This window comes from Aeromonas molluscorum 848 (genome assembly GCF_000388115.1).
GTDB lineage: Bacteria > Pseudomonadota > Gammaproteobacteria > Enterobacterales > Aeromonadaceae > Aeromonas > Aeromonas molluscorum.
Genome location: NZ_AQGQ01000009.1, coordinates 1 through 46,339, shown reverse-complemented (window position 1 = coordinate 46,339; position 46,339 = coordinate 1). Strand labels below are relative to the sequence as shown.

General features: G+C 58.2%; 42 protein-coding genes and 1 pseudogene. 21 read left to right on the top strand and 22 right to left on the bottom strand.

Annotation, left to right across the window (positions count from 1 at the left end; translation table 11 throughout):
- A partial coding sequence (locus G113_RS03160; RefSeq protein ID WP_005893377.1) for a DUF6538 domain-containing protein occupies positions 1-454 on the bottom strand: 454 nt, incomplete at its 3' end.
- A gap of 100 nt (positions 455-554) precedes the next feature.
- Here G113_RS03160 and G113_RS22130 point away from each other — a divergent pair.
- Positions 555-644, top strand: a complete 90-nt coding sequence (locus G113_RS22130; RefSeq protein WP_005893375.1) for a DUF2310 family Zn-ribbon-containing protein — start codon at positions 555-557, stop codon at positions 642-644.
- 96 nt (positions 645-740) lie between these two features.
- Here G113_RS22130 and syd read toward each other — a convergent pair whose 3' ends face one another.
- Positions 741-1,289 carry a SecY-interacting protein gene (gene syd, locus G113_RS03155; protein WP_005893373.1) on the bottom strand — a complete coding sequence of 183 codons (549 nt, stop codon included), beginning with the start codon at positions 1,287-1,289 and terminating at the stop codon, positions 741-743.
- 50 nt (positions 1,290-1,339) lie between these two features.
- Here syd and queF point away from each other — a divergent pair, with 50 nt between their 5' ends.
- From queF to G113_RS03115, 7 genes and pseudogenes are all read left to right on the top strand, one after another.
- Entirely contained in the window at positions 1,340-2,182 is an 843-nt protein-coding gene (queF, locus tag G113_RS03150) for an NADPH-dependent 7-cyano-7-deazaguanine reductase QueF (protein ID WP_005893372.1), read from the top strand.
- Positions 2,183-2,245: 63 nt separating this feature from the next.
- Positions 2,246-4,513 (top strand): tetratricopeptide repeat protein, encoded by a 2,268-nt coding sequence (locus G113_RS03145; protein ID WP_040318853.1) that lies wholly within the window; start codon positions 2,246-2,248, stop codon positions 4,511-4,513.
- 92 nt (positions 4,514-4,605) lie between these two features.
- A pseudogene (locus G113_RS22125) lies at positions 4,606-6,230 on the top strand (GGDEF domain-containing protein).
- 239 nt (positions 6,231-6,469) lie between these two features.
- Positions 6,470-7,825: a nucleotide 5'-monophosphate nucleosidase PpnN gene (gene ppnN / locus G113_RS03130; protein ID WP_005893365.1), complete on the top strand. Its 1,356-nt coding sequence runs from the start codon at positions 6,470-6,472 to the stop codon at positions 7,823-7,825.
- Positions 7,826-7,968: 143 nt separating this feature from the next.
- The gene (xni, locus tag G113_RS03125) at positions 7,969-8,769 is read left to right on the top strand and encodes a flap endonuclease Xni (RefSeq protein WP_005893362.1); all 801 of its coding nucleotides are present in this window, start codon (positions 7,969-7,971) and stop codon (positions 8,767-8,769) included.
- A gap of 148 nt (positions 8,770-8,917) precedes the next feature.
- Complete coding sequence (locus tag G113_RS03120) at positions 8,918-9,925, top strand: isocitrate dehydrogenase (RefSeq protein ID WP_005893359.1); 1,008 nt, start codon at positions 8,918-8,920, stop codon at positions 9,923-9,925.
- A gap of 120 nt (positions 9,926-10,045) precedes the next feature.
- Positions 10,046-10,483, top strand: a complete 438-nt coding sequence (locus tag G113_RS03115; protein ID WP_005893357.1) for a hypothetical protein — start codon at positions 10,046-10,048, stop codon at positions 10,481-10,483.
- Positions 10,484-10,591: 108 nt separating this feature from the next.
- Here the strand turns inward: G113_RS03115 and rlmM are convergent, their stop codons facing one another.
- The 6 genes from rlmM to dinB form a co-directional block, all read right to left on the bottom strand.
- The gene (rlmM, locus tag G113_RS03110; protein ID WP_005893355.1) at positions 10,592-11,686 is read right to left on the bottom strand and encodes a 23S rRNA (cytidine(2498)-2'-O)-methyltransferase RlmM; all 1,095 of its coding nucleotides are present in this window, start codon (positions 11,684-11,686) and stop codon (positions 10,592-10,594) included.
- Positions 11,679-12,065 (bottom strand): DUF423 domain-containing protein, encoded by a 387-nt coding sequence (locus tag G113_RS03105; protein WP_005893353.1) that lies wholly within the window; start codon positions 12,063-12,065, stop codon positions 11,679-11,681. The genes rlmM and G113_RS03105 overlap by 8 nt, the downstream gene beginning before the upstream one ends.
- Positions 12,055-12,735, bottom strand: a complete 681-nt coding sequence (locus tag G113_RS03100) for an alpha/beta family hydrolase (protein ID WP_005893351.1) — start codon at positions 12,733-12,735, stop codon at positions 12,055-12,057. The genes G113_RS03105 and G113_RS03100 overlap by 11 nt, the downstream gene beginning before the upstream one ends.
- A complete protein-coding gene (locus G113_RS03095) occupies positions 12,728-13,648 on the bottom strand; it encodes a transcriptional regulator GcvA (RefSeq protein ID WP_005893350.1) in 921 nt (306 codons plus the stop codon). Before G113_RS03095 ends, G113_RS03100 begins: the two co-directional genes overlap by 8 nt.
- A gap of 317 nt (positions 13,649-13,965) precedes the next feature.
- Positions 13,966-16,107 (bottom strand): methyl-accepting chemotaxis protein, encoded by a 2,142-nt coding sequence (locus G113_RS03090; RefSeq protein ID WP_005893348.1) that lies wholly within the window; start codon positions 16,105-16,107, stop codon positions 13,966-13,968.
- Between the two features lie 62 nt (positions 16,108-16,169).
- On the bottom strand, positions 16,170-17,228 hold the full coding sequence (dinB, locus tag G113_RS03085; RefSeq protein ID WP_005893345.1) for a DNA polymerase IV: 1,059 nt from the start codon (positions 17,226-17,228) through the stop codon (positions 16,170-16,172).
- 139 nt (positions 17,229-17,367) lie between these two features.
- On the opposite strand from dinB, the gene G113_RS03080 reads away from it, so the two are divergent.
- A complete protein-coding gene (locus G113_RS03080; protein WP_040318855.1) occupies positions 17,368-17,592 on the top strand; it encodes a hypothetical protein in 225 nt (74 codons plus the stop codon).
- Between the two features lie 74 nt (positions 17,593-17,666).
- On the opposite strand, the gene nqrM is transcribed toward G113_RS03080, so the two are convergent.
- The 9 genes from nqrM to G113_RS03035 all read right to left on the bottom strand — a co-directional run bounded on the left by nqrM (position 17,667) and on the right by G113_RS03035 (position 25,505).
- A complete protein-coding gene (nqrM, locus tag G113_RS03075) occupies positions 17,667-17,891 on the bottom strand; it encodes a (Na+)-NQR maturation NqrM (RefSeq protein ID WP_005893340.1) in 225 nt (74 codons plus the stop codon).
- Positions 17,892-17,900: 9 nt separating this feature from the next.
- Entirely contained in the window at positions 17,901-18,944 is a 1,044-nt protein-coding gene (locus G113_RS03070) for an FAD:protein FMN transferase (protein ID WP_005893338.1), read from the bottom strand.
- A 3-nt stretch (positions 18,945-18,947) separates the two neighbouring features.
- Complete coding sequence (nqrF, locus tag G113_RS03065) at positions 18,948-20,171, bottom strand: NADH:ubiquinone reductase (Na(+)-transporting) subunit F (RefSeq protein WP_005893336.1); 1,224 nt, start codon at positions 20,169-20,171, stop codon at positions 18,948-18,950.
- An 18-nt stretch (positions 20,172-20,189) separates the two neighbouring features.
- Positions 20,190-20,786 carry an NADH:ubiquinone reductase (Na(+)-transporting) subunit E gene (gene nqrE / locus G113_RS03060; protein WP_005893334.1) on the bottom strand — a complete coding sequence of 199 codons (597 nt, stop codon included), beginning with the start codon at positions 20,784-20,786 and terminating at the stop codon, positions 20,190-20,192.
- A gap of 3 nt (positions 20,787-20,789) precedes the next feature.
- On the bottom strand, positions 20,790-21,422 hold the full coding sequence (locus G113_RS03055; RefSeq protein ID WP_005893332.1) for an NADH:ubiquinone reductase (Na(+)-transporting) subunit D: 633 nt from the start codon (positions 21,420-21,422) through the stop codon (positions 20,790-20,792).
- A complete protein-coding gene (locus G113_RS03050) occupies positions 21,415-22,203 on the bottom strand; it encodes a Na(+)-translocating NADH-quinone reductase subunit C (protein WP_005893329.1) in 789 nt (262 codons plus the stop codon). Before G113_RS03050 ends, G113_RS03055 begins: the two co-directional genes overlap by 8 nt.
- A complete protein-coding gene (locus G113_RS03045; protein WP_005893327.1) occupies positions 22,193-23,422 on the bottom strand; it encodes an NADH:ubiquinone reductase (Na(+)-transporting) subunit B in 1,230 nt (409 codons plus the stop codon). Before G113_RS03045 ends, G113_RS03050 begins: the two co-directional genes overlap by 11 nt.
- A 3-nt stretch (positions 23,423-23,425) precedes the next feature.
- On the bottom strand, positions 23,426-24,769 hold the full coding sequence (locus G113_RS03040) for a Na(+)-translocating NADH-quinone reductase subunit A (protein ID WP_005893323.1): 1,344 nt from the start codon (positions 24,767-24,769) through the stop codon (positions 23,426-23,428).
- Positions 24,770-25,190: 421 nt separating this feature from the next.
- Positions 25,191-25,505: a BolA family protein gene (locus G113_RS03035; protein ID WP_005893320.1), complete on the bottom strand. Its 315-nt coding sequence runs from the start codon at positions 25,503-25,505 to the stop codon at positions 25,191-25,193.
- 225 nt (positions 25,506-25,730) lie between these two features.
- Between G113_RS03035 and G113_RS03030 the strand changes: the two genes are divergently transcribed.
- From G113_RS03030 to G113_RS03005, 6 genes are all read left to right on the top strand, one after another.
- Complete coding sequence (locus G113_RS03030; protein ID WP_005893318.1) at positions 25,731-26,876, top strand: methyltransferase; 1,146 nt, start codon at positions 25,731-25,733, stop codon at positions 26,874-26,876.
- 11 nt (positions 26,877-26,887) lie between these two features.
- Positions 26,888-27,463: a YajG family lipoprotein gene (locus G113_RS03025; protein ID WP_005893316.1), complete on the top strand. Its 576-nt coding sequence runs from the start codon at positions 26,888-26,890 to the stop codon at positions 27,461-27,463.
- A gap of 26 nt (positions 27,464-27,489) precedes the next feature.
- Positions 27,490-28,038 (top strand): peptidylprolyl isomerase, encoded by a 549-nt coding sequence (locus G113_RS03020; protein WP_005893314.1) that lies wholly within the window; start codon positions 27,490-27,492, stop codon positions 28,036-28,038.
- Positions 28,039-28,155: 117 nt separating this feature from the next.
- The gene (locus G113_RS03015) at positions 28,156-28,485 is read left to right on the top strand and encodes a hypothetical protein (protein WP_005893312.1); all 330 of its coding nucleotides are present in this window, start codon (positions 28,156-28,158) and stop codon (positions 28,483-28,485) included.
- A 237-nt stretch (positions 28,486-28,722) separates the two neighbouring features.
- A complete protein-coding gene (locus G113_RS03010; RefSeq protein WP_005893311.1) occupies positions 28,723-30,102 on the top strand; it encodes an AmpG family muropeptide MFS transporter in 1,380 nt (459 codons plus the stop codon).
- A gap of 156 nt (positions 30,103-30,258) precedes the next feature.
- Positions 30,259-31,065, top strand: a complete 807-nt coding sequence (locus tag G113_RS03005) for a nucleoside-specific channel-forming Tsx family protein (RefSeq protein ID WP_005893309.1) — start codon at positions 30,259-30,261, stop codon at positions 31,063-31,065.
- Between the two features lie 103 nt (positions 31,066-31,168).
- Here G113_RS03005 and G113_RS03000 read toward each other — a convergent pair whose 3' ends face one another.
- A complete protein-coding gene (locus G113_RS03000; RefSeq protein WP_005893307.1) occupies positions 31,169-31,651 on the bottom strand; it encodes a YajQ family cyclic di-GMP-binding protein in 483 nt (160 codons plus the stop codon).
- A 196-nt stretch (positions 31,652-31,847) separates the two neighbouring features.
- Between G113_RS03000 and G113_RS02995 the strand changes: the two genes are divergently transcribed.
- Together G113_RS02995 and G113_RS02990 are read left to right on the top strand one after the other, a co-directional pair.
- Positions 31,848-32,783, top strand: a complete 936-nt coding sequence (locus G113_RS02995; RefSeq protein WP_005893305.1) for a ketopantoate reductase family protein — start codon at positions 31,848-31,850, stop codon at positions 32,781-32,783.
- A 28-nt stretch (positions 32,784-32,811) separates the two neighbouring features.
- The gene (locus G113_RS02990; RefSeq protein ID WP_005893303.1) at positions 32,812-33,369 is read left to right on the top strand and encodes a DJ-1 family glyoxalase III; all 558 of its coding nucleotides are present in this window, start codon (positions 32,812-32,814) and stop codon (positions 33,367-33,369) included.
- 207 nt (positions 33,370-33,576) lie between these two features.
- Here the strand turns inward: G113_RS02990 and tyrS are convergent, their stop codons facing one another.
- Positions 33,577-34,776 carry a tyrosine--tRNA ligase gene (gene tyrS, locus G113_RS02985; RefSeq protein WP_005893301.1) on the bottom strand — a complete coding sequence of 400 codons (1,200 nt, stop codon included), beginning with the start codon at positions 34,774-34,776 and terminating at the stop codon, positions 33,577-33,579.
- Between the two features lie 112 nt (positions 34,777-34,888).
- On the opposite strand from tyrS, the gene G113_RS02980 reads away from it, so the two are divergent.
- The 3 genes from G113_RS02980 (at position 34,889) to G113_RS02970 (ending at position 39,602) form a co-directional block, all read left to right on the top strand.
- Positions 34,889-36,190 (top strand): peptidoglycan DD-metalloendopeptidase family protein, encoded by a 1,302-nt coding sequence (locus tag G113_RS02980; RefSeq protein WP_040318851.1) that lies wholly within the window; start codon positions 34,889-34,891, stop codon positions 36,188-36,190.
- A gap of 118 nt (positions 36,191-36,308) precedes the next feature.
- Entirely contained in the window at positions 36,309-37,418 is a 1,110-nt protein-coding gene (locus G113_RS02975) for an anhydro-N-acetylmuramic acid kinase (protein WP_005893296.1), read from the top strand.
- A gap of 918 nt (positions 37,419-38,336) precedes the next feature.
- The gene (locus G113_RS02970; RefSeq protein ID WP_005893294.1) at positions 38,337-39,602 is read left to right on the top strand and encodes a RidA family protein; all 1,266 of its coding nucleotides are present in this window, start codon (positions 38,337-38,339) and stop codon (positions 39,600-39,602) included.
- Between the two features lie 315 nt (positions 39,603-39,917).
- On the opposite strand, the gene G113_RS02965 is transcribed toward G113_RS02970, so the two are convergent.
- Both G113_RS02965 and tkt read right to left on the bottom strand, forming a co-directional pair.
- Positions 39,918-40,502 carry a hypothetical protein gene (locus G113_RS02965; RefSeq protein WP_040318850.1) on the bottom strand — a complete coding sequence of 195 codons (585 nt, stop codon included), beginning with the start codon at positions 40,500-40,502 and terminating at the stop codon, positions 39,918-39,920.
- Positions 40,503-40,696: 194 nt separating this feature from the next.
- Entirely contained in the window at positions 40,697-42,688 is a 1,992-nt protein-coding gene (gene tkt, locus G113_RS02960; protein WP_005893289.1) for a transketolase, read from the bottom strand.
- A 375-nt stretch (positions 42,689-43,063) separates the two neighbouring features.
- Between tkt and metK the strand changes: the two genes are divergently transcribed.
- Positions 43,064-44,215 (top strand): methionine adenosyltransferase, encoded by a 1,152-nt coding sequence (gene metK / locus G113_RS02955; protein WP_005893287.1) that lies wholly within the window; start codon positions 43,064-43,066, stop codon positions 44,213-44,215.
- A gap of 404 nt (positions 44,216-44,619) precedes the next feature.
- On the opposite strand, the gene G113_RS02945 is transcribed toward metK, so the two are convergent.
- On the bottom strand, positions 44,620-46,339 hold a 1,720-nt coding region (locus G113_RS02945; protein WP_005893282.1), incomplete at its 5' end, for a hypothetical protein.

The window sequence follows — 46,339 nt, the reverse complement described above, 5'->3', positions numbered from 1 at the left end:
GGGTTATAGCGTACTTGTCAGCGACTTCAGGCTGGTCGTGAATGGCAGCAAGGAAAGCGTCTGCTTTCACGTAGTCTCCCCGTGCAATCTCTGCGTCAACATTGAAGGCTGACTCCAGCGCATCCACGGCGTTAGTCAGCTCCCTGTCGTCGAGATAGACGCTGCGACTGTCTAGCGCCTGTCGGGCTTGCCTAGCCTCATTGTAAGCAGCCAGGAATGCACGACGGCTTGCGTGTGTGGATGACGCTGCGGCCATCTCACGGAACTGGCCCACAAGCAGATCCCGCATCTTCCGTGCTTCGTGTACGTCCCGAGTCTTCAGCGACTTGCTGTAGATGGCCTTGCCCCTGAAGAGGGGATCATTGCGTAGTCCTTTGGGTACGTTCCAGTGAATGTGCCAGATGTTCCCACGTAGCAGGAGGCTGTTGTTGAGGGGTGATTTCTTGGTGGTCATAGTGTGTTTTCCTAGCAGTTTGTGTTAACCTGTAGGTCAGGATTAACGTCAGTCCGCATAACAAAACTCACTGCTAACTACATGTTTCGTAAGGAAATTAATGCCTTACGACCTCTTCACTTTGATCTTCGACTTCCAGTGCAAGCCTTGCCGGCTGATCTCCAATATCTCCTGGGACTTCAAGGACTAATGCGTGGCGGCCCCGGGCATGACAACCCTTATCCTCTCTGAAATGACAAGGGCGCCCTTATCGGGCGCCCTTGTCATTTCAGTCGGTTTGAAGACGCTAATCCGGCAAGGTTGCCAACCTGGCCAGAAAGTGCGGTAAAGAGGGGGCCAGCACCAGACGACGACCGCTGTCCAACCACTCCAGCCACACTTGCCCCGTCTCGTTATCCAGGGAGATAAGCGTCATCTCATTGCGGGTCGTGGCGATAAAGAGCGATGGTGAGCGCTTGAGTTTGCGCAGCATCAGCAGGTGACCTATCAGATTCTCGCGCAGCAGATCGAGATCCTGTTCATTCCAGGGCAGGATCAGCTCAAGCCTTAACCCTTTGAACAGACAAGGCAGTGGACGGCTGAACCAATGGCCAAACCACAGCTTGGCGCTCGGGTGCAGCTCCAGCTCCAAGGCGCCTTCCAGAGCGGTGAAATCGGCAGCCTCAGGGCGAGCGTGGGGGCGCCAGGCAACCAAGCCGCCATTGGGTTCACTCAGCTCGCAAGGAGAGCGCCAATCCGCCTCCCACCGACACAAGGGCAGACCCCGTCTCGCCTCACCCTCACGTTGCCAGCGCGAAAAAAAATGCGCCAGGGCAGACAAGACTTGATCCGACATCGAAATTCCTCACAATTAGCGACAACATTCGCTATTGCACCATCAATCCCATGAGCAAACAAGACAGATACGCCAACGCCCTGCAGGGGCTGAGCCTGGGCCAGCAGTCCGCCTACATCAGCCAATACAGTCCCTCCTTGCTGCAACCCGTGCCCCGCAGTCTGAACCGGGACGATCTGGCCCTGCCGGATCCCCTGCCATTCCAAGGCGCCGACATCTGGACCCTGTACGAACTCTCCTGGCTCAACGACAAGGGAAAACCTGTGGTGGCACTGGGTGAGATCAGCGTGCCCGCCACCAGTTTGAATCTGATCGAGTCCAAGTCGTTCAAACTCTATCTCAACTCCTTTAACCAGACCCGCTGCACCAGCCTGGCGGCGGTACGTGAGCTGCTGGCCAAAGACCTGAGCGCCTGTGCTGGTGCCGAGGTAGCCGTGACCCTCTATCCCCTGGGGCAGGCACCGCACCAGATAGTTGACTTGCCAGGAGAGTGCATCGATGAGCTAGATATCGAGGTCGACAACTATGAGTTCGATGCCGATCTGCTCGCCGGGGCCGCCGGCCAAGATGAGGTAGAGGAGACCCTGCACAGTCACCTGCTCAAGTCCAACTGCCTGGTCACCAGCCAACCGGACTGGGGCTCGGTGCTCATCCACTACCGGGGCCCACGCCTGGACCGGGAGAAGTTGCTGCGCTACCTCATCTCGTTTCGCCAGCACAACGAGTTCCACGAGCAGTGTATCGAGCGAATTTTCACCGACCTCAAACACCATTGTGCCCCGGAGAAACTCACCGTCTATGCCCGTTATACCCGCCGTGGCGGCCTGGATATCAACCCGTTCCGCAGTGACTGGGAAGAACCAAGTGAGAACCTTCGCCTGATCCGTCAGTAAACTCTGGACTCACGGGGGGGGGCTTGGATAACATGCCCTCACTCCCGTGCGGCCCTTAATCTAATGAATCAACTGTTTTTTCTGGCAATGATGATGTCCTCCCTGTCGGCTCCCAATGTGGATCTGACCAAGGATCAATTGTCTATCGATCTGCAACAGGCTCAGACCCTGGTGTTGAGCGATCCGGCCAGATGCGTAGAGATCACCTCAGCCTTCCTGGTCCGCACCGCCAATAACCCCAAGCAAATCATCAATAATCGCCAAGATTACGGCTACCGCGAACCCATTCTCAGCTTCGGTACCATCGCCCAGGCGACCGGCGCCCACCTGCTCAAGGGCGAGTGCCTGATCCAGCTCGCTCAACACAAGATGGCGGATCAGGAGCTTCAACAGGCCCTCGCCCTGGCGAACAAGGAGAAGCAGCCCGAGCTGCAAGCCCAAAGCCTCTATCTGATGCTGCGCAACAAGGAGCTGCTCGACAGTGGCCACGATTATGCCCCCCTGCGCGCCCAACTCGATCAGCTGCTCGGCGAAACCGCTCTCAAGAACAGTCCTCTCCAGGTCTATAGCCGGCTGCTGCTCATCACCGACCTTATCGAAGCACACCGGTTCGACGAGGCCAAGCAATGGCTCAATGAAGCGCGGCAATGGGCCCGCACCATCGACGATAGCAAGGCTCAGGCCTGGGTCGATGCGGTCAGCGGCGATCTCTATCATGCCCTCAGACAACCCCAGCTCGCGCTTGGCGACTATATTTCGGCCCAGCAGCAGGCTCGCCCCCTGGCCGACCCTCTGTTTCTCGGTCTGCTCGCCAACCAGATAGTGGATCTCTATCAGGAAGAGCAGGAGCCCCAGAAGGCATTGCAGTACGCCAACGAGGCGGCCAACTACTTCCACGCCCTTGGCAATCCCGTGCTGCTCAGCCAGGCTCTCACCGTACTGGCGCGCCTGAACCGTACCCAGAGCGACATGAACATGGCCCTGGTCTATTTCTTCAATGCCCTGGACCTGCTCGACGAAGGCAACCAGCGCATTCAGGTCGCCCAGCTCAAGTACGAAATAGGCAAAACCTATCTGCAAAGTGGCAACCTGCCCCTGGCGCGCAGCTATCTGAGCGCGGCGCGCCAGGCACACCGGGCAGAGGATGACAAGAAGCCCCTCATCGACACCCTGCTGCTGCTCGGTGAACTGCATCTCAAGCAGAAAGAGGCGGCCATCGCCATCTTGCAATTGGAGAATGCCCTGGACCTTGCCAGCCAGATCCGTGACACCGGTCGCCAGTTCGAGATCTACCGCCTGCTCTCTCTCGCTTATGAGCAGAAGGGGTATCTGCAGCAGGCTCTGGAGAGTTACAAGCGCTTCCACCTGCTGAGCGAGCAGATCAATCAGCAGCAGGTCGCGTTGGAGCAGGAGGCCATTCGCGACAACTACACCCAGGTCGAGCGTGAGCAGCAGATCAAGTCGCTGGAGCTGAGCCTGGAACACAGTCGTCATCAGCAGGAGCGCTACCTCTGGTCGAGCGTCATCACAGGCCTGCTGCTGACCTTCTTCATCTACCTCTTCTTCACCCTCTGGTTGCGACTCAAGAGTGCCCGCCAACAGGCGCGCTTCCTGGGCGAAGCCACCCTGAAGGAGCACCGTAGCGGTCTGGCCAACTGGCAGCGCCTGATGAATCGCTGGCCCAAAGAGATGGCCAAGCGCCAGCAGCAATCGGAACGCTGGTATCTGAATGAACTGACCGAGGGGGAGTTCGATGACAAGTTGCACTACCTGCTCTTCAAGGTGCCCTTCCTGGCCAACAATCTGGAACGGCACGGTTATCAGCTAGCACGGGAGATTGAGACCTCATTCGGTGACTACGTCGCCAAGTTGACGCCCCCCGATGGCCGTATCTATGACCTGCGCGAAGGGCACTTGCTCTATGTGGTCCCCCAGCGCCATGTGGCGAACTTGCATCAGCTGGCCCGTCAACTGCTCGAGCAACTTGCCGCCTTCCCCTGCGAGCAGCCACTCGATCGGCGCATCAGCCTCGGCATCGTCAGTCATCCATTCCTGCCCAAGGCGGCCACCGCCCTCGATCATCTCGGTCTGTTCGATGTCTGCTACCTGGCCCTGGCGGGGGCAATCCAGTTAGGTGAGAGAGCCAATCAGAGCGCTTGGTTGGAATTGGCCGCGATCGACTGCCAGCAAGCCGCATTTTTTAACGGTGATGTGTGGCAATGCTGCCTGATGGCGATTGACAAGGGGTTGGTAAAAGTAAACTCTTCTCACGACAAACAGTGGATCAACTGGCTTGGCCTGTCACGGACGAAGGGTACAGATGATCAATGACAAGATAGCGAATCGCTGGAGATCCGAGTCGACCTCGCCCGCAGAGGGCTACCCCACCTCCATGGATAATAACAAACAGGGCAGCCTGAAGAATGAATGACATCACTGCCGTTGCGGGACAATTGGCCAGACTCAGAGAGTCCCTTCAGCACAAACAGTTTGAACTCGACGAGACAGTGCTCTGCTCCCAGGCCGAGCGCAGCCGCAGCATCCAGTTTATCGCCAAACTGATGCAGGCTTGCCGTGGCCATGATCGCGAACTCGACAGCAAGCTCGCCAAACTCAAACAGAAGCTCGATGGCCAACCTGCCCTGACCGCTCTGGATCAGGATCTCGCCGCCATCGAGAAGCTGCTGCAACAGCACAGCACGGCCCTTGAGGAGTCGATCAGCCTGACCGCGGGCGCCATCGAACTCGGCTCCAGACAACTCAAATCCCTTAAGGGTTTTCCGGAAGAGACCCGAAAGTCCCTCAAGGCATTTCTGGCCGCTCCCAATGGTTATGGCCTCAGCGATCATCAGCGCCGGGTCACGCAATTGCTGGAGTTCTATCAGCAGGCCATCAAAATCCAGCTGTTACCCGCTAACCTCCCCCCCTCGACAGTGCTGGCCATAGCCAGGCATCCGCGAGCAAGGAGACGACCGGGGCTGAGGAGGCATCTGCCTGTCTGGATGGCAAGGTCTATAGCCGTATCGCCGATGAACTGCAGCGCCTCATTACCGAGCTCGACTTTGCCGGTGCTGTGGGTGAGAGCCTGGCGGAAATCCGTCGTCAGCTGCTGATGGGGATGGATCACAATCTGCTGGCCGAATCCTGCCTGCAGGTGATCCAACTCATCATAGAGGGCACCCGTGAAGAGCGTAAAAGCTCCCGGGCCTTCCTGACAGCCCTCAATGAGAGCCTCTCCTCGGTCCATTTCAACTTCACCGAGTCGCTGGATGAGGGACGGGCCTTGCAGCAGGCGAGCCAGACCAGCCGTGTGGCCCTGGATAACGAAGTCCAGGCTATCGATGACACCCTGACTCGCCACCACTCCTCCGAAGCGCTCAAGGATGCCATCAGCGAGCATATGGCCACCATCGGCCTGTTGCTGCGGGAGCGGGAGATCATGACCGCCCGCGAACTGCACCTCATCACGCGCCTCTCCACCATGGAGGCCAAGCTGCGACTGATGAAGGAGGAGACGGCAGAGTACAAGAAGCGGCTCACCATCCAAAAGCACAAGTTGTTCCTCGACAGCCTGACCCAGGTTCATAACAGGGCGGCGCTGGACGAACGGCTAGAGCTAGAATACAAGCGCTGGCTGCGCTACCGCACCCCCCTGTGCCTGGCCATCATCGACATAGATCACTTCAAGAACATCAACGACAACTACGGCCATATGGCCGGCGACAAGGCGTTGAAGGTCGTTGCCAAGGCGTTGCAGAAATCCCTGCGCGACACCGACTTCATCGCCCGTTTCGGCGGTGAGGAGTTCGTGGTGCTGCTGCCCAACGTCAATCCGGACAAGTTCGAGACGCCCCTCGAGAATCTGCGCAAGGCGATAAAGAGCATCCCGTTCAGGTTTCGCGATGCCAGGGTCGAGATCACCATCTCCATCGGCGCCACCCTGTTCAAGGAGGGTGACCAACCCTCGGATGCCTTCGAACGGGCCGACAAGGCGCTTTACGGATCCAAGCATGGCGGCAGAGACAGGGTCAATACCGACCTCGGCTAATCTGGCTCAGTGGCCACCTGACAGAGCCTGGCATGGCGCTGTTGGCTCTGGGCCCAGCATTGTCCCGCCAAGGCCTGGTTCGGCCTGCTTGAACGTTCAAAAAAGCAACACTCGCACGGCCCCCTATTCCCCTCCCCCTTGAGTTGGCTCTACTATCAGGCGAGAGGGATGCCCAAAGGCATCCCCTCGATCCCCAGGGAAAGAGACAACGATAACAATTGAGCGAGAAGGGGAAGATCATGATCACACACATCAATCCCGTGGGCAGCATGGACCTGCTGTCCCAGCTTGAGGTAGACAGACTCAAGCAGACGGCCTCCAGCGATATCTATCAACTGTATCGCAACTGCTCGCTGGCGGTTCTGAACTCCGGTAGCCACACCGACAGCTCCAAAGAGATACTGGAGCGCTTCAAGTCCTTCGATATTCACGTGATCCGGCGCGAGCGCGGGGTCAAGCTCGAGCTGTTCAATGCCCCCGAGCACGCCTTCGTCGATGGCGAAATCATCCGCGGCATTCAGGAGCACCTCTTCTCTGTGCTGCGCGATATTCTCTATGTCTCCAACCAGATCGATGCCAACCGCCTGGTCGACTTGGCCAGCCCGAGCCACATCTCCAATCTGGTGTTCTCCATGTTGCGCAACGCCAAGGCGATCCTGCCTGGTGCCGACCCCAACCTGGTGGTGTGCTGGGGCGGCCACTCCATCAACGAAATCGAATACCAGTACACCCGCGAGGTGGGCAGCGAGCTTGGCCTGCGTGAACTCAACATCTGTACCGGCTGCGGCCCTGGTGCCATGGAGGGCCCGATGAAGGGGGCCGCCGTGGGTCACGCCAAGCAACGCGTTCGCAGTGGCCGCTATATCGGCCTGACCGAGCCCTCCATCATCGCCGCCGAACCCCCCAACCCGATTGTCAACGAACTGGTGATCCTGCCGGACATAGAGAAACGACTCGAGGCCTTCGTGCGCCTGGGTCATGGCATCATCATCTTCCCGGGCGGAGTCGGCACCGCAGAGGAGCTGCTCTACCTGCTCGGCATCATGATGCACCCGGCCAACGAGCGCCAACCCATCCCCATCATACTGACCGGGCCCAAGGAGAGTGCCGACTATTTCCGCGCCATCGACGACTTCATCAAGGCGACCCTGGGCGAGCCTGCGACCAGCCTCTATCGCATCATAGTGGGCGATGCCACCGAGGTAGCCCGCGCCATGAAAGAAGCCATGCCGCGGATCCGTGAATACCGCAAATCGGTGGGCGATGCTTACTCCTTCAACTGGTCCCTCAAGATAGAGCCCGAGTTCCAGCTACCGTTCGAACCCAACCACGCCAACATGGCGGCACTGGACTTACATCGCAACCAGGCACCGCAGCAGCTGGCTGCGCACCTGCGCCGCGCCTTCTCGGGCATAGTGGCGGGTAACGTCAAGGAAGCGGGACTGCGAGCCATCGAGCAACATGGTCCCTTCAAGCTGCACGGCGACAAGGAGCTGATGCAGCGGATGGATACCCTGCTGGAGAGCTTCGTCAAGCAGCAGCGCATGAAGCTGCCGGGAAGCCAGTACGTGCCCTGCTACGAGATAGTGCGTTGATAGCTCGCGGCTCGAGGCAGACAGAGTAAAGGGAGGGGCGCAATGGCGCCCCTCCCTTGTTACAATGGTAACTCGAGCGCGTCAGCGCCATGTCACCACCGCCGGGCCCCGAGGATCTGGCCATTCGAGAAAGCGCAACCGCTATGCCGCCTAAATCCCATCTGCTGATCATCGACGCACTCAATCTCATCCGCCGCCTCCATGCGGTGCAGACCCAGCAATCCCTGAGCCCGGAACAGGCACTGATCGCCACCCGGGCCAACCTCATCAACACCAGCCGCAAACTGCTGGCAGCCAGCGAGCCGACCCATGTCATCGCCGTATTTGATTGTGAGCTTGATGGTGAGGTGCCAGGCTGGCGCAAGGCGCGCTACCCCGCTTACAAGGAGGGACGCACTCCCATGCCCACAGAGCTCAGGACAGGGCTTGCCAGCCTGCAGGATGCCTTCTGGGAGTGCGGTATCGATGCCCTGCTCTCCGAGACTGACGAGGCCGATGATTTGATAGCAACCCTGGCCTGCGGCATCGCCCGCCACGGTCACAGGGCCACTATCATCTCCACCGACAAGGGTTTCTGTCAGCTCATCTGCCCGCAGATCCAGATCCGTGACTACTTCAACAAGCGCTGGCTCGATGCCGCTTTCGTCCAACAGCAGTACGGCGTTGCGCCGACGCAGCTGGTGGACTTCTGGGCATTGACCGGAGTCGGCGGCTCCAATATCAAGGGGGTGGCGGGCATAGGCCCCAAGGGGGCAACCCAGCTACTGCAGCACTATGGCAGCCTGGAACAGATGCTAGCGGTCGCCACCGAGGACGCGGGCAAACCCTTGCAGAAAGTGCTGGCCCAGGCCGAAGAGGCCAGGCTCGCCCAGACGCTGGTTCGCCTGCGCCTGGATATCCCGCTGGGCTTCAATCTGCAGGAGATCCGCTATTGCACCCGCTGAGTACAAATAGGCGCAAGCATGATCAGGCTCACCTTCGCTGTTGATGAAAACCGCTAAAATGTAAAGAAACATGGTGGTAATTGGGTGAAAATGATATAAAAACCGCCGAATCCTCCCCCTCCTCGTTCCCTAGAAGTGGATTAGTTTCATGTCAAAAACCAAGATCACCGTTATTCCGGGCGACGGCATAGGCCCCAGCATCATTGAATCCGCCATCCAGATCCTGACCCATGCAGGTTGTGACTTCGAGTATGAGTATGCCGATGCGGGCCTGGTGGCCCTTGAGAAACATGGTGAGTTGCTGCCCCAATCCACGCTCGACCTGATTGAAAAGAACAAGATAAGCCTCAAGGGGCCACTCACAACCCCGGTCGGTGGCGGCTTCACCTCCATCAACGTCTCCCTGCGCAAGAAGTTTCACCTCTACGCCAATGTCCGCCCCGTCATCTCCTTCAAGGGCACCAAGAGTCGCTACGAGAACATCGACATCATCACGGTGCGGGAGAATACCGAAGGCATGTACTCGGGGGCTGGCCAGAAACGCAGTGAAGATAATCGCAGTGCCGAGGCGATGAGCATCATCACCCGTGATGGCGCCGAGCGTATCGTCACCTTCGCCTATGAGCTGGCTCGCAAAGAGAGCCGCAAGAAGGTCACCATCGTCCACAAGGCGAACATCCTCAAATCCACCTCGGGCCTCTTCCTGGAAGTCGCACGGGAGATTTCCGCTCGCTACCCGGATATCCAGAGCGAGGAGATGATCGTCGACGCCGCCTGCATGAACCTGGTGATGTACCCGGAGCGCTTCGATGTGATGGTCACCACCAACCTGTTTGGCGATATTCTCTCGGATCTGTGCGCAGGCTTGGTCGGCGGGCTGGGCATGGCACCGGGCGCCAACATTGGCGAGGGCGCAGCCATCTTCGAGGCGGTACATGGTTCGGCCCCCGACATCGCGGGCAAGAACATCGCCAACCCAACTTCGGTGATCCTGGCCTCCATCCAGATGCTGGAATACCTTGGCATGCAAGACAAGGCAGAACAGATCCGCGAAGCGGTGCGCAGCACCATAGAAGCGGGAGAATGTGTGACCCGGGACCTGGGTGGCACGGCCTCCACCGATGAGTTCACACAAGCCATCATTGCCCGGCTATAAATGCTTTAATCCATTGATTTAAAAAGGGAGCTTCGGCTCCCTTTATTTTCTCCGGCGTATGACTTTCCCCCTGTTCCATTGGCAACTATGTTCAATAGACCAAGGATAAGGAGATCCGACATGCGAGCTATGCTGATGCTGCTACTCATAAGCAGCGGGGTAATGGCCATCGACAGACCCGTCGCACAGCGAGCCTGGAAAGAGACGCCCGAACTAACCCCAACCAAGACCTGGCAATCCAGCCTGGACACCAATGCCCTGCTCAAAGCCCCCAAACCGCTGTCGTTCGGGGTTGATATCAGTACGGATAACCTCGGCAACAAGACCATTACCCCCTATCAGAAACTCAATCTGACACCGGAGAAGAGTGTCAGTCTCGCCTTTGAAAACTACAGACCCAGGATCAAGTTCAAGGCTGGTGGCATGAACACCGCCGTCAAATTGCGCGGGGATGGGGTCAAGATGCAATTCAACCCGACCGACAAGAAGATACCGCTGCAAGTCGAGATCAAGCTCACCGATGATGAGTCCTCCCTGCGTTTCGACTACAAGTTCTGAGCGCCATCTTGCACAAGCTGGCCGCCTAGGTAGAGCGTGTCGGGGAAAAGAAAAAGACCGGCCAAAGCCGGTCTTTTTGTATCCATCATTGCCGCTGCGGGCAAGCCGTCAGATCTTCTCTTCCAGCTTGGAGACCCAGTACTTGTTGTACACATGCACGGTGATCTCTTCGCGATCGTGATAGAGCTGTTTGGCCTGGATGACGAAGGCATTATCAATTTTCTTGAGTAGCTCGCGCAACACCTCAATGTTGTGCACAGCCTCGGCATAGCGCTTCTTCATCGGCAGCTTGAGGTTGAACATTGCCTCCTGGCAATCTCCATCCTTGAACCAGTCGGCGATCATGTGAGTCACCCGTGCCGGCTTCTCCACCATGTCGCACACCAGCCAGTAGATATTCTTCTTGCTCGGCCGCCAGACGAAACCATCATCACGCAGGTGCTTAACCTGACCCGTATCCATCAGGGACTGGGCCATGGTGCCATTATCCACCGCCGTCACCATCATGCCGCGACGCACCAGCTGATGCGTCCAGCCTCCGGGACAAGCCCCCAGATCCACCGCCTTCATGCCGGAGGTGAGACGACGGGTCCACTCCTCCTTGGGCACGAACACATAGAAAGCCTCTTCCAGCTTGAGGCTGGAGCGGCTCGGTGCATCAGGCGGGCAGCGCAGACGTGGTATGCCCATATGGAATTCGGAGTTGTTGAAGGAGTAGGAATACCCCAGCAACAGGTGATCGTTGGCCATGAAGAAAGCGTGGAACACGGGACGGTTGCCCGTCTCCTTCTTGGTCAGGATCTCATTGTTGCGCAAAGCCTGGCGCAGCGGCACGGTGAACTTGCGGCAGAAGGCCGACAGCTCCTTGGCCTCATTGGTATCGGCAGTTTCCACCCGCAGATCGCCACAGATGGTGTATTCACGGGTTGCTTCCACGATGGGTGAGATCCGATCAGCCACATCCAGATCCTTCAGCTCATGGGTCACCACCAGCATCTGACGGATGAAGATAAGCTCACGGAATGGCAGCTTGCGCGCCAGCAGATCGGCCTGCTCTTCGTCATACAACTCGTATATCACATAACCGCTGTCGTCCTTGACCCGAGCAAAGCCGTAGCACTGCATGTTACCGGCACGCTCGGTGATCTCTGCCGCCGCCTCTTTCTCAAAACCGGGGCGGCAATATAGCAGCAGATTATTCATTTTTTCCTCCAAGACGACAGCCCACCCAGATAAGGGCGGTCCATCCCAACATAAAACAGAGGCCACCGGCCGGGGTCACTAACCCAAGCCCCTTGCTGCCAAGCAGCACCATGGCATAAATACTGCCGGAGAATCCCAGGATCCCCAGCGTGAATGCAACGCCCGCCACGGTGATAGCGCGGCGGCGCGGTGCGCACCAACCCAGCATCAGCAGGGCCAGGGCGTGAAAGAACTGATACTCGACGGCGCTATGATAAGCCGCCAGTCGCTCCGGACTTATCCCGGTTGCCGCCAGGCCGTGGGCTCCATAGGCCCCCAGCATAGTGGCCGTGAGACCAAAGAGGCCCGCGAGCACCAACCAGACAGGGTTAGTTCTCATCATTAACTCCTTGCAATACAACATCATGGACAGCCCCTGAGGTCTGCGCCTTGATGAAACACTGTATATGGGCCACCGCCTGAGCAAGATTCTCCGGCTCGGTGCGGCCACTGGCCTTGCGCGGCTTGAAACTGTGGTCACCATCTTGCAACCACTGCACATCGACGCAGGCGGAGAAGGGAAAATCCGCCAACTCCAAGCGGCTGCCGAAGCTGTCGCGCTCCCCTTGCAGCAGCAGAGTTGGCGTCTTTATCTGCTTGAGTATCTCACCACGCCAAGCGTCCGGCTTGGCGGGAGGGTGGAAAGGATACCCGAGAACGAACAATCCTGCAGCATTGACGTCATCGGCTATCTCGGCTGCCATGCGCCCACCCATGGATTTACCGGCGATAAAGAGCCGGGGATGGGCAAATTCGGCCACCATGGCACGCCAATGGGCCAGCAATACCGGTTGCCGGTCCGGTGGCCTGCGTCTGCCATCCAGAGCCCGCTTGCTCATATAGGGAAAATTGAAACGGATCACCTCAATATCAGGCCCCGCCAGCAATGCCGATAGCCGGGTCAGGAAATCGTGATCCATACCAGCGCCAGCACCATGGGCCAACAGCAGCCGAACAGGGGCCTGGGCACAGCCTTCTCGGATCACCTTGTCGCAAACCAGATCAGGCATCGGCAAGCCTTGCCCGGCGGCGGGCCTCCTCTTGCTCTACCAGCTCCAGCATCCAGTCGCGAAATGCCACTATCTTGCCCTGGTCGGCTTGCTGCTCCTGGCACACCAGATAGAAGGCATTCTTGCTAACCAATACCTGCTCGAACGGGCAAATGAGGCGCCCCGCTTCGATTTCTGGCTGAGCCAGCACGCTATGACCCAGCGCCACGCCCTGACCGTGGATAGCGGCCTGGATCACCATGGTGGAGTGGCTGAAGATGGGCCCCTGATTGACGTTGGGGGCATCGATGTCGAGCTGGCGGAACCAGGCCTTCCAGTCACGGCGCGACGTATCGTGCAGCAGGGTATGACGAGTCAGATCTTCAGGCGTGCGCAGCGGCTTGGGACCGGTCAGCAACAGCGGTGAGCAGACCGGGATCAGGTATTCGGTATGCAGCTTGTCACAGCGCAACCCAGGCCAGTTGCCACGGCCATAATAGATAGCCACATCCACGTCGTCGGTGAGCGCCCCCTCGTCCATATCCACCGCCTTGATGCGCACGTCTATGTCGGGGTGACGTTCGCTAAAGCGTACCAGACGTGGCACCAGCCACTGAATGGCAAAGCTCGGCTGCAGGCTGACGGTGAGGGCCCCCTTGGCGCTGCGAGCCAGCAGCTTGTCGGTGGCCTCGGAGATGGAGGCGAAGATGTCCTTGATGTCGAGGAAGTAGCCCTGCCCCTCTTCGGTCAGCAACAAGGAGCGATTCTTGCGTCGAAACAGTTTGATCCCCAGGTACTCTTCCAACGCCTTGATCTGGTGGCTGATGGCAGCCTGAGTGACGAACAGCTCTTCGGCTGCCCGGGTAAAACTTAAGTGGCGCGCCGCCGCTTCGAAAGCCTTGAGCGCATTGAGCGGGGGTAAACGACGAGACATGACACCAGCCAACGATGAGTTTTTCTAATGGACCGCATTATAATTTGTCGGTTGCGGGCCGACCAGTGAATAAACATAATTCGCTTCGCAATCCGTTGTCATATGGCTCACCTTTTCTGCCCCATGTGGTTTACATGTGCCTTATGAGTCGACGATCCGATTGTGGTGTTGTGTTTCTTCCTCTGCGGGAAGAGGGTTCAGGCCGTGAGGTGTTGACCCAGTCTGTCATCTGAATGTGTTTGGCGCCTCCTCTTGGATGGCGCCTTTTTTATTGCTGCAACAAGGGGTTGGCCCGCAGCGTGCCACGGGCCCCATCATCATACTTTGAACTGGCCCACCAACTGCTGCTGCTGATCGGCCAGGGATGCCAAGGAGCGGCTATTGTCGGCAGCGGTTGCTGCCTGTTCACGAATGCGATGGCTCACGTCGCGAATATTACTGACGTTACGATTAATCTCATCGGCCACCGTGCTCTGCTCCCCCGCCGCCCGGGCTATCTGCTCATTCATCTGGTGTATGGTACCCACCGCGTAGATGATCTGCTCGAGCACCCGCACCGAGGAATCCACCTTGTCCAGGGTCAGGCTCGCCTGGCCATGGCCGCTCATGATCGCCTTGACTACCGCCTGAGTACCCGATTGCAACTGATGGATCAGGGTCTGGATCTCGACGATGGCATTCTGGGTACGACCGGCCAGGTTGCGCACTTCATCCGCCACCACAGCAAAGCCGCGGCCCTGCTCACCGGCACGTGCCGCCTCGATGGCAGCATTGAGCGCCAGCAGGTTGGTCTGCTCGGCAATGCTCTGGATCACCGTCAGTATGTCATTGATGTTCTCGCTGTTGGCCGAGAGACGCTCCACCTCCGGCTTGGCATCGCTGATGACGGTCATCAGCCTGGCCATGGCAACCTGGGTATCGGCCACGACAAACTTGCCCTCCTGGGCGGCACTGTCCGCCTCGTCGGCCGCCGCGACCGCCGCTTTGGCATGGCCTGAGACCTGCAACGCCGTGGCACTGAGCTCCTCGAAGGCGGTGGCCACCAGATCCACTTCCTGATACTGAGCCTGCATCCCCTCGCTGGTGCTGTCGGCGACCACGGCGGCCTGGGTGGCGCTGGCACGAGTGCCGCCGACTGTAGTGATGATGTCACCCATGGTGAGCTGCAGCTTGTTGAGGAAACGGTTGAAGCCATCGGCCAGATCGCCAATCTCGTCGCTGCGCTGAATATCGATACGCTGCGTGAGATCCCCCTCCCCGGAGGCGATGTCATTGAGGCGGGCTACCACGGCGCGAATGGGCGCCACTATGCGATGAGCCATCCACCAGATAAACAACAGCGCAGCCAGGGTTATCAGGCTGCCTACCCCAAGCTGGGACCAGATGCTGTGCTTTGCCTGGGTCGTCAGCTCGCTTTGCAGCTGGCTGGCCGATGCCAGCACCACGGCCCGTGGCAGATCGATATAGATACCCCAGCGCTGGGAAGTGCCTCTCATGGTCACAGGCATGAAGCTCTGCAGAGTGCGGCCATCCTGGCTCCATTGAGTGAGCGGTTGGCCCGCATCGAGCCAGCTGGTGAGCATGCTCATCAACCCCTGAAACTGCGCATCAGGGGCCTTGCCTGGGGTGATGTCGAAACCGGCGGCACCGGCGACCCGACCACCGTGGCTGAGCAGCAGTATCCGCCCCTGGCCCTGATAGAGGGTCTGATCCATCTCGGCCACCAGGGCCTGCAGCTTGGCCAACGAGATATCCATGCCCACCATGCCGAGCAACTTGCCCTCTTCAAGCAGAGGGGTGGTCACCGAGGTCATCAACACCTCTTGATTGCCAACTTCGTCGAGATAGGGTTCGAGCAGGCAAATGCTCTGCTCACGCAGGCTGCAACGATACCACTCGTTCTTGGGAGTGCCAGACTCGTCCGGGCCGGCATCATTCAAGGTGGCTTCGTTCATTACCTCCAGGCTCACCTTGTCACCCACATGAGCCCAGTAGCTGGAAAAGCGCCCCTTGTCATTCGAGCCAAGATCCGTCGATCCCTGATAGTTGGCATCCTCGCCATCGAGCTGATCGGGCTCAAAAATGGCATAGGCTCCCAACAGATTGGGAGAGTGCATGACCGCATTGTGCAGTTGCTGATTGACGGCACCACGCAGTGCTTCGGAGTGGATGAAGTTGTCACTGGCATTCTGGCGCTGGAACAATAGGCTCTGGGCCAGCAGGGTGGCCCGGAAATAGGCCTCGTCCAGATAGCTGGTCACCCGGGCCGACTGCTCGGATCCCATGGCTTGCATCCAGCGGGTAGCCGCGAGTTCGGCCTCTGCCGTGGTGGAGGTCATGACCTCATCCTGCATGCGGGATGCGTTGTAAAGGGAGGAGACCACCAGCGTGGCGGCACAGAGCAACAGGGAACAACCCGCAATCAGGGTAATCCGGCCCTGCACTGAGAGAGAGAACATGCGAAACATCCTTTTAATGCAGTTATCTTCAAGTTATCGGTGGCAACAACAAAAACTTAACCTCAACTGTTGAGATCCAGACTAAGTTGATTCACTTCCCCCTCCTTTGGCAAGCCCACCACTAAACCAAGGAGCCGTATGGGTTTTCCTTCCGCCCGTACCAGCCCTTCATGGAGCAGATCATGGAACAGGGGAGCCGAATACCCCCCATGACTGCGATAGACGGTGGTCTGCTGGAAATCGGCAAACTTGAGCTTGATCCCCTGCCCCATGATCTGATCCCGCGGACAGCGTTCACCAAACCGCAGTTCCAGCTCGGGGATGAGCCGGGTCAGTACGGCCCAGCAAGCCGACTCGTCATACACATCGGCGTTCAGGGTCGTCTCCACCCCGATGCTTTTGCGCACCCGGGTCGCCTGGACCTGGCTGTCATCACGGCCCCAGATACGATCCGCCAGCATCACACCAAGCTTGCCAAAACGCCCCTTGAGCTCATCTTCCGGCAGCTGACGCGCATCTTCGCACAGGTAGAGCCCTTGCAACTCGAGCCGCTCCGCCGTCTTGCGTCCTATCCCCGGGATCTTGCCAAGGGGTAGCAGGCGCACAAAGTCGTCCACATCCTGAGGGGCAATAACAAAGAGGCCATCGGGCTTGCGCCGCTCACAGGCCAGCTTGGCCAGGAACTTGTTGGGCGCAACGCCGGCGGAAGCCGTCAGCCCCAGCTCACTCTGGATGGCCGCCCGGATCTGCTCGGCCATCAGGGTGGCACTGCCGCCGCAATGGGCGCTGTCGGTGACATCCAGATAGGCTTCATCCAGGGAGAGCGGCTCAACCAGCTCGGTGTAGCGGCGAAAGATGGCCTGGATCCGGGTCGAGGTCTCTTTATAAAGCGCCATTCGCCCCGGCAGCAACACCAGCGGGGGACAGAGCTTGCGTGCCAGGGCGGTCGGCATGGCGGAGCGCACCCCGAAGCGGCGTGCCACGTAGTTGCAGGTGGAGATGACGCCGCGCCTGTCGGCCGAGCCGCCGATGGCCAGCGGTACCGCGCGCAGGGCCGGGTTCTCGCGCATCTCAACGGCGGCGAAGAAGCAATCCATATCGATGTGAATAATCTTGCGCATGATACTGTACAAATAAACAGTTAATATTGACATCTTACCCCAGCGTCAGGATCTAGACCAGATGGGTGTAGTTAGGGATCAGGCTGCTACGATTTCGACTAGTCTACAAGACTCGAAGGACGACGGATCTGGAGGCGATATGCGTAGAGTATGGAGATATCGGGGGCTAGTCTTGGGGTTATTGCTCTGGCCTATGCTGGGGAGTGCCAAGCAGCATCCTACCGCCGAGTGCCGCTGGCTGCACGACAGGATAGCTACGCTCAAGCAGGCCGTTGCCAAGGGCGATACCCTGGGCACTCAGGAAGAGCTTGCCCGTTGGCTGCAGGAGTACAAGAGAAAACAGTGTCGCCAATACGACTACTGACGATGCCAAGAGACGACCTCAATGGCCAGCCTCAAGAAAAAATAAGGCCATCCCGAGGGATGGCCTTATGGCAATCAGATGATCCTGTGCTCTTCGAGCATCTTGCGGCGGGCCTCTTCCTTGGCCATCTTCTTCTTGCGATTGTCACAGGGATCAGGGCAGTCGCATGCCTTCTCGATACCCACTGAGCCCAGGCCACCACAGGAGCCCGAGATGCTCTTCTTCTGGAAGATATAACCGATGGCCATACCGACCACCACCAACAGAAACACCGCGAAGGTGATCAGAAAAATCTGCATATAGATTCCTTACTTAGCATCACGGGTCAGGAATGGCTTGAAGGCGGGAGAGTAACGCTCGTCAAACCCTTCATCCGTCTTGGTCACCATGAAGATGGCCAAGCCTTTTTCGGTTGCATAGGCCATGCCCTTCTCGGGGCCCATCACCGTCAGCGCCGTGGCCAGCCCATCTGCCGTCATGCAGGAGGGATGGACCACAGTCACCGAGACCAGCCGATGATGAATGGGTTTGCCGGTGGCGGGATCGATGGTGTGGGAGAAGCGCTGTCCATCCATCTCGTAATAGTTACGATAATCCCCCGAGGTGGCGACCCCGTTGTCACCGACCTGGATCACTTCCTGCACCGAACCCACATTGGCGGTTGGCTTCTCGATGGCGACTCGCCAGGGGTGACCCTTGCCGTTGACGCCATTGATACGCAGCTCGCCGCCGATCTCGACCAGATAGTTGCGCGACCCCTTGGCTTCCAGGTACTCGGCGACCTTGTCCACCCCGAACCCCTTGGCAATGGAGGAGAGATCCACATAGAGATCCGGGATGTCCTTTTGCAGGGTATCGGCATCGGCAGAGGTGATCACGTGCAGATTGCCCAGGCCCGTCTTTTGGCGAGTCTGGCTGATCAACTCATCGGATGGCACCTTGGTCGGCTTTGCATCCGGACCAAAGCCCCACAAATTGACCAGAGGGCCCACTGTCACATCCAGTGCGCCACGGGTCTCACGGCCCAGATGCAGGGACTCGGTGACCACGCGGGCGGTGTCGCGAGAGACCACAACCGGCGTCGAGGTGCGAGCCTGATTGAAGCGGGACAGTTCGGATTCGGGTCTGTAGGTGGACATCTGATCGTTCACCAACTCGAGCAACTGGTCGATATCAGCCTGGAACTTGGTTTTGTCCGAGATGGCGTCATCGGCCACCTTGATGGAGTAGTAGGTGCCCATGGTGCTGCCGGTGATCTGAGTCTCCGGATGGGTTTTGACATTTTCCTGGCCACACCCTGCCAAGAAAAAGGCTAGCCCGAAGGCTAGCCAGGTCTTTACAACACTGCGCATGGATTAACCACCAAAGTCATCCAGGAGGATGTTTTCGTCTTCAACGCCGAGGTTTTTCAGCATGTTGATGACGGCCGCGTTCATGACGGGAGGTCCACACATGTAGAACTCGCAATCTTCCGGCGCCTCGTGGTTCTTGAGATAGTTCTCGAACAAGACGTTGTGGATGAAGCCGGTGTAGCCATCCCAATTGTCTTCCGGTTGCGGATCAGACAGAGCGACGTGCCACTCGAAGTTATCGTTCTCGGCCGCCAGCATGTCGAAATCTTCGACATAGAACATCTCACGCTTGGAGCGAGCACCATACCAGAAGGTCATCTTGCGATTGGTCTTCAGGCGACGCAGCTGGTCGAAAATGTGGGAGCGCATCGGCGCCATACCGGCACCACCGCCGACAAACACCATTTCGGCATCGGTGTCTTTGGCGAAGAACTCGCCGAACGGACCCGAGATGGTCACCTTGTCACCAGCCTTGAGGCTGAAGATATAGGAGGACATCTGGCCGGGAGGCGCAGTCCAGTTGCTGGGCGGTGGGGTCGCGATCCGCACGTTCAGCATGATGATGCCAAACTCTTCCGGATAGTTCGCCATGGAGTAAGCACGAATGATCGGCTCCTTCACCACAGACTCCAGCTCGAAGATCTTGAAGCGATCCCAGTCACCACGATACTCCTCGGGAATATCGAAGGTGTTGTACTTGACGTGGTGAGCCGGCGCTTCGATCTGGATATAACCACCGGCGCGGAACGGCACGCTTTCGCCATCGGGGATCTGCAGCTTGAGCTCCTTGATGAAGGTGGCCTTGTTATCGTTGGAGATAACAGTACAGTCCCACTTCTTCACCCCGAAGATCTCTTCAGGCAGTTCGATCTCCATGTCGGAACGCACAGTGACCTGACAGGCCAGACGTTCCCCATGACGGGCTTCACCCTTGCTGATGTGATCCAGTTCAGTCGGCAGTATGTCACCGCCGCCCGCCTTGACCCGCACCTTGCACTGACCACAGGAGCCACCGCCGCCGCAAGCGGAGGAGACGAAGATGCCGCTACCGGCCAGCACGCTGAGCAGCTTGCCACCGGCCGGACTGGTCACGCCCTTGGCCGGATCGCCATTGATGCTGATTGTCACGTCACCCGCGGTCACCAGCTTGGACTTGGCGAACAGAATGACTGCCACCAAAGCCAGCAGGATCACGGTAAACATGACCACACCCAGAATAATTTCCATTTATGATTCCTTTTCCGATTACAAGGAAATACCAGAGAAGGACATAAAGCCCAGCGCCATCAGACCCGCGGTGATGAAGGTGATGCCCAGGCCACGCAGACCTTCCGGAACATCGGAGTACTTCATCTTCTCGCGGATCCCCGCCATCGCAACGATGGCAAGCATCCAACCGGCACCCGAGCCCACGCCATAGACCACAGACTCCGCGAAGTTGTAGTCACGCTGCACCATGAAGGAGACGCCACCGAAGATGGCACAGTTCACGGTAATCAGCGGCAGGAAGATACCCAGGGCGTTGTAGAGCGCAGGGAAATACTTGTCCAGGGCCATCTCCAGGATCTGTACCAGGGCTGCAATCACACCGATGAAGGTGATGAAGCTCAGGAAGCTCAGATCCAGACCAGGGGACAGGGCACCATCTTTCAACACGAAGTTGTAGATCAGGTTGTTAGCCGGTACGGCGATGGTTTGCACCACAACCACGGCAATACCCAGACCCATGGCGGTCTTGACCTTCTTGGACACTGCCAGGAAGGTACACATCCCCAGGAAGAAGGAGAGGGCCAAGTTTTCGATGAAAATCGAACGAACCAACAGACTCAGATAATGTTCCATACCTTAATCCTTCGCCTCCACCTGCTTGGGATCCTTGGTACGTACGCCCCAAATGATCAGACCAATGATGAAGAATGCACTCGGCGGCAGCAGCAGCAGACCGTTTGGCACATACCAGCCACCGTTGTTTACCAGCGGCAGCAGCTCGATACCAAACCAGGTGCCGGATCCCAGGATCTCACGCACGGTGGCCACGGTCAGCAGCACGGCGCCATAACCCAGACCGTTGCCGATACCATCCAGGAAAGAGGGCAGCGGGGCACTCTTCATGGCAAAGGCTTCGGCGCGACCCATCACGATACAGTTGGTGATGATAAGACCCACAAATACCGACAGTTGCTTGGAGATCTCATAGGCATACGCCTTGAGCACCTGGTCAACCACGATAACCAGGGACGCGATGATCGCCATCTGGGCGATGATGCGCACACTGTTCGGGATCTGGTTACGGATCAGGGAGATGAACAGGTTAGAGAAGGCGGTGACCGCCATGACCGCCAGGGTCATGACAAACGCCGTCTTCATCTGGCTGGTAACGGCCAGCGCGGAACAGACACCCAACACCTGCAAGGCGATGGGGTTGTTGCCGAGCACTGGCGTCAACAGCAACTTCTTCATTGCGGTATTGTCAGCCATTGTTGAGTTCTCCTGCGCGGATCTTGGCAAGGAAAGGACCAAAGCCCTGGGGGCCCATCCAGAAATCGAACGAGTGCTGGACACCATTACTGGTCAGCGTCGCGCCAGAGAGGCCATCGATCTCATGCTCGGAACCAACCGGTGCATGACCCTTGATCACCCGCAGTGCAGGCTGACCATCTTGACCGAACAGCTTCTTGCCGACGAACAGCTCACGCCATGCCGGGTTCTCGACCTCGCCACCCAGACCCGGGGTTTCGCCCTGGTCATAGTAGGTGATGCCCTTGATGGTCTGGCCATCAGCGGCAACGGCGACGAAGGCATACATGGTGGACCAGAGGCCCTGACCATAGATCGGCAATATGATGTTATCGACCTTGCCTTCGCTGTCTTTGGCGAAGAAGACCGGCATCAATTTGGAGATCTGACGGATCCCGGCCTTATCATCGGCAGCAGCCAGACGAAGGTTCTCGGCCGGATTCTTGGCAGCCATCTTGAAATCGAAGCCATCAGCATCGCCATCGACGAACTGACCGGTAGAGAGATCTACCAGACGCGCTTCGATCTTGTCGCCATACAGCTTGCCGAGTTCACTCTTGGCGATGCTGGTCACATCGATGCCAGCAACGGCAAGGATGTTGCTCTGCTTGTCCAGAGCCTTGTTCAGCTGCTGAGCCGGACGCAGGCCCACGGCGGCCACAGAGACCACGATGGAGCAGACCAGGCACAGACCCGCCACTATGCTGACGGTGCCGACGGTTGAGTCTTTATTAAACGCCACGACTGATCCTCCGCTTGATGTTCGCCTGTGCCACGAAATGGTCAAACAGCGGGGCAAACAGGTTCGCAAACAGAATGGCCAACATCATGCCTTCCGGGAAGGCGGGGTTCACAACACGGATCAGCACGACCATGAAACCGATCAGGGCGCCGTACCACCATTTACCTTTGTTGGTAAAGGAAGCAGACACGGGATCCGTTGCCATGAAGGCCATACCGAAGGCAAAACCACCCAGTACCAGATGCCAGTGCCACGGCATGCTGAACATGGGGTTGGTATTTGAACCTATGACGTTGAACAGCAGGGAGGTCGCTACCATACCGATCATGACACCGGCGATGATGCGCCAGGATGCTATGCGCATGTAGACGATCATGGCTGCTCCGATGAGGATCATCAGGGTGGAGACTTCACCGATGGAACCCGGCAGGTTACCCAGGAAAGCATCCATCCAGCTGATGGCCTGACCGGTAGCGCCATTGATCAGCGACATCTGGCCACCTTGAGCCCACTGGCTCAGTGCGGTTGCGCCAGAGTAGCCATCGACGGCAACCCAGACGGCGTCGCCAGAGATCTGGCTCGGGTAGGCGAAGAACAGGAAAGCACGACCCGCCAGTGCCGGGTTCAGGAAGTTCTTGCCGGTACCACCGAACACTTCCTTGGCCATGACCACACCGAAGGTGATGCCCAGGGCAGCTTGCCACAATGGCAGCTCAGGCGGCACGATAAGCGCGAACAGGATCGAGGTCACGAAGAAGCCTTCGTTGATCTCGTGCTTGCGGATCATGGCAAACAGCACTTCCCAGAAACCACCGACGATGAAGACGGTAATGTAGATGGGGAAGAAGTGAGTCGCACCGATCAGCATCTTGCTGCCGATACCAGCCACCGCCGGATCCAGCGAGGCGCCCAACAGGGTAGCCAGGCCATATTGCCAGGAAACGGCACCGGCGGCAGAGCCGAGGTGCGCGATGGCGGCAATCGCCTGGTTGCCTATGTTGAACATGCCCCAGAACATGGCCGGGAACACGGCCAGCCATACCATGATCATCATGCGCTTCAGGTCGAGCGCATCGCGAACGTGGGCGGCATTACGGGTGACAGTACCCGGAGTGTAGAAAATGGTGAAAGCCGCTTCGTACAGGGCGTAGTACTTCTCGTACTTGCCGCCCGGCTCGAAGTGATGTTCCATATTTTCAAGAAATTGCTTGAAACTCATCGCTTAACCTTCCAGTTCGATCTTGGTCAGGCACTCACGCAAGATGGGGCCGTACTCTGTCTTGCCGGGGCAGACAAAGGTACACAGCGCCAGATCTTCCTCATCCAACTCCAGGCAACCCAGCGCTTGCGCATTGTCGGTATCGCCAGAGATCAGATCCCGCAGCAGCAGGGTCGGCAGGATGTCCAGCGGCATGATGCGCTCATAGCTGCCAATCGGCACCATGGAACGATCACTCCCGTTGGTCGTGGTGGTGAAATTGAGCAGCTTGCCCTTCACCAGGTGAGACAGGGTGGTGCGGGTGATGGAGAACTTGTCGGCACTGGGTTTAATCCAACCCAGAAACTCCTTCTCGCGGCCCTCAGCCAGCACGCAGACCTGATTGTGGTAACGACCCAGATAGTCATGTACCTCATCGGTCTTGGCACCGCTTAACAGGGAACCGGAGATGACACGGTTTTCATCCGCACGCAGCTCGTTGTGAGTCAGCTGGCTGATGCAGGCGCCCATGCGGGTGCGCAACAGACGTGGCTTGACCACATTCGGACCGGCCAGGGCGATCACTTTGTCGGTGCAGATCTGGCCCGTGGTAAACAGCTTGCCCAGCGCGATCACATCCTGATAGTTGATGTGCCACTGGATCTTGTTGCTGCCAACCGGATCGATGAAGTGAATATGGGTGCCCGGCAGACCGGCAGGATGAGGACCGACGAAGACCTCTTCCTGAACTTGCGGCACGGAAGCCTGTGGCAAACTGCCCTCGCCCTTGCAGACGTAAAGCTTGCCATCAGTCAGGCGGCTCAGCACGGTCAGACCGTCGATAAAGGCCTGGGATTGCTCCTTGATGATGAGCTCAGCGCTGGCTGCCAGCGGGTTGGAGTCCATGGCGGTCACGAAGATCGCACGGGGCTCTGAACCGACGGCAGGAACCTTGCTGAAGGGGCGGGTGCGCAATGCAGTCCATTGGCCTGACTCGACCAGGATCTCTTGCACCTTGCTGCGCTCGAGCTTGGCAAGCTCGGCACTGGCAAACTGCTCAAAGGTCACCTGTTCGTCAGAGCCATCGATATCGATGACCACTGATTGCAGAATGCGCTTGGCACCACGGTTGATCTCTGAAACTACGCCGGTGGCGGGAGCCGTGAATTTAACGCCAGGATTCTTCTTATCTTCGAAGAGCGCCTGACCTTTAATGACGCGATCCCCTACTTTGACAAACATAGTAGGTCGCATCCCCACGAACTCTTCGCCCAGTGTAGCAACACGGGTGATGGCCGGGCCATCGTAGATTACTTGCTCTGGCGCACCCAGCACGGGGATGTCCAGTCCTCTTTTAATTGTAATCATACTCACTTGCACTACCGTTACGGGAGAGAGAATGGTTAGCGCCGAGAAATACATCACGACGGGTTGTTGAACACACTCGGCATATGGCTGAACAGATACAAACAAACAACAAATCAGCAACATGCGGGGTGTTTCAAAAGCGCTTGAGTTTACCACTTTCAGACTGCTGACTGCCACGTCAAATGGGGAAAATTAACCCGCTATCACAAAATTAGCCTGCCCACTTGCTTGCCGTACTCCCATCAAAACACGTACTTCCACCACACCAGGACGGAAGCACTCACTAAGGGTTAGTTTCGGGAAAGTTCACCGCAGGATTAGAAAAATTGATGAGATTGGCGACAAATGTTGCCGATGAAATCGGCAAAGGGTAATCCCTTTGTTAATGGAACATCACAGCCTCTCAGTTGTTCCCTGCCGTTCATTGAGGACCAAGCTTGCTGGCACAGACCGGGCTTCGTGGCGCCACGCCCTTTTGTTGCCACTCTTCCTCTGTATAGGTATGCAGTGCCAGCGCATGAACGGGCCCAGCCAGCAGATCGGCCAACAGTTGATTGACCTGACGATGACGGCTGATGAGACGCTGACCGGCGAAAGCCTGACTGACGATGACCACCTTGAAATGGCTCTCTGCTCCCGGCTCGGTTCGATGCATGTGGCTCTCGTTGAATACGTCGAGATGGCCAGGGTTGAGGGCCTCGGAGAGGCGTTGGATGATGGTATCTTGGGTATTCATGAGATCTTCCGATGACTGATGGGGCAAGCCCCATTCTATCGACTTTGACTCCCAGGGAGAACTTGCATGGCGAGGCAATTGCTGGATCATCCAGGCACCGTGAACCACGGTACCATTCGACCTAGGTTGACTCCCAGGGAGAACTTGCATGGCGGGACAATTGGTGAATCATCCAAGCACCGTTAGAATAGCGCCATTCTATCCAGCCGTGAGACAGACCGTTCAATGCAGACCCACCTCGAGACAGACCATTGCCGCCTGATGCTGCAGCGCTATCCGCGCCAGGAGCAGGATCCCCTGCAGGCATGGGATGCCGCCGATGAGTACCTGATCAATCAGCTGGCAGAGCAGCCTCCCGAAGGCGGCGGCCCCGTCATCATTATGAATGACAGCTTTGGCGCCTTGGCTGCCTTTCTCCATGGCCATCAGCCCCTGTGCGTGACCGATTCCTTCGTCAGCGAGCAAGGCACCCTGGCCAATCTGGCCGACAACGGACTGGATCCGGCATCCATCCGCATCCAGGACTCGCTGGCGCCACTGCCAGCGGCTCCGACCCTGGTGATCATCAAGGTATCCAAGTATCAAGCGCTGCTTGAGCAGCAGTTGCTGGCCCTGCGTGAGGTGGTCACCCCGGCCACTCGCATCCTGGCCGCCGGCAAGGCCAAGGAGATCCACAGCTCGACCCTCAAGTTGTTCGAGAAATATCTGGGCGAAACCCGCACCTCCCTGGCTTGGAAGAAAGCTCGTCTCATCCATTGCACCATCGCTGATACAGCGGGGACAGACCGCGCCGCCCTGGCCAACCCCTTCCCGACCGTCTGGCCGCTGGAGGGGAGCGAGATGCAAATCCATAACCATGCCAACGTATTCTCGCGCACCAGCCTGGATATTGGTGCCCGCTTCATGCTGGCCAATTTGCCTATCCACAGTGCCCGCAAGGTGATCGATCTGGGCTGCGGCAATGGCGTACTCGGCCTGGCTCTGCTGGCCCGAGACACCGAGGTGGAAGTGACCTTCATCGATGAATCCTACATGGCGGTAGCCTCGGCACGGCTCAACGTCGAGCACAATCTGCCAGCCGCCCTGCCCCGCGCCGAGTTTCTGGTCAACAACTGCCTGGATGGCCTGCCGACCGGTTATGCTGACCGCATCTTGTGCAACCCGCCGTTCCACCAGCTTCAGGCGATTACCGATCATATCGCCTGGCAGATGTTCCAGGATGCGCACAGAGTGTTGCCCAAGGGGGGTGAACTCTGGATAGTGGGCAACCGCCATCTGGACTATCACAACAAGCTCAAGCGACTGTTTGCCAATGCACAAGTCGTTGCATCCAATAGTAAATTCGTTATTTTGAAAGCCATTAAACGCTAGAGGAATCCATTATGAAATCACCAATTCTGCTGCTCGCCGCCCTGCTGCTCGGCGGCTGTGCCACTCACTGGCCCGAGACGGCGCTGCTCAATCCCCAAGTGATCCCGGCGAATCAACAGTACTACTCCGGCAATCGCATCACCATGGAAGGCATAGACAAACGCGCCGCCGCTCATGTGTTCGCCATCAAGCAAAAAGAGAAGGCCCCCGTCTACATCAAGAGCGAGCAGCCCCTCAATACCCTGCTGGTCGAGCGTCTGAGCGAAGGGTTGCGCAGTCAGGGGCTGGAGGTGGGCAACAGCGGCACCACCAACCTGACTCTTCAGGTCAATAATGCCTTGGTCAATGTCGAAGAGAAGACGTTCACCTATGTCACCAAGTCCAAGGTGAGCCTGCAGGTGATGGCCGATTTCCAGGGAAGCCGCCTGACCAAGGTGTTCAACGCCAGCGCCAGCAAGGAAGGCCCGGGTGAGCCCAGCATCGCCGATCTGGAGCTGGTCCTGAACCAGCAACTTGGTAGCCTGATCCAGCAGATCATGGCTGACGAACAGCTGCGCGGTTACCTCAAAGGCCAACCAAGCGCCTGATCTCTCTATGTATTAAGGATAATCTCATGAAGAAGCTGATGTTGCTGGCCCTGCTGGTTTGCCCCCTGGCCTTCGCGGCCCCCAAGGTGAAATTTGAAACCAACCACGGCAATATCGTGGTGGAGCTGGCTCCGAAAGTGGCGCCCCAGACGGTGAAGAATTTCCTGCGCTACGTGGCTGATGGCAGCTACGATGGCAGCCTGGTCCACCGGGTCATCCCCGGCTTCGTGGTACAAGGGGGCGGCTATAACCAGCAGTTCCAGCAGTTGCCCACCTTTGACCCCGTGGTAAACGAATCCAAGGGTGGCCTGCCCAATACCCGTGGCAGCATCGCCATGGCCCGGACCCAGGCGGTGGACAGTGCAACCCGCCAGTTCTACTTCAACCTTGCCGATAACAACAACCTCAATGCCAGTGGTGGCGCCGGTTATACGGTATTTGGTCAAGTTGTTCAGGGCATGGAGGTGCTGGACAAGCTGGCTCAGGTTCAGACCGGCTACAGCCCCATCCTGCGCGCCAATGACGTGCCGACCAGCACCATCATCCTCAAGAAGGTGACGCTGCTCGCCGAGTAAACCCGACAGCCGGGCCCGCTCGGGCCCGGTATCTTCCCCATCCAGTCCCCTTGTCCCTCCGGATCACGGATCGTTTTCTATACTGCTCACTCTCCTCAACATGGATTGGAGCATCTTGTGACTTGTGATGACTACCTGGCCCAGCACAGGGCCCCCTTGGCCTGGACTGTTCGACAGTTTCTGGCACAACAGATCGACTATGACGCCCTGCAGGATATGAGCTGGCAACTGCTCGGCCAATGGCAGGCGGTGTGTCAAGATGCAGCCGACAAGCAGGCCAGTAGCCCGCAAGAGAGCGTGTTCTGGCACCTGCTGCACAGCCTGCACCTCTGGAGTCAGGATGAACTGGCCGAGGATCCGGCCTTGCGTCACCAGCTGCGCGATTGCGCCGCCTGCCTGATGGGAGAGGGTCCGGCGCCCCTTGGCTGCATAGGCACCCGCCCCTGAGGTCAGCCCGCCTGATGCGTTCGCGTCGATGCAACCAAGCAACACCCATGCTGACCGATGGCGGTGGCAATCGCCGATAACCACATCCATTCGACACCTTGCTGGCGACCCATGGATCCCATGATGCCGTCTCTGGTGGCCAGGCTATCTCCCTTTGTCCCCACAATCTGATAGCTCGCCTTGGCGCCGGCGGATGAACCTGCCAAAATGGCTCACTTTTCCCAAGGAGTCAGGCACTTGAACGCTGTCAGCAAACCAAGCTGGAAAGAATCCCTACGAGTCTATCTCGAGCCCCGCGTCCTTATTCTGTTTGCCATGGGGTTCTCCTCCGGTTTGCCACTGCTGCTGGTATTCGGCACCCTCTCCTTCTGGCTGCGAGAGGCGGGAGTTAGCCTGACCGACATCGGTTACATGAGCTGGGTCGCCCTGGCCTATGGGGTCAAGTGGTTGTGGTCTCCCCTGGTGGACAGGTTGGCCTTGCCGCTGCTCTCACGCCTGCTTGGCAGGCGTCGCAGCTGGATGCTGTTCTCCCAGCTGCTGATCGCCGCAGCCCTGGTCGGCATGTCCTTTTGCGATCCCAAGACCCAGCTCGCCCAGCTTGCGCTTTTCGCCCTGCTGGTGGCCTTTGCCTCCGCGACTCAGGACATCGTCATCGATGCCTACCGCATCGAGTCGGCCCCTGAGCGCCTTCAGGCAGCCATGGCGGCCTCCTACATGACAGGGTATCGACTGGCCATGATCATGGCCGGCGCGGGCGCTCTTGCCCTGGCAGCCTGGCTTGGCAGCAACAGCGTCTATGACTATCGTGGCTGGCAGTTAACTTACCTGCTGATGGCGGGGATGATGAGCATTGGCCTCATCACCACCCTCTGTTGCCATGAGCCCGACATCGACGTGGCAAACCAGGACAGGCAGCAAGCTGAACGCAAGTCCCTGCTGCTGCAACACGGCTGGCCACGCTCGTTGGCCGGGCTCGGCGCCTGGGCCTACGAGGCCGTCTGGTGCCCCTTTGCCGACTTCTTCGAGCGCTATGGTCGTTCGGCGCTGCTCATCCTCGGACTCATCGCCTGCTATCGCATCTCGGATGTAGTAATGGGGGTCATGTCCAACAGCTTCTATGTGGATCTCGCCTTCAGCAAAACGGAGGTGGCGACCATTACCAAGGTGTACGGCGTCATCATGACCCTGGTGGGTGCCAGTGTGGGAGGCATTCTGGTGATGCGCTTTGGCACCTTGCGCATCCTGATGCTGGGCGCTCTGCTCACTGCCAGCACCAATCTCTTGTTCGCACTGCTCAATCAGCTTGGCCACAATCTGGAGCTGCTGACCCTGATCATCTCCCTGGATAACCTGAGCGCCGGCATCGCTACCGCGGCCTTCATCACCTATCTGTCGAGCCTGACTAACGTCGCCTTCTCGGCCACCCAGTACGCCCTGTTCAGCTCAGTCATGCTGCTGCTGCCGAAGTTGCTGGCCGGATTCTCCGGCGGTTTTGTCGAACAATTCGGCTACAGCGTCTTCTTCATCGGGACCAGCCTGCTGGGCATCCCCGTGTTGATCCTGATCGCCATCGTTGCCAGACGAGACAGTGCTTTGTTACCGAAACAGAGCAAATAGCAAGCGTTTGCGCCAATTAGGGGGTGATTAGATTCACACTTCCAGAGAAAGTTCCCTCTTGATCGTTTATCCGCGGAAATTAATTGGCTAGAATCCCTCCGCTCCTTGTGGGCAGGCTACGGAAAACCTCAACTAAACGCACAAGAGACCAATAAAATGGCCAAATTTACCAAGACTCTGATCGCTGCTGGTCTGCTGGCGGCTTCCGCCACTCCGGCTTTTGCTGCCGACTATAGCGGCGACATCCACAAGAACGACTACAAGTGGTTCCAGTTCAACGTCATGCACACCATCGATCAGCTGCCCTACAGCGAATCCGAAGGTGGTTACAACGACACCTACTTCGAAATGGAATTTGGTGGTCGCTCCGGTATCTTTGACCTCTACGGCTACGTCGACGTATTCGACATCTTCCAGAGCAAGCACGACGACAAGCATGACAGCGACAACCTGTTCATCAAGTTCGCCCCACGCCTGTCCATCGATGCCATGACCGGCAAAGATCTCTCCTTCGGTCCGGTGCAAGAGGTTTACATTGCCAACCTGATCAACGTAGGCGGTCCGGATGGTCTGTTTGAAGCCATGACTGGTCTGGGTGCCGACGTACAAGTGCCTTGGTTCGGCAAAGTTGGCATGAACCTGTACGCACGTCACGTCAACGAAGGCTCTGGCGAGCAAGGCTGGAACGGCTATCAGTTCTCCATGAACTGGTTCAAGCCTTTCTACACCTTCTCCAACGGCAGCTTCGTTGCCTATCAGGGCTACCTGGATCACCTGTTTGATGCCAAGGACAGCTCCACCGACGGCACCGCCATGTTCAACGGTCTGTACTGGCACTCCGACCGCTACGCCGTCGGTTACGGCCTGAAGTACTTCAACGACATCTACGGTATCCAGAACGGTACCTACGGCCTGAAAACCACTGGTTTCGGCCACTACTTCTCCGTGACCTACAAGTTCTAATCGAACCCGTAGCACGCAGAAACGAAAAACCGGAGCCTTGGGCTCCGGTTTTTTTATGGCATAAGGCGCAGAAAAAAGAGGGCCGAACCCTCTTCGCGCGAGATCAGTCGCGGAAATTCTGGAACTGCATCGGCTGACCCAGCTCGGCGCCACGCACCAGGGCCATGGCCTCTTGCAAGTCGTCACGCTTCTTGCCGGTGACTCGTACCTCGTCGCCCTGGATGGCGACCTGCACCTTGATCTTGGAATCCTTGATAAGCTTCACCAGCTTCTTGGCGACCTCTTTCTCGATCCCTTGCTTGAACTTGACGTTCAGGTGGAAACGCTTGCCGGAGTGGACGCTATCACCCGCCTCCATTGAACTGTTTTCGATGTTGCGCTTGAGCAGGGCTGCGCGCAGTATCTCTACCATCTGCTTGAGCTGGAAGTCGGCATCGGCTTCCAGCTTGACCTCTTCCTTGGTCATCTCGAAGCTGGCTTCTACACCGCGAAAATCGAATCGGGTGGCCAGTTCACGATTGGCGTTGTCGACTGCGTTCAACACCTCGTTCATTTTGACTTCAGAGACAATATCGAATGACGGCATGGCCGGGGCTCCTCATGTTGCGTTCGTTATGAGGGGGCAAATCTACCAGAAAACCGGCAAATTTGCTGATTTCGATAAAGGCGCTCTGTTAGAATCCTTGCCATTGCCGACAGGTGAGACCCATGAGTGTCCACCCCATCGCCATTCGGGCACCTCTCTCGGGTCGAATGGCCCACCCTCTTGATCGAGTCATATCATGCCAAGCGGATCTCAATCCCCCTCCACGCCCTCCTGGACCCTGCTCGGGTGCGGCGCCCTCGGTGGCGTATTCGCCGCCCTGCTGACCCAATCAGGCCAACCGACTCAGGTACTGCTGCGTGAACGCCACAGAGCGACGCTTCACCCCGTCATCGACTTCACCGGTCTGGATGGGCAGCATGGGCTTATCAGCATTGCCAGAGGCTTTCTGGCTGATACTCCCCCCATTCGCCGCCTGCTGGTGATGACCAAGGCGGACCAGGTGATCCCCGCCTTGCAGCCCCTGATCGGCAAGCTCGACAAGCAGGTGCCCATCGTGCTGCTGCACAACGGCATGGGGGTGGCCGAGCGCGTCGCCGAGCTGTTTGCAGACAACCCCATCATCGCGGGCGTCACCAGCCATGGCGCCCTGCAACAGGGCCATTTCGTGTTCCGCCATACCGGCCGGGGCGAAACCTGGCTCGGCCCGGTCAACGAGCAAGGCCGCCAATTCGCCCATCTGGCCGATCGTCTTGCCCAGGCACTGGGTCAGGCTGGCTGGGACGAGCAGATCCTCGCTCGCCAGTGGCACAAGCTCGCCATCAACTGCGCCATCAATCCGCTCACCGCCCTCTATCGCATCAAAAATGGCGAGCTGACAGGCCCACGCTTTGCCGACACCCTGCAACAGATCTGCATCGAGGTGGCCGATGTCATGAATGCAGAAGGCATTGCCACTACCTATGAAGAGCTGGCACGGCGGGTGCAATCCGTCGCCGGACTGACCGCGGACAACTACTCTTCCATGCAGCAGGATCTGGAACAGGGCAAAGAGACAGAGATAGAGGCTATCACCGGCTTCCTGCTGGCCAAAGCCCGGCTCCACGGCATCATGGTACCGGTCAACCAGGGCCTCTATCAGGCCGTCAAGGATCGCCATCAGGGCGAAAGCTGACTCACCCAACTCGAACCAGGAGTCCCCCATGAGTGTCTTGGTACTGGTCGCCCCCGGCTCGGAGGAGATTGAAACCGTCACCATCCTGGATGTGCTGGTGCGCGCCAACATAACGGTGCTGCTCGCCTCCTGTTGCCCTGCGGGCCTGCGCCAAATTCGTGCCTCTCGCGGGGTACGGCTGGTCGCCGATTGCCATCTCGATGAGCTGCCAGCGGGCGACTTCGAGATGATAGTGGTGCCCGGCGGCCTGCCCGGTAGCGAATGCATCCGCGATAATACCCGCGCCATCAGCCTGCTGCGCGAGCAAGCGGCCAGTGGCCGCTGGCGCGCCGCCCTGTGCGCGGCCCCCGCCGTGGTACTGCTGCCTAATCAGCTGCTGGGCAAGGCGAGCATCACCTGTCATCCCGGCTTCTGGGCCCGGATCCCCAGTGCCCAACTCAGCCATGAACGCGTGGTCATAGACAAAGACGCGCGGCTGGTAACCAGTCAGGGGCCAGGCACGGCCATCGAGTTTGCCCTCACCTTGGTACAGGTGCTGCGCGGCGCCACTGCGGCCGAGGCCGTCGCCGGCCCCATGGTCATTTGAGGGGGACGATGGCGGATGCGGGACTGGCCATGAAGCCAGCGTTTGAGAGCAGGGGGAGCAGTGCTCGCCTTGAGACAGATGCCTGGCCCGGCACTTTATCGCCGCCAACAAAAAGGCCTCCAACATGGAGGCCTTTTTTATCAGCGGTACACCTGTCTTACAAGCGGTGCCGGCAAGGCACCGCTGAGATGAGTGGGGGCTCGCCTCTTACTTGACGGTCACCCGGGCAAACTTGCGCTTGCCGACCTGATAGACAGCAGTACCGGCACCTACCAGCGCCTTGCCATCGTCCAGCTTGTCGCCGTCCACCTTGACCGCGCCCTGCTTGATCATGCGCAGCGCCTCCGAGGTGGTGGCCACCAGATCGGCGTCTTTGAGCAAGTTGGCGATGGCCAGCCCTTCCCCTTCCAGGATAAGCTCGACCTCCGGCATCTCGTCCGGAATGGCGTTCTTGGAGAAGCGCTGGGTGAAGTCTTCGTGGGCCGCTTCGGCGGCGGCCTCATCGTGATAGCGGGCGATGATCTCTTTGGCCAGCCAGATCTTCACGTCGCGGGGATTGAGGGTGTTCGCGGCGATACCGGCCTTGAACCCTTCAATCTCGGCTAAGGGACGGGAGGAGAGCAGCTCGTAGTAGTTCCACATCAGGTCATCGGTGATGGACATGATCTTGCCGAACATCTCACCCGGGGCATCGTGCACGCCTATGTAGTTGGCGGAGGACTTTGACATCTTCTTGACGCCGTCCAGACCCACCAGCAGCGGCATCATCAGCACGCACTGGGCGGCCATGCCGGCATCTTTTTGCAGTTCGCGCCCCATCAGCAGGTTGAACTTCTGATCGGTACCGCCCAGCTCGACATCCGCCTTGAGCGCGACCGAGTCATAGCCTTGCAGCAGCGGATAGAGGAATTCGTGAATGGCGATGGATTGGCCGCCGCTGTAGCGCTTCTTGAAGTCGTCGCGCTCCATCATGCGGGCCACGGTCTGCTTGGCTGCCAGCTTGATCATGCCGGTCGCACCCAGCTCGCCCAGCCAGCTGGAGTTGTACTCGATGCGGGTCTTCTTGGGATCGAGGATCTTGAACGCCTGCTCCGCATAGGTGAGGGCGTTGTGCTTGATGGCCTCTTCGGAGAGCGGCGGACGGGTGCTGTTCTTGCCGGAGGGATCCCCGACCATGGCGGTGAAGTCGCCGATCAGCAAGATGATCTCGTGCCCCAGGTCCTGGAAGGTCTTCAGCTTGTTGAGGATCACGGTATGACCGAGATGAATGTCGGGTGCCGTCGGGTCCATGCCCAGCTTGATGCGCAGCGGGCGCCCTTCCTTCAACTTGGCAATCAGTTCTTCTTCAACCAGAATTTCTTCCGCTCCGCGCTTGATCTCGGCTAGCGCCACCTCGAGCTGGGACATTTTTTGACACTCCAATCACGATTCCACAGGGCCAAACATATTACTGGAATGGCGAGGCAATTGGAAAGCCTGTAAAATCCGCTGATTCCGCCCGACTTCACGCCCTTTTCTCATGCATATTTGGCACGCCTTCAACGCTCTTCCTCTCTGGCACCGCAAGATGGTGCTGATCCTGACCATTCTGGTGATGATGCTGGCTGCCTGGCCCGGTGAACAGGCCGTCGCCACCCGGGTCGATGAGCATGTCGCCAATCAGGCCCGCGACGAGCAGCCGGATGAACATGATCGCCTCGCCATGGAACGGACGGCCACCCCACCCAAGGCTCCTTATGTGACCAAGCAGGTCAAGGTGCGCAGCGGTGACAACATGGGGATCATCTTCCAGCGTCTGGGTCTGCGCACGGCAGACCTGCACCTCATCGATCAGCTCAAGGCCGCCGATCCGCTGCGCATGCTCAGGCCCGGTCAGGAGTTGACCTTCAAGCTCACCCAGGAAGGCGAACTCCATAGCCTCTATTACCCTCACAGCCTGGAGCAGGCACTCAAGGTCAATCGACGGGAAGATGGCTTCGTGGCCAAAGCGGTACGCCTCGAACTCGATACCCGTGAAAACTGGGCCCAGGGCAACATCCGCTCCAGCTTCTGGGGGGCTGCCAGCGAGGCGGGCATGACCGAGGATCAGATCATGGACTTGGCCGCCATCTTCGGCTGGGACATCGACTTTGCCCAGGACCTGCAACCAGGGGACAGCTTCAGGGTGCTGTTCGAGGAGAAATTCCAGGATGATGAGCGGGTCGCCTCCGGTGATATTCTGGCCGCCGAGTTCGTCAACCAGGGCGAGATCTACCGCGCCGTGTTGAGCGAGGATGGCAACTACTACACGCCGGCGGGCAAGGCGATGCGCAAGAGCTTCCTGCGCGCGCCGGTCAACTTCAAATACATCAGCTCCAACTTCAATCCGCGCCGCCTGCACCCGGTCACCGGCAAGGTACGCCCTCATAACGGCATCGACTACGTGGCGCCGGTGGGTACCCCCATCATGGCCTCGGGGTCGGGCAGCGTGGTGGCAGCCGGTTACAACCAGTTCAACGGCAACTATGTGTTCATCAAGCACGCCGGCAACTATGTGACCAAGTACCTGCACCTCTCCAAGCGCACCGTCAACAAGGGCCAGCGGGTGAAGCAGGGACAGACCATTGGCCTGCTCGGCAGCACGGGGCGGGTCACGGGGGCCCACCTGCACTATGAATTCCTGGTCGCCGGGGTACACAAGAACCCGCGCACCCTGACTCTGCCCCAGGCGGAAACCCTCAGCGGACGCGAGCTGAGCCAGTTCAAGGTCCAGGCCCAGCAGCAACTCGCCAAGCTGGAGCGCTCAGAGACTCAGCTCGCCCTGCGCCGGAACGAATCCTGAGCCGCGCATTATCATGGTGCCTGTTCTCCCTTGACCCCAGGCCACAGGAGCACGCGTTGCCAGCGCCGATGAGCGACAGGCCACGGGGTTATCACAAGCAATGACAAGGAGCTCGCAGATGGCTGAACGTTACTTGGGTCTGATGTCCGGAACCAGCCTGGACGGCATAGATGCGGTGCTGATCGAGGTCGATGGCGATGCTCTGCGGGTCGAGGCGGCTCTCTGTCACCCCTGGCCAGAGGCAACGGCCCGTGAACTCCATGCCCTCTGCACCCCCGGGGAGAACGAGATCGATCGCTTGGGCGTCGCCGACAACCTGGTGGCCCGTGAATTTGCCGCCGCCACTCAGGCTCTGCTCGAAAAAGCAGGGCTGGCGCCCACCGATATTCGCGCCATTGGCAGCCACGGTCAGACCATTCGCCATCGTCCACACCTTGGCTTTACCCTGCAAATTGGCAACAGCGCCCTGTTGGCTGCCCTCAGCGGCATCGACGTCATCAGCGACTTTCGCAGCCTGGACATGGCCCTCGGCGGTCAGGGTGCGCCGCTGGTGCCCGCCTTCCATCAAGCGCTGTTTGCCAAACCCGGCGCCCTGCGGGTGGTGCTGAATCTGGGCGGCATCGCCAATATCTCGGTGCTGCCGGGCAACGCGGGCGGGGTCTATGGCTTTGATACCGGCCCGGCCAACACCCTGCTCGATGGCTGGTATCGCCGTCATCAGCCAGACGGCGGCAACTACGACGCCAGTGGCAAGTGGGCCGCCAGCGGCAAGCCTATCCCGGCCCTGCTTGATAAACTGCTCGCTCACCCCTACTTCGCAGCCTCTTGGCCCAAGAGCACGGGGCGGGAGATGTTCACCCTGGATTGGCTCGATGGCGAGCTGGCGGGCAGTGCATACGCCCCGGTGGATGTACAGCGTACCCTGCAGGCGCTCACCTGCCACAGCGTCGCCCGCCAGTTGCCCGCATCGGATAACCCCAAAGCGCAAACCGAGCTCTTTGTCTGTGGCGGCGGTGCCCATAACGGTCCTCTGCTGAGCGAACTGGCCACTCTGTTGCCCCACTGGCGTATCGCCAGCACGGCCGAGCTGGGGCTAGCCCCCGACTGGGTGGAAGGGGCCGCCTTTGCCTGGCTGGCGCAGCGCTTTATCCAGCGCCAACCGGGCAACCTGCCCGCCGTCACCGGCGCCAGTCGCCCAGCCGTGCTGGGCGCGCTCTATCCTGCCTGATCGATAGCCCGGATCAGACCTTCGCATCAACCATTTCGAGGCAAAGAGGGCAACTTGCCCTCCCGTGCACGGGGGCCCGCCGTCTTGCCGTCTTGGGCGCCCTCTCTCCTGCCGGAGAACTGACACTGGGCGCCAGGCCAGAGGTACCCGCCTGACACTAACCCAGAGAGCTATTCAACGCATTTTTCAGAACGTCTGCCCCTTTCGCCTGCCTGCGCCTGACCGAAGTCATGCAGGCAGGCAAGCGGTCATCTCGCACCATTTTTATTACAAGCACCCGCGACAATTGCCCCCTATGGCATATTTATCTCGTTATCAGGCGAGACAAATATTATCAGGAACAACGTACAAGCCGCTATTCAATTGCAATAACACAGTATCGCCCATGCAATATTTTGAATTATATTCCAGCCACATCTTTACCAGCCTTTTCATGGTATGGAGCTAGCATATTTTTAACTGGCTAGATAGATCCCATAAAAGATTAAAAGTGCATATCCATGCACAATAAAATTGATTAACCGCAGAGCGGCGCATATTATTAACGCTTCATTCACAGCTCGGCCCCATCCCCATAGGAGTAAGAACCCCGTCCAGACGGGCTTGTCCACGACACAAGACCTGTTTGTTCCACCTCGACATGCTATTCACCCTGAATTGAATAGCAAAACAGCTATATTTCAGGGCGTTGAGCCATCTCATAGAAATGCGATCCCGGTTTGCATCTCCCGATGGCCACTCATAGAATCGCCTCGTCTGAAATAATCAACCCCACCCCTTCCTCTCTTATCCAATTTAGCTATTGAGTGGATTAAACATAATAACTGGAAGGCCCCCGCTGGCGCAGTCGCCATGGCGCACTCGGATGGGGTGAACTGTATCTTGCGTTAACAACGAATACTAAAAAGAGGAATATCTATGAGTGGCACCATCATCAAGGCTGCAAGAAATACCACCAATGCCCCCCAGGATCTGGGCCCCTACACCCAGACGGTGGCTTTCTCTCATTACAACAATATTTCCGCCCAGTTGCCGGTCGATCCCAAGACCGGCAAGATGGTGAGTGGCGACGTCAAGGTACAGGCCAGACAGTGCCTGAATAACCTCAAGGCGATCATAGAGAGCATCGGCCACGTGATGGACGATATGGTCAAAGCCACTATCTTCCTGAAAGACATGGCGGATCTGGAAGCGGTCAACAGTGTTTATCGCGAATTCTTCCCGGGCTATCTGCCGACCCGCACCACACTCGCCGTGGCCGCCCTGCCGCTGGATGCCCTGGTACAGATCGACGCCATCATCTCCAATGGTGAAGGCACCTTCCCGCAGGCGCCCTGCGCCCTGGTAAAACTCGCCCGTAACAGCGACAAGGCACCGCACAACCCGCTCTCGACTCATACCGTCGCCTTCTCTCACTACAACAACATAGGTGCGCAACTGCCGGTCGATGCAGCCTCGGGCAAGCTGGTCGCCGGTGGTATCCAGCAGCAGGCAGGTCAGTGTCTGCGCAACATCAAAACCGTGCTGGAAAGCATCGATGTGCCGTTTGACGACATCGTCAAGGTGAACATCTACCTGACCAGCCTCGCGGATCTGGACGCCGTCAACGAGGTCTACAGCACCTTCTTCCCGGACTCCGCCATTGCCCGCGCCGCCGCCTATCTGCCGGCCCGCTCTGTGGTCAGTGCCGCCGCCCTGCCCATGGGTGCACTGGTGCAGATGGATGCGGTCATCTCCCACGGTGACGGCACACCACCGCAGCTGGTAGAAGACAGACACAATCTGGTGATCGCTGCCCGTAATACCGACAAGGCACCACGCAGCCCGCTCCATTGCCAAACCGTCGCCTTCTCCCACTACAACCATCTGACTGCGCAGCTGCCGATCGACCCCACTACTGGCAAGATCCTGACTGGCTGCATCAAAGAGCAGACCGCCCAGTGCCTGAGCAATATCAAGGCGATTGTCGAGAGCATCGACCATGTGATGGACGATATCGTCAAGGTCAATATCCAGGTCAAAAACATCGCGGATCTGGATGCGGTCAACGCCATCTATACCCAATACTTCCCGGACTATCTGCCGGCCCGCACCGTTATTGGGGTGAGCGAACTGCCCGCCGGCGCCCTGGTGCAGATGGATGTCGTGCTCTCCAATGCGGAAAGTACCCCGCCGCAGGCGTAAGTGTTGCGGTAAATAAAAAAGAGACCGGCTATATGCCGGTTTTTTTTAGGTAACAGGAAGGGATATTATTTTTATGGCATCGACAGAAAGAACGCGAACGTCCGATTACGCTTCGCTAATCGAACCTACGAGCTAACAATAAAAAGACACCGACTTAAGCCGGTGTCTTTTGGCGTAGTTTGAAATCATCATATTTTTTAACATCATCATTTTAACTAATGCAATGACCAATGTAGCAATACATCATACCTAGTTTCACTAACTTCCGATCATATTTAACCAATTAAATATATGGGCTAGATATATTTCATATGACTAGATTTTAATTGCACGTCTAATAGCCTCTACTATTGCAGCAGAAACAAGTACAAGCTGAATATCAGTAGTAATCAAGTAAACGACAGTATCTATGAGTAAGTTAATAACTAGCCATGAAAAATCATATACTCGCCTCAGCGCTATAAATTGATAAAAAATTACCTTTCTGGCTCGAAATCTAGTACGAGTGCAATCGACAACCCCACTGTCATCATCCGTCCAGACATCCCCTACCGGCTCAAGTATAAGATATTTTTGATAATACTTATAATATAGTAAATTTAATATCTGCTGTCTCAGCACATTAGTTACAAATCCAGATGGTATGTGTAGATTTAAATGAAGTTCATTCCCATAATGATCACTATCCTTCTTTTTTATATTGTCGTGTGGATGCACAGAACCCGTTATGACTAAATTCTCAATCAGCTCAGCACCAACCAGAATCTCAACAAGAGTTATATATAACCACCTCAAAATACATATCTTTCCCCGTAACTCCTCCCCCCTAAAGAAAACCATTGAAAAATATCCTACTTTTCTAAAGTTTGATTTATCAACAACTTTATAGTTAGGTGCCACTTAGCGCTCCATTTAAATATGGTAAATTAAATTTCAGAAATAACCAATAATACATAAAAATAATTACCCAGCACTCATTAAATGTCTTTCTATATATCAATTGAAAAATATTAAAATATTCCACTGTTACTTTTAAAATAAAAAAGCGCCTCCCGAGGGAGGCGCTTTTCAGTTCAGAACAAAGCAATCAGGGATTACAGGGACTCTGCGGTCGCAACCACGTTTTCCACAGTAAAGCCAAATTCCTTGAACAACAGCTCGGCCGGTGCAGACTCACCGAAGGTGGTCATACCGATGATCTTGCCGCCAAAGCCCACGTACTTGTACCAGTAGTCGGCGATGCCCGCTTCGATGGCCACGCGCTTGGTGACGGAAGACGGCAGGACGGACTCCTTGTATTCGGCAGACTGGGCGTCGAACACGTCGGTGGCTGGCAGGGAAACCACGCGCACGGCGCGGCCCTTGGCAGTCAACTGCTCATAGGCGGCCACGGCCAGCTCCACTTCGGAACCGGTGGCGATCAGGATAAGCTCCGGGGTACCGGCGCAATCCTTCAGCACGTAACCACCCTTGGCCACATCGGCCAGTTGCTGGGCGCTGCGGTCCATCTGGGGCAGGTTCTGGCGGGAGAAGATCAGCGCAGTCGGGCCGTCATTGCGCTCGATGGCGTGCTTCCAGGCGATGGCGGATTCAACCTGGTCACATGGGCGCCAGGTGCTCATGTTCGGGGTCAGACGCAGGGAGGCGATCTGCTCGACCGGCTGGTGAGTCGGGCCATCTTCACCCAGACCGATGGAGTCGTGGGTGTAAACGAAGATGGCGCGCTGCTTCATCAGGGCGGCCATGCGCAGGGCGTTGCGGGCGTACTCCATGAACATCAGGAAGGTGGCGCCGTAGGGGATGAAACCACCGTGCAGGGCGATACCGTTCATGATGGCGGACATGGCGAACTCGCGCACACCGTAGTGGATGTAGTTGCCTGCCGCGCTCTCGGGGGTGAGCGACTTGGAACCGGACCACATGGTCAGGTTGGACGGGGCCAGGTCAGCGGAACCACCCATGAACTCCGGCAGCAGCTTGCCGAACGCTTCCAGCGAGTTCTGGGACGCTTTACGGGTCGCAATCTTGGCCGGGTTGGCTTGCAGAGTCTCGATGATCTTGGCGGATTCAGCGGCCCAGTTGGCCGGCAGCTCGCCTGCGGTACGACGCTTGAATTCGGCAGCCAGCGCCGGGTGCGCGGCTTCATAGGCGGCAAACTTGGCAGCCCAGTCGGCTTCAAGCGCCGTGCCTTTCTCTTGGGCATTCCACTCGGCAGCGATCTCGGACGGAATGACGAACGGCGCGTGGTCCCACTTCAGGAAGGCACGAGCAGCGGCGATCTCGTCGTTGCCCAGCGGTGAGCCGTGGCAATCGTGAGAACCGGACTTGTTCGGTGAACCGTAACCGATGATGGTGCGGCAGCAGATCAGGGTCGGCTTGCCGGTCTCGGCCTTGGCGGCTTCGATGGCGGCGTTGATCGCTTCCGGGCTGTGACCGTCCACGGCCGGAATGACGTGCCAGCCGTAAGCTTCGAAACGCTTGGGAGTATCGTCGGTGAACCAGCCTTCCACGTGACCATCGATGGAGATGCCGTTGTCATCCCAGAACGCAATCAATTTGCCCAGTTGCAGGGTACCGGCCAGGGAGCAAGCTTCGTGGGAGATACCTTCCATCAGGCAACCGTCGCCCATAAAGGCGTAGGTGTAGTGATCGACGATGTCGTGACCTGGCTGATTGAACTGCTCGGCCATGGCTTTTTCAGCGATCGCCATGCCGACGGCATTGGTGATGCCCTGACCCAGTGGGCCAGTCGTGGTCTCGATACCTGGCGCATAACCGTACTCCGGGTGACCCGGGGTGCGAGAGTGCAGTTGGCGGAAGTTTTTCAGATCCTCGATGGTGAGGTCATAACCGGAGAGATGCAGCAGGGAGTAAATCAGCATGGAGCCGTGGCCGTTAGACAGGATGAAACGGTCGCGGTCGGCCCACTTGGGGTTGTTCGGGTTGTGCTTGAGGTGGCCGCGCCACAGCACTTCGGCGATATCTGCCATTCCCATGGGGGCGCCCGGGTGACCGGAGTTGGCTTTTTGTACGGCATCCATACTCAATGCGCGAATGGCATTGGCAAGCTCTTTACGAGAAGGCATCTGTATCTCCTGCGATTGCTTCATTTGATGGCCAAGATTAAGGCGCGTTATTGTCCCAGCAGGGGGCGCGAGGTGCAAATATTATCTGGGCGAATAAAGTGGCTTTGGGAGCGCAGTCGCTTTTCTTGGCTCGGCAAACGATTCGCGTTGCGACCATTTTCAACCCTTTATGGGTAGTGTCAGCCACAGACGACACCAAACCAAAATAGTACTGGCAATCACCCTGCCCCCTCTCTAAAATAGACGTCCAGATGTAGATACCTCTACAAAGGCTCTCCTTGTAAGACGTCCAGATGTAGATATCTCAAATGCAAAGACTCTCCTTTTTACCCGGTTATGGCCAAGGCGATAACCCCTAGCGTTGAGAATGCTCCCATGGCAAAGCTGTTTACTTCCGAGTCGGTCTCCGAAGGCCATCCCGATAAAATCGCCGACCAGATCTCCGATGCGGTGCTGGACGCCATCCTGGAACAGGATCCCATGGCCCGTGTCGCCTGCGAGACCCTGGTCAAGACTGGCATGGTGCTGGTCGGCGGCGAAGTAACCACTTCCGCCTGGGTTGATATCGAGCAGATCGTGCGCGATACCGTCCGTGAGATTGGTTACACCCACTCGGACATGGGTTTCGATGCCGACTCCTGCGCCGTGCTCAATGCCATCGGCAAGCAATCCCCCGACATCAACCAGGGCGTTGACCGTGCCGACCCCTATGAGCAGGGCGCCGGTGATCAGGGCCTGATGTTCGGCTATGCCACCAACGAGACCGAGGTGCTGATGCCAGCACCCATCACCTACTCTCACCTGTTGGTGAAACGTCAGGCGCAAGTGCGCAAGAATGGCACCCTGCCCTGGCTGCGTCCGGATGCCAAGAGCCAGCTCACTTTCGCCTATGACAGCGAAGGCAAGATCCTTGGCGTCGATGCCGTGGTGCTCTCCACCCAGCATTGCGACTCCATCAGCCACGCCGACCTGGTCGAAGCGGTGCGCGAGGAGATCATCAAGCCGGTACTGCCCGCCGAGTGGATCAGCAAGAACACCAAGTTCTTCATCAACCCGACCGGCCGTTTCGTTATCGGCGGCCCCATGGGTGACTGCGGTCTGACCGGTCGCAAGATCATCGTCGATACCTACGGCGGCATGGCCCGTCACGGTGGTGGCGCCTTCTCCGGCAAGGATCCCTCCAAGGTGGATCGCTCCGCCGCCTACGCCGCTCGCTATGTCGCCAAAAACATAGTGGCCGCAGGTCTGGCCGATCGCTGTGAACTGCAAGTCTCCTACGCCATCGGCGTGGCCGAGCCGACCTCCATCAGCGTCGAAACCTTCGGCACCGCCAAGGTCTCCGAGGAGCTGCTGGTCACGCTGGTACGCGAGCACTTCGAACTGCGACCCTACGGCCTCATCGAGATGCTGGATCTCAAGCGTCCTATCTTCAAGGCAACCGCTGCCTACGGCCACTTCGGTCGCGAAGAGTTCCCCTGGGAGCGTACCGACAAAGCCGAGCTGCTGCGCGCCGCCGCTGGCCTCTAAGCCAGCTCGTCAGGCTGCCTGTGGCAAGAAAGGGGGGCTCAGGCTCCCCTTTTTCATGGCCAGGTGTAGCCCGCCGCGAAAAATGAAAAACCTTAGCGACAAGAATGGAAAACGCGCCATCGCGCGTTTTTTTCATTTTCAACGGTGCCAGTGTCACCGAACTTGAAAGACGTTTGATAGCAGGTTAAACCTCTATCTCATAGGTCGGTAAGTCCGGTGCAGGCCCAATGATGGCGCCCCCCTGGTAGAATGCCTTCTGGCCGATGGCCACCCTCCCCCTCGCACGATCACCACGCCCCCGCCCGGGGTCTCCAGTGCGGTACTGGTGCCTCCCATTGCGGTGACGGTACCGACCAGCAACGGGTCGGCACCGGGGATCAGCTCCTGGAACTGCTTGAACAGGTTCATACAAATCGCTCCACACTCAGTTGCTGGCGCACCGTCATGGCAGGGCCCTGCATCGCGGCAGACACCCTGACACCACGGTTAAATCCCTTCCAGTTGTCCACTGCCAGTACGACGCCAGGCAGGATCAATCCCGTGTCTGCCGAGAGTGGCAGCTCGATGCTGTGGGTACGTCTGGGCAGGGTCTGCGCCAGTGCAACGATGCCCTGTGCCCGGGCCGCTATCACGTCGCACACCAATGGATGGGTGATGCTCTGCGCCTGTCGCTCCCCTGCCGACCCCTGACGTTTGACCAAGGCGCTTATCCCCTGATGCCCCCCATTGACCCAGATCCCATTGGCCGACTGACCCGGTTGGAAGTCGCTACCCAGGGTCGTGATAATGGCGCGCGGTATCGCAATGTCCGCTGGGCTCACATCCAGCTGCCATGGCACCACTGGAAAGCGCGGCTTGACGACCAGGTGTCGGTCACGCTGGTGCGGCAGTACGAACCCGCCGGCCGCCTCGGCCAAGTACCTGATTGCCCCGATAGGCGTCTGGTTGTCCAGGCTGAAAAATCCACCAGGCACCAACCAATCTGCCGCCTGCCACTCCAGGGTCCAACCAAGGGGCAACAGGGATGCCGCCAATTGCTGCACCATGGCAGGGGCGGCTTCGCTCACCGCCCCTGGCAGCACATGGGTCGGCGAAAGATAAGCGCTGCGCGAGCGGCCGGTCAGGGTGGCCGATTCGCGGCCAAAGCTCTGGCTTGATTGCCAGCCATCGCACACGCAATCCCATCGCTCACCGTTGATATGGATGCTCACCTCCTCCTCGTCCGTCATTTCGGCCGCTGCGATACGCGGGATCTGGGCATTGAACTGCCACGCCCAGGAGTCGGTATCGAGCTCAATATTCACGGCGGTGGCCGCAATATCCAGGCCATCGCGTACCCGCACAATGCTTGCAGTGTTACTCACCAGGTAAATCCTCCGGGTTGGGATGATTATGGAGGCGTCCGCGCCGAACCAAACAAACTCCAGCTGCCCCTGATTGCGCGGGGCAGCGAAGGCCAGCGCCTTGGTGCGCTTGTCTGGGCGCACCGGCTTGATGGGGGGCTGGGGCGGCGGGGTGACGCCCGGGGGCGGGGCCATGGCCTCATCCCAGCCATCGCGCCACCCCTTGTCCAGCACGGCCCCCAGGTGCCAGGTCTGGCCGAGGCTGTTGGCCAGCAGGCGGGCCCCCTCCTGCCAATCCATGGCCCAGTCCAGATCCCAGCGCGGCGGGTTGCGATAGCCTGACTCGGCCCCATACCCCAGCGAGACCCCAGAGGCCCAGCCCAGGGCAAAGCCATGATGGCCGGGGGGCAGGGATTCGACCGGCTGGCCAAAACCATCGCCCAGGGGCAGGCCTTCCTGCCAGCCGCTGCTCGGCTCGGCGCCCAGGGCCAGACCCTGCTGATGGGAAAAGCGCGGGATAAGGTCGCACGGCGCCGCCTCCTGCCAGCCGTTCCCCCGAACGGGGTGCAGCCTGGCCCCCTGCTCCCAACCATCCGGGTGGCGTAGCCCCTGGGGGTCCGCCCGTTGCCAGTCGCTGGTCAGTGCCGCCGAAGGGCCCCGGAATACGTTGATGTCATACTCGCCGCCCAGATTGAGCAGCGGCTGGGCCCGCTGGCCAGTCAGCCGACACTCGATGACCAGCTGGCCAGCCATGCCCAGGTGGGGCTGCACCTGGCTGGCC

What these genes read in the sequence shown, in the direction of transcription:
- G113_RS22130 (WP_005893375.1), top strand. Translation starts at nt 555, where the DNA reads ATGCCTTACGACCTCTTCACTTTGATCTTCGACTTCCAGTGCAAGCCT.
- syd (WP_005893373.1), bottom strand. Translation starts at nt 1,289, where the DNA reads ATGTCGGATCAAGTCTTGTCTGCCCTGGCGCATTTTTTTTCGCGCTGG.
- queF (WP_005893372.1), top strand. Translation starts at nt 1,340, where the DNA reads ATGAGCAAACAAGACAGATACGCCAACGCCCTGCAGGGGCTGAGCCTG.
- G113_RS03145 (WP_040318853.1), top strand. Translation starts at nt 2,246, where the DNA reads ATGAATCAACTGTTTTTTCTGGCAATGATGATGTCCTCCCTGTCGGCT.
- ppnN (WP_005893365.1), top strand. Translation starts at nt 6,470, where the DNA reads ATGATCACACACATCAATCCCGTGGGCAGCATGGACCTGCTGTCCCAG.
- xni (WP_005893362.1), top strand. Translation starts at nt 7,969, where the DNA reads ATGCCGCCTAAATCCCATCTGCTGATCATCGACGCACTCAATCTCATC.
- G113_RS03120 (WP_005893359.1), top strand. Translation starts at nt 8,918, where the DNA reads ATGTCAAAAACCAAGATCACCGTTATTCCGGGCGACGGCATAGGCCCC.
- G113_RS03115 (WP_005893357.1), top strand. Translation starts at nt 10,046, where the DNA reads ATGCGAGCTATGCTGATGCTGCTACTCATAAGCAGCGGGGTAATGGCC.
- rlmM (WP_005893355.1), bottom strand. Translation starts at nt 11,686, where the DNA reads ATGAATAATCTGCTGCTATATTGCCGCCCCGGTTTTGAGAAAGAGGCG.
- G113_RS03105 (WP_005893353.1), bottom strand. Translation starts at nt 12,065, where the DNA reads ATGAGAACTAACCCTGTCTGGTTGGTGCTCGCGGGCCTCTTTGGTCTC.
- G113_RS03100 (WP_005893351.1), bottom strand. Translation starts at nt 12,735, where the DNA reads ATGCCTGATCTGGTTTGCGACAAGGTGATCCGAGAAGGCTGTGCCCAG.
- G113_RS03095 (WP_005893350.1), bottom strand. Translation starts at nt 13,648, where the DNA reads ATGTCTCGTCGTTTACCCCCGCTCAATGCGCTCAAGGCTTTCGAAGCG.
- G113_RS03090 (WP_005893348.1), bottom strand. Translation starts at nt 16,107, where the DNA reads ATGTTCTCTCTCTCAGTGCAGGGCCGGATTACCCTGATTGCGGGTTGT.
- dinB (WP_005893345.1), bottom strand. Translation starts at nt 17,228, where the DNA reads ATGCGCAAGATTATTCACATCGATATGGATTGCTTCTTCGCCGCCGTT.
- G113_RS03080 (WP_040318855.1), top strand. Translation starts at nt 17,368, where the DNA reads ATGCGTAGAGTATGGAGATATCGGGGGCTAGTCTTGGGGTTATTGCTC.
- nqrM (WP_005893340.1), bottom strand. Translation starts at nt 17,891, where the DNA reads ATGCAGATTTTTCTGATCACCTTCGCGGTGTTTCTGTTGGTGGTGGTC.
- G113_RS03070 (WP_005893338.1), bottom strand. Translation starts at nt 18,944, where the DNA reads ATGCGCAGTGTTGTAAAGACCTGGCTAGCCTTCGGGCTAGCCTTTTTC.
- nqrF (WP_005893336.1), bottom strand. Translation starts at nt 20,171, where the DNA reads ATGGAAATTATTCTGGGTGTGGTCATGTTTACCGTGATCCTGCTGGCT.
- nqrE (WP_005893334.1), bottom strand. Translation starts at nt 20,786, where the DNA reads ATGGAACATTATCTGAGTCTGTTGGTTCGTTCGATTTTCATCGAAAAC.
- G113_RS03055 (WP_005893332.1), bottom strand. Translation starts at nt 21,422, where the DNA reads ATGGCTGACAATACCGCAATGAAGAAGTTGCTGTTGACGCCAGTGCTC.
- G113_RS03045 (WP_005893327.1), bottom strand. Translation starts at nt 23,422, where the DNA reads ATGAGTTTCAAGCAATTTCTTGAAAATATGGAACATCACTTCGAGCCG.
- G113_RS03040 (WP_005893323.1), bottom strand. Translation starts at nt 24,769, where the DNA reads ATGATTACAATTAAAAGAGGACTGGACATCCCCGTGCTGGGTGCGCCA.
- G113_RS03035 (WP_005893320.1), bottom strand. Translation starts at nt 25,505, where the DNA reads ATGAATACCCAAGATACCATCATCCAACGCCTCTCCGAGGCCCTCAAC.
- G113_RS03030 (WP_005893318.1), top strand. Translation starts at nt 25,731, where the DNA reads ATGCAGACCCACCTCGAGACAGACCATTGCCGCCTGATGCTGCAGCGC.
- G113_RS03025 (WP_005893316.1), top strand. Translation starts at nt 26,888, where the DNA reads ATGAAATCACCAATTCTGCTGCTCGCCGCCCTGCTGCTCGGCGGCTGT.
- G113_RS03020 (WP_005893314.1), top strand. Translation starts at nt 27,490, where the DNA reads ATGAAGAAGCTGATGTTGCTGGCCCTGCTGGTTTGCCCCCTGGCCTTC.
- G113_RS03005 (WP_005893309.1), top strand. Translation starts at nt 30,259, where the DNA reads ATGGCCAAATTTACCAAGACTCTGATCGCTGCTGGTCTGCTGGCGGCT.
- G113_RS03000 (WP_005893307.1), bottom strand. Translation starts at nt 31,651, where the DNA reads ATGCCGTCATTCGATATTGTCTCTGAAGTCAAAATGAACGAGGTGTTG.
- G113_RS02995 (WP_005893305.1), top strand. Translation starts at nt 31,848, where the DNA reads ATGCCAAGCGGATCTCAATCCCCCTCCACGCCCTCCTGGACCCTGCTC.
- G113_RS02990 (WP_005893303.1), top strand. Translation starts at nt 32,812, where the DNA reads ATGAGTGTCTTGGTACTGGTCGCCCCCGGCTCGGAGGAGATTGAAACC.
- tyrS (WP_005893301.1), bottom strand. Translation starts at nt 34,776, where the DNA reads ATGTCCCAGCTCGAGGTGGCGCTAGCCGAGATCAAGCGCGGAGCGGAA.
- G113_RS02980 (WP_040318851.1), top strand. Translation starts at nt 34,889, where the DNA reads ATGCATATTTGGCACGCCTTCAACGCTCTTCCTCTCTGGCACCGCAAG.
- G113_RS02975 (WP_005893296.1), top strand. Translation starts at nt 36,309, where the DNA reads ATGGCTGAACGTTACTTGGGTCTGATGTCCGGAACCAGCCTGGACGGC.
- G113_RS02970 (WP_005893294.1), top strand. Translation starts at nt 38,337, where the DNA reads ATGAGTGGCACCATCATCAAGGCTGCAAGAAATACCACCAATGCCCCC.
- tkt (WP_005893289.1), bottom strand. Translation starts at nt 42,688, where the DNA reads ATGCCTTCTCGTAAAGAGCTTGCCAATGCCATTCGCGCATTGAGTATG.
- metK (WP_005893287.1), top strand. Translation starts at nt 43,064, where the DNA reads ATGGCAAAGCTGTTTACTTCCGAGTCGGTCTCCGAAGGCCATCCCGAT.